The organism is Paenibacillus agilis (assembly GCF_007786455.1).
Classification (GTDB): domain Bacteria; phylum Bacillota; class Bacilli; order Paenibacillales; family Paenibacillaceae; genus Paenibacillus_B; species Paenibacillus_B agilis.
On the sequence record NZ_VNJK01000004.1, the window covers coordinates 229,674 to 287,344 of the forward strand.

Below are 57,671 nucleotides of genomic sequence, written 5' to 3' on the forward strand. Positions count from 1 at the left end.
TGCTTATATTATTAAGGCTCGTGTTCAATTGCAGCGCGATCTCGGTGCGAGTTTATCGCCATTTAATGCCTTCTTGCTGCTGCAAGGTTTGGAGACCCTTCATTTGCGTGTAGAGCGTCATAGTGAAAATGCCTTAAAGGTAGCTCAATACCTTGAGCAGCATGAGGCTGTACAATCGGTAAGCTATAGCGGGCTACCGAGTCATCCTTCCTATGCGCTAGCCCAAAAATATTTGCCAAATGGCCAAGGGGCGATTGTGACATTTGAAATTAAAGGCGGAGTGGAAGCAGGCCGTAAAGTAATTGAGAACGTCAAGCTGCTCTCCCATTTAGCCAATGTCGGAGATTCGAAGTCACTCATTATTCATCCTGCGAGCACAACGCATTTACAGCTGTCAGCAGAGGAGCAATTGTCAGCCGGGGTAACTCCTGGACTGATTCGTTTATCTGTTGGTACGGAATCCATCAAAGATATTATTCATGACCTTGGTCAAGCGATAGCAGCTAGCCAATTAGCGCGTGTTTGATCCTTTGTTCTAAAAAAATGAAAGAGCCGCTTTCCCTGCAGGAGTTGCCTGCAAAAGGAAAAGCGGCTTTTTTGTCTAGAATCGAACTTGGATCTGATAGCTTCTCATCCAATAATCGATTTGCAGCAAATAAGCGAATAGCTGCGGTCCAGACATCAGTTGACCGAACCAAGGCAGATTGGAGCTGGCTTCTTCTGAAGCAGCGATACTGCGAATGCGATCAGCTTGAATAAACGTATGGAGAGGAGAGCTCGGGTCATCCAATCGTTGCAATACTTGCGTACGAACGGCATTGAGATAACTTGGATTATGCGTTTTTGGATAAGGACTTTTTTTGCGATATAAAACGTCATGCGGGAGCAGCCCTTCTAGTGCTTTACGAAGCAGTCCTTTCTCCCGATGACCATGTGTTTTAATGGACCATGGCACATTGAATGCATACTGCACTAAGCGATGGTCAGTATAAGGCACACGAACTTCAAGCCCAACACCCATGCTCATTCTGTCTTTACGATCAAGCAAAGTAGGCATAAACCTCGTAATGTTCAAATAAGACATTTTTCTCATTCGACTAGCTGCTTCATCTTCCCCGTTAAGTAGGGGAACCTCTGCGACAGCTTGGGAATAACGGTCAGCTGCATACTGTTCTCCCTTTATCGCGTCAGCAATTTCTGGCTTCAATAAGCTGGTTCTGAGGGGCACTGATAAGGCCCATGGGAAGGTGGAGGCTGATAATGCTTCTTCTCTGTGGAACCAAGGATAACCGCCGAATACTTCATCAGCGGCCTCGCCCGATAAAGCTACCGTGGCGTGCTTTTTGATTTCACGGCAAAATAAATACAATGATCCGTCAATGTCTGTCATTCCGGGCAAATCTCGAACATGAACGGCTGTTGTCAAAGAATCGACTAATTCGGGAGTATCAAATTTAATATAATGATGTTTTGTTTGCAGTTCTTCCACCATTCGCTGAATCCAAGGCTCATCCGCATTTGGTTGGAAACTATGTGCTTTGAAGTGTTTATCGTTGTCTACGTAATCGACGGAAAAGGTGTTTACCTGACCTAATCCATTCCGCTTGTGATGCAGGGCAGTCAGTGCGGTTAATGCGCTCGAATCAAGACCTCCAGACAGCAAGGTACAGACGGGAACATCAGATACAAGTTGGCGTTCTACCGTATCCAGTAATAGTTCTCTAACATGTTGAGCGGTCTGTTCCTCATTGTGCTCGTGTTCATAGCTTTCAAGCTGCCAATAGGTGGATGAACGGCTGCCGTTGTGATCATAGGTCAGCGTTTTTCCAGGCCGTAGTTCTCGCAGCTGCTTGTATATGCCATGTCCTGGGGTGCGGGCAGGACCAACGATAAAAATTTCTGCAACCCCTTCTGAACCGATAATGGGTGATATGTTAGGATGCTTCAGCAATGCTTTAGGCTCGGAACCAAAAGCAAACCAGCCCTCTCCTTCCGCATAGAAAAGGGGTTTAACTCCGAGTCGATCACGAGCCATAAATAGTCTCTGTTCGGTCTCTTCCCACACAGCAAAAGCAAAAATACCGTTTAAACGCTCTACACAGGCTTGCTTCCACTCGATGTATGCAACCAAAAGTACCTCTGTATCGCAATGGGTGCGGAACTTGTAACCTTTATGAAGCAGATCCTCCCGCAGTTCACTTGCATTGTAAAGTTCACCATTGTACGCAATTGCGTAAGTACCGCTTTCGTGATGAATGACCATAGGTTGGGCGCCATTCGTCGGATCAATGACAGCTAGTCTGCGATGGCCGAGTGCACATGAACCTGCAATCCAAATTCCTTTTGCATCTGGTCCCCTTGCTGTTAATGTTTCCGTCATTTGCTCAACAATGGCTGTATTATGGCTCGTGGCGAGGTCGCGGTTCCAATCGATCCATCCTGTTATTCCACACATAAGTTGTTCATCCTCTCTGCTCCGATACTACCGAGAAGACCGATGACCGAGCTGTCTATAAATCAAGGTAATATCATGGGTATGCAGGAAGCGGGATAAGATGTATGTCCATCAGGGGAAGCTAACAAAAAAGGAGGGGTGATGTGAGTCGTCATACGTACTATGTTTCGGTTCATGCGCGAACCGTGCTCCCTTATTCCACACAAGGCGATGAGTGGACCATTCATGCGACAGAGGATGAAGCAGCGGCACTTCTAGGTCAATTCTCCAAGCTGGAGGAGGCCGAGACAGAAGCGTTATACCGCGGGTTTAACCCAATCATCGATGTACCTGAGGTGGAACTTAATGCTCGTAGTCAACAAGTTGTTGATGATATTTACAACATCATAGCCAAGCTAGGAACGTCAGTCACGAAGCAAACTCTGTCCCAAATAAGGGATTGAGGAAGGGGGGAGAATAGCGGTGATTGATATTCAACAAGCTCATTTTAAAAAAACAACTACAGTCGACGGGAAATTGTGTGCAGAAGTTGAAATTATTCCTTTTGGCCGAACAGGGAATTTGCTTGCTTATGTAACTGCGATTCCAAATGGTGGCTACGAAATTGTTAGGGTGCTGCAGGCTCATGCAGGTGGAGATGCTGCACAAGTGGTGCCTGACGTTCATCAAGCGCTGGAGTCAGTGGCAGAAGAAGAATTTAGCGATGACACCTTTGGGTGCGACTGGAAGGCCAAGGCACATTTCCTTGATAATTTATTAGCTTGTCCTGAAGTGCGTTCCCAACTGGATTCCCTAAACGAGCAGTCATGATAATCATGATTGTACCTATAACTCATAACAGGAGGCATCACATATGACAGAATCATTTAAAGAGAACAAAGGAAATAAATATGCTCATCAACAAAATCATGCACATGATGTCATTATGAAAAATGTAAAGCATCCTGCGCAAAAAAATCCATGGGATGGCAGCAAGCGGGATAGCAGTAAAAAAGGATAGTCTAAACAGAAAACCGATTATTTTGGGCAGCAGGCGAAGCGTTGCGTTCATGAAAGAGGCTGCGCCTGTTGCCTTTTCATACCTATCAAAGCATTAATTTGCTTCCCGAAGAACTTTGACCCCCATAATGATGTTCCAGACAAATATAAAGAAAGACAGAATAGCTGCTAAAATCGTAAAACCAAGGCTAACAACAAATTCTCCACCGAACAGGGAAATGAATACGAATACGATAAAAACAAAAGGAAGTAGCTGAGAAATTAGGGCATAACCTGCATGCTTACGAGTATAACTATTATCGGCAATGAACAGTACGACAAGCGGTAACAGTACCCCTGCGAAAAAGATGCTGAAGTAACTTAAGGCGGCAAGTAAATGTTTGGAAGACAAAAGGATCACCTCTTTACTTTTTCTAAAAGTAGCATATGCGAATTAGGAACGTTTATTTTCTAGAGTTTACCCATTTTGGAGAGGTTGTAACAAAAGTAGAACTGTGAAAGTGATGGGTTCCAGAAGGGTTTGCATGTATAAATAAGCGCACATCTTGGAGATAAAACACAAAAAAGGAAGGGGAAGCCCCTCCCTTAGTCTATTCCGTTTATTTTCCATGCACCTTTTTTATTACAAGAAATAAAATAAACGGAATATCCTTCGATTACTTCGTTTGTTTTTAAACTTCTGGAAGTTCTTTTTATTGCCACGTATCCTTGAGTTTGTTTCATATCCCTGAACTCGTGCAATTCATTCTTTAGAACTTCGTATGAAGGAAGTCTGTAATCTTGATTATGAAATAATTTTTTGAAGTTCGTTTCGTCTTTGTTGTTTACATACTTAGCGTGCAAATTAACGAGCTTAATCATTTCTTTTTCGGTGCCTTCATATTTACTTTCGTCAAGAGGAGTAAATTGAAATTCAGTTTGTACTGGAGTTGAAGGCTTTTCTCCTTGTACCTTCTCGATTGATGGAGTAGTTTCTTTTTGACTACAACCGCTCAATAAGACAACAGCAGCAATAGCGGCAGTGCATAGCCTTTTCATAAAATTTCCTCCTATACTGCGGCTAATAATGCTCAATAATAGAGGGTTGATTTTAAGCCAGGGAATAGCTTGTGTAGAAAATGTGTAAAATGATTTCAGTTTCTATCGTTTTCAAACGTGATGTTCTGGGTAAGGTATAGATATAAAAAATCCCCAGAACCCTTGGTAAATAAGGATTTCTGGGGATTTGATGTATGAATCAATCTGCGTTAAAATTAAATAACTGGCGTCCCAGGAGGGATTCGAACCCCCGACCGACGGCTTAGAAGGCCGTTGCTCTATCCTGCTGAGCTACTGGGACAAATAATAACAACATCACTGATAATATCAAAAAATGAGAACTGATGCAACAGTTTTAGCTATCTTTTTTTCTTTCAATTTGTTACAAATGCAAAACAGTGTAATGTCAGCAGTGTCCCAGTGTATGGTATAATGAACAAGCCCGACAATGAAGAAGGGGACCATGTGGCCTGAACAGCTGACTAGCTGACAAGAAGGTAGGTGCTACTTATTACGGAACATAATCAATCGAAACCGAATGTCGTATTGTTTCCAAAAACGTACGAATATTATCAAATGGAATTGACGCGTATGCTTGAGTCTGAGCGTTATGCCGAGGCTGTTGCGTTGTTAAAGTTCCTATTGCAATGCAGTGGAGACAATGAAGAGAGCCGTGTAGAATGGCAAGCGCTGCTCGAATGGCTGCTGCAAGCTTTCCCATACCTGCAAGATGAGACAGAACAACCTTCTATACATAATATTCAACAAGCGGAAGAAGATGTGTCTGAGCAAGATGTGATTCGCTCACAAGTGTTAGAGAAACAGCAAATGGATGAGCAATACATAGCGAAGATGCTTGAACGGTTGCAGGAAACTCCCTTTGATGAAAGAAAATGGTTCATATTGGAGCAACTGACCGTGGCAGAAGATGCTAACTTAAATGATGAACTGATCTATTTGTTGGAAACGAAGAAACTGCATCCCATTGTTCAGTTCGGGATTTTACAGACACTTTGCAAGCGAGGAATGACAGGTGCTGTTACCTTCTATCGTGGGAGTGAGCAGTGTGTAGTAGATATTGAACATACGCCTCTCGATTATGCCTCATATCCTTCAGCCATATTAGCGCCAGCAGAGCGGGTGCATGAGGTTGTTGCGCTTCGTGAACCATCAATTGCCTACTTCGCTCAAGAAATATGGCATCAATTTATAAAGGCTATCTATGGTACGTCGCAGTATGAGCAATTGCGTAGTGGCACAGAGGCTGAGGCGAATGCTTGGGCTGCTGCACTTCATCGTATAGTAGCTGGGCTGCTTCAACTTCAAGAGGAAGAATCGGTAGTAAAGCAAATTTATCATATTAACAGTGATTCACGTATCGTTTATGAACAGGCATTACGATCGTTGGCTAAGTCGTTTCGAGCAGAATCTTGACGAATTATAGCGATGCTTGACAACACAGCTTTAGGCACACATAATGGCAAAGGTGTTGCCTTGAAAAACACTATAGCTTCGGCTATAATGTAATGGTTATTTCAAGAACGTGTAAGCTATGATCTAGCTATGTGATCTTTTTGGAGGGGAAGGCATAAAATGAAAGCAACTTGGGAAAAAATAGAGAGTAACGTTGGTGTCCTTGAAGTTGAAGTTAACGCAGAGCGCGTAACAGAAGCTTTGGATCAAGCATTTAAGAAAGTTCAGAAGCGTGCAAGCGTTCCTGGCTTCCGTAAAGGTAAAGTGCCTCGCACAATTTTCGAAGCAAAATACGGTGTAGAGAGCCTCTACCAAGACGCAATCGACATCTTGCTGCCTAAAGCATACGCTGAAGCAGTAAAAGAAGCGGCGATTCAACCTGTAGATCAACCAGAGGTTGATGTTGAGCAATTCGCAAAAGGCGAAACGTTCAAGTTCAAAGCTAAAGTAACTGTAAAGCCTGAAGTAAAATTGGGCGACTACAAAGGTCTTAACGTGGAGCAGCAATCCGCGGAAGTAACAGAAGAAGATATGAACGCTGAATTGGAGCGTTTGCAACAGCGTCATGCTGAGCTTGTAATCGTTGACGAAGATACTGCGAAGAGCGGTGACACAGTTGTTATCGACTTCGAAGGATTCGTTGATGGTGAAGCATTCGAAGGTGGACAAGCAGAGCGTTACAGCTTGGAGCTTGGTTCTAACTCCTTCATTCCTGGCTTCGAAGACCAATTGGTGGGTCTTGGAACTGGCGACTTCAAAGATGTTGAAGTTACATTCCCAGAGCACTACCATGCTGAGAACCTTGCAGGCAAGCCTGCTTTGTTCAAAGTAAAATTGCATGAAATCAAGCGCAAGCAGCTTCCAGTATTGGATGATGAGTTCGCTAAAGATGTGAGCGAGTTCGAAACGCTTGATGAGTACAAAGCTGATTTGAGCAAGCAGCTCCAAGAACGCAAAGATCGTGAAGCACAAGCAGCACGTGAAGCGGCAGTAGTTGAAGCAGTATCTGCTAAAGCTGAAGTTGAGATTCCACGTTCCATGATCGAATCCGAGATTCAACACATGGTTAAAGATCTTGACAACCGCCTGCGTATGCAAGGTATGAACATGGATATGTTCTTGACTCTTTCTGGCCAAACAATTGCTGATCTTCGTGAGCAAATGCAGAAAGAAGCAGACGTTCGTGTTAAAAACAACCTCGTTCTTGAGCAAGTTGCGAAGGCTGAAAGCCTAGCTATCTCTGATGAAGAGCTAGCAGAAGAGCTTGAAAAGATGGGACAAGCTTACCAACGTCCTGCGGATGAAATCCGTACGATCTTGGAAAAGAACGGTACTATCAACAACCTTCGTGAGGAAGCGCTGCTTCGCAAGACAATCAAGTTTCTTGCTGACAACAACTAATCACATACAAGCCGAGGGTTAAACCTCGGCACAACATGACAAGGCACGTCAATCACGTATTGCGTGCCTTGTTTTTCCTCCTTTTTATAGGCGCTTCTCCTAATGAGTATGTATAGCGTCTTTTATCATATCGTTTGACTCCATTGAAAACAGTGTACATATTTAATAGGTTCTTGGTTCATGAACAAACCACGAATATTGCTGGATGTTCCGCCAGCTGAGCGATTCCTTTGTACTTTTGAGGATTGAGACTAAATACATAACATAGCGTCATACACTGTAATAATGGTGTGCATATGACATTGATTACGGAACGTGATAAAATAAGCTAGTATAGCCTGATAAAGAAAAGAGGTCGGTACCATGAATTTGATTCCTATGGTCATCGAGCAGACCAATCGGGGCGAACGCTCATATGACATTTACTCCCGATTACTGAAAGACCGCATCATCTTCCTAGGAAGCGCAATTGATGATGATGTTGCTAATAGCATTATTGCTCAATTGCTGTTTTTGGAAGCAGACGATCCAGAAAAGGATATTCACTTATACATCAACTCACCAGGTGGTTCAGTTACAGCTGGGCTTGGTATATTGGATACAATGCAACATATTAAGCCTGACGTATCTACGATCTGTGTGGGGTTGGCTGCAAGCATGGGCTCATTGCTGCTTACAGCAGGAGCGCCTGGTAAGCGTTTTGCGTTGCCTAATGCCGAAGTAATGATACACCAACCGCTTGGTGGTGTTCGAGGGCAAGCTACAGATATTAAAATTCATGCGGATTGGATCATTAAGACGAAGCAGAAGCTGAATCAGATCTATGTTGACCGTACAGGCCAGCCGTATGATAAGATTGACCGCGATACAGATCGCGATTACTTTATGAGTGCGGATGAAGCAAAAGAATACGGCCTTATAGACGCTGTAATTCATTCCGGCACGGCTTTGAAGTAAGGAGGGAAGCGCATTGTTCAAATTTAACGAAGAAAAAGGCCAGTTGAAATGCTCCTTTTGCGGCAAGTCTCAAGAACAAGTACGCAAGTTGGTAGCGGGTCCTGGTGTATATATTTGTGATGAGTGTATCGAGCTTTGCAATGAAATTGTAGAAGAAGAACTCGGTCACGAAGAAGAGGTAGATCTTAAAGATATTCCAAAACCAAAGGAAATTCGTGGGATTCTTGATCAATATGTTATTGGCCAAGATCAAGCGAAGAAATCTTTGTCTGTTGCAGTGTATAACCACTACAAGCGCATTAACTCCCAGAGCAAGATTGAGGATGTAGAGCTGCAAAAGAGTAATATTTTGCTCGTTGGTCCTACTGGTTCTGGTAAGACGTTGCTTGCGCAAACGATGGCTAAGATTCTTAACGTGCCATTTGCTATCGCAGATGCAACTTCTTTGACGGAAGCAGGCTACGTAGGTGAGGATGTTGAGAACATCCTGTTGAAACTTATCCAAGCTGCGGACTACGATGTTGAGAAGGCAGAGCGCGGAATCATTTACATCGATGAGATTGATAAAGTTGCTCGTAAATCCGAGAACCCATCTATCACTCGTGATGTTTCCGGTGAAGGCGTTCAGCAGGCATTATTGAAAATTCTTGAAGGTACGGTTGCATCTGTTCCACCGCAAGGCGGACGCAAGCATCCACATCAAGAATTCATTCAAATTGATACAACAAATATTTTGTTCATCTGCGGTGGTGCGTTTGATGGCCTAGAGCAATTAATCAAGCGCCGCGTAGGTAAGAAAATTATCGGTTTCAACGCAGCAGAAGGCGGACAAAAGGATCTCAAGCCGGGTGAATATTTGTCCATGACGTTGCCAGAAGACTTACTTAAATTCGGTCTAATCCCTGAATTCGTAGGTCGTCTACCGGTAATCTCCACGTTGGAGCCGTTGGATGAAGAAACGCTTGTACGTATTTTGAGCGAGCCTAAGAACGCTTTGACGAAGCAGTATCAGAAGCTGCTGGAAATGGACAATGTGAAGCTTGAATTCGAAGCAGGTGCATTGGAAGCTATTTCTCGCGAAGCGATCAAGCGTAACACGGGTGCACGCGGACTACGTGCGATTATTGAAGGGATTATGCTGGATGTCATGTATGAAGTGCCATCCCGTGAAGATATTACAACTTGTGTAATTACAGAGCAAGTTGTGCGTGAACGAATCATTCCGGAACTAACAACGGAACAGAACAAAAAGGAAGAGAGCGCATAATAACGCTTGAATCTAGCAGGGGCAGCCGCCTGTACAGCGAGTTTGAATGTAAATAGGTGGTTGTCTCAGCTAAAGCGCCGCTAGGCGCTTTTCCGTTGTTATCCGAATTGGGAGAGAATAAACATGTATCTACGACATCAGACGAGACCTGTACAAGTCGGGAATGTAACGATTGGTGGTAATAACGAGGTCATCATTCAAAGTATGTGTACGACGAAGACGGCAGACGTTGAAGCGACCGTTGCTGAAATTCTCCGATTGGAGGAGGCAGGGTGTCAAGTCGTACGCGTTACCGTGAACAATGAAGAAGCGGCAGATGCGATTAAAGAAATTAAGAAGCGTATCAATATCCCGCTTGTTGCGGATATTCACTTCGATTATCGCTTGGCGCTTAAGGCGATTGAAAACGGCATCGACAAGGTACGTATCAATCCTGGTAACATTGGCCGTCGCGAGAAGGTTGAGGCGGTTGTAAAAGCGTGTAAAGAACGTGGAATTCCGATTCGTATCGGTGTAAATGCCGGTTCGTTGGAAAATCACTTGTTAGAAAAATACGGATACCCTACGCCTGAAGCTATGGTTGAAAGTGCATTGTTCCACATTGGCATTCTGGAGGAGTTGGATTTCCACGATATTATCGTCTCCTTGAAAGCTTCTGATGTGCCGATGGCAATTGCTGCTTATTCCAAAGCTTCCGAGGTAATTAAGTATCCGCTTCACTTGGGGATCACTGAAGCAGGAACATTGTTCTCAGGTACATGTAAGAGTGCCGCAGGAATTGGGGCGCTGCTGTCATTGGGATTGGGCTCAACCGTTCGTATCAGCTTGAGCGCAGATCCGGTGGAGGAAGTAAAGGTTGCGCGTGAGATTCTCAAGTCGTTTGGCTTGATTTCAAATGCAGCTACGCTTGTATCCTGTCCGACATGTGGACGCTTGGATATTGATTTGTTCTCCATTGCTAATGAAGTGGAAGAGTACATTGCAAACGTTAAGGTGCCGATCAAAGTATCCGTGCTTGGCTGTGCTGTAAATGGTCCTGGTGAAGCGCGTGAAGCTGATATCGGGATTGCTGGTGCAAGAGGGGAAGGATTACTGTTCCGCTATGGCCAAATGATTCGCAAAGTACCTGAAGCTGATATGGTTGAAGAGTTAAAAAAGGAAATTGACATTATCGTAGCCGAATATGAGCGTACAGGTAAAATCCCTGGGCGTGATAGACACTAACAGATGCGGGTGCATTGCGCGCCCAGTCTGCTAGAGGACAGGCCGTACACTGTAAACTACAGTTGTACGGCCTGTTTATTTGGTTAATTTTGTTGATGACAAGGTGTTTCTGGTATCATTTGTTAGGTTAATTAACATATGTAGCGCCGTAATAGGAGTAAAAAAGTACACAGAAAAGCACATACTAAGGGGTATCTTCTGCTTCTAAATTAAGCTAAACATCAAGACATGCATAAATTTAACGATGTATTCCAAGAAAATGATGCCAAATGATTAAAAAATTCTATCATAAGTATCACTTTTATTTATTTTACTTTATTAAAGGATCAGGTAAAATTAATTTATTAGTTATGTTAAGAAAGTTAACATATACCTGATTCATCAAGAATGTCATCGAGAGAAAGGGTGCGATATATGTTAGATACTTTGGAATCATGGATTGTTCTATTTAATGATAAGTGGTACCTCATGCTGATCTTTATTCTCGTCGGCGCAGGACTTTGGTTTTCTTTCAATACTGGTTTCATTCAAGTACGAACCGTTAAAGAAATTTTCCGTCTATTCAAGGTTCGTGAACGAAACCCTAATGATGATGAAGAAGATACGACAACGCCTAATAAGAAAAAAGGTGTATCCTCTTTCCAAGCCTTTGCGATGAGTACAGCATCCCGAGTTGGTATTGGTAACTTAGCTGGCGTTGCGATTGCCATTAAGACAGGTGGTCCTGGTGCAGTATTTTGGATGTGGGTTATTGCCATCATCGGAGCTTCATCTGCATTTATTGAGTCTACACTAGCTCAAGTGTACAAAGTAAAAGACGGGCAGGCATTCCGCGGTGGTCCAGCTTACTATATGGAAAAAGCGCTTAATGCGCGCTGGCTGGGTGTTGTGTTTGCTGTTCTAATTATGATCACTTATGGCTTTGTGTTTAACTCGGTGCAGGCGAATACAGTAACAGCTGCTTTTAGTGATTTGTTCACGATTGAACCGATTACGATGGGGATTATTCTAGCTGTTATTACGATGATTACGATCTTTGGCGGAGTACAGCGTATTGCAAAAGTATCTGCTACAGTCGTACCGATCATGGCATTAGCATATATCGGAATAGCACTTTATATCGTTGCAGTGAACTATACACAAATTCCTGCTGTATTTAGCTCCATTATTATGAATGCATTTGGTTGGGAAGAGGCAGTTGGCGGCGGTATCGGTGCTGCAATCATGAACGGTATCAAACGAGGCTTGTTCTCGAATGAAGCGGGTATGGGTAGTGCGCCGAATGCGGCAGCAACAGCGACTGTAAGTCATCCAGTTAAGCAAGGTATTATTCAATCCTTCGGTGTATTTGTGGATACATTGCTTGTATGTAGCTCGACTGCATTTATTATCTTGTTCTCTGGTGCACATTTGTCTACAGAAACAGATGGTATTCAGTTGACTCAAGTTGCACTCGCATCACAAATTGGTCCATGGGCAGAATACTTTATCGCATTTGCAATCTTCCTGTTCGCGTTCACGTCCTTGATAGGTAACTACTATTACGGGCAAAGTAACATCGAGTTTATTACAAAGAAAAAAGGCTGGCTGTTGACGTACCGTATTGTTGTAGTGGCAATGGTGCTCGTTGGATCTGTCGCAAAAATTTCTTTGGTATGGAACTTGGCAGATACGTTTATGGGCTTCATGGCATTTATTAACCTTATCGCTATTTTGCTGCTTGGTAAGGTGGCATTCAAAGTGTTGGAAGATTATAATCGTCAACGCAAGGCTGGAAAAGAGCCTGTATTCTATGCGGACTCGATCCCTGGTCTTAAAAATACGGAATGCTGGGAGCGCAAGAAAGCATAACGAATTGAAACCATTACAATTTCATATTTCATCGTGTGAATAATGAGATATTCACATGACTTATAAGGAATCCGGTGAAGGGCAATACTACCAAGTATTGAACCACACCGGATTTTTTTGTATGCCGTGAAATGGGTCTTGAGGTTGTTCAGTGCTGCAACAGAGCTGCGAACATGCACTTAAAGGAGGAGTAACACGATGAATTTTAGCATGATACTAATGCTTATCAACGCTTTTTTCGCCATTATTATTGGAGTATACTTCTGGAATTTACTGAAGAGCCAGAAGTCCAATCGTACTGCTGTTGATCGGGAGTCCCGCAAGGAAATGGACAAACTTCGTAAAATGCGGTCAATCTCGCTTTCTAAGCCACTTTCAGAGAAAACAAGACCTGCATCCATGAAGGACATTGTTGGTCAACGTGATGGTCTGCGTGCGCTAAAAGCGGCACTTTGCAGTTCTAATCCGCAGCATGTCATTATTTATGGTCCTCCTGGAGTTGGTAAGACAGCTGCGGCACGAGTTATTTTAGAGGAAGCAAAGAAAAATCTGAGCTCTCCCTTTACATTTGAATCAAAATTCACAGAGATCGATGCCACCACAGCTCGCTTTGATGAACGTGGTATTGCTGATCCGCTCATTGGTTCTGTACATGATCCAATCTACCAAGGAGCAGGGGCGATGGGGGTAGCGGGGATTCCTCAGCCTAAGCCTGGTGCAGTGACGAAGGCCCATGGAGGCGTATTGTTTATCGATGAGATTGGTGAGCTTCACCCGATCCAGATGAACAAGCTGCTAAAGGTATTGGAAGATCGAAAAGTGTTTTTAGAGAGTGCTTACTATCATAGTGAAGATCCGAATATCCCAACTCATATTCATGATATTTTTGAAAATGGTTTGCCGGCTGATTTTCGTCTCGTTGGAGCAACAACGCGTTCGCCGCAAGAAATATCGCCAGCTTTGCGTTCGCGCTGCATGGAGATCTTTTTTAGACCGTTACTACCTGAAGAAGTTGAGAGTATTGCAGAAAATGCCGTGAAAAAAATAGGATTTCCTCCTGCGCCTGAAGCGGTTGATGTGTTGAAAAAATATGCAACGAATGGTCGTGAAGCAGTTAACATTATTCAGTTGGCTGTTGGATTAGCACTGTCGGAGCATCGTTCTTCCTTAGTGGCAGCTGATGTAGAGTGGGTGATTAACAGCAGTCAGCTTACACCGCGTCCTGAACGGAAAGTAGGTACAGCGCCGCAGGTGGGACTTGTAAACGGATTGGCGGTTTACGGCCCTAACATGGGGGCTTTGCTTGAAATTGAAGTATCTGCTATTCGGGTTAAAAATGGGCATGGCAAATATACGATTACGGGTGTTGTGGAAGAAGAGGAGCTAAATGGTGGTGGTGCCCGTACGCTGCGCCGTAAAAGTATGGCAAAAGGGTCCATCGAGAATGTGTTGACGGTGCTCCGAGCATGTGGCTATGAGACAAAAAATTATGATTTGCACATCAACTTCCCAGGGGGTTCACCAGTCGATGGTCCGTCCGCAGGGATAGCGATGGGTGTAGCGATTGCTTCTGCTGTAAATGGGTGGTCCATTGACCATCGTTTGGCTATGACCGGAGAGATTGGTGTTCATGGCAGGGTGAAGCCAGTAGGTGGTGTACTTGCCAAAGTAGAAGCTGCATTTCAAGCTGGGGCAACTCGTGTCATTATCCCTAAGGAGAATTGGCAGGAGATATTTAATGATTTAAATGGATTGCAAGTTATCCCTGTTGAATATTTTGAAGAAGTACTTAAGCATACATTCGCTGCACAGATGCAGGATGATCCACTCCAATTACCGAAGTCATTTGAACGTTCTGGAGGCTCAGCGGTACCACTATTTCATGCAGAATCAACAGATGGCGGGCATGGCGATAATCCCCCTTCTACAACGTGCTAATTGGTGTTTTAGGGCTTGATAAGTTACAATGGATACATCTAACACGACAATCATGGGGGTGCCAATGCGATGGAGCCGAAACTTGCACAAGTTCGCAAGCTTCCACTTTTGCCTCTACGAGGACTGCTCGTCTATCCAAGCATGGTGCTGCATCTGGATGTCGGGCGTGATAAGTCCGTTAAAGCGCTCGAGCAAGCGATGCTTGAAGACCAGATGTTGCTCTTGTGCTCCCAATCCGAAGTAAGCGTAGAGGATCCTGCGCAAGAGGATATTTATCCGGTAGGGACTGTAGCTATGGTCCGTCAAATGCTTCGTTTGCCTAACAGCACGATCCGGGTACTTGTTGAAGGTATGACGAGGGCGGAAATAATTGAGTATGTACCTAATGATGACTTTTATGAAGTAAAAGTGCATCTCATCGAAGAGCAGTCGGGAACGGAGCATGAGACAGAGGCATTCCGACGTTCGGTTCTGTCTAAGTTCGAAAGTTACGTATCTTTGTCCAAAAAAGTAACTGCGGAGACGTTAGCGTCAGTCACGGATATTACGGAGCCGGGAAGGTTTGCCGATATGGTGGCGAGTCACTTGCCGCTTAAGCTCAAAGATAAGCAATACTTGCTTGAAATTTCTAATGTAAGAGATCGGCTGGAAGCGCTGCTTGAGCTGTTGGAAAATGAGAGTGAAGTACTTGAGCTAGAGCGTAAGATTCATTCGCAGGTGAAGAAGCGGATTGAGAAGACGCAGAAGGAATACTACTTGCGTGAGCAAATGAAAGCAATTCAGAAGGAGTTAGGTGATAAAGAGGGTCGTGTAGGCGAGGTAGAAGAGCTTCGCGAGCAGCTTAAGTCACTAGAGGCTCCGGAAAAAGTGCTCGAGAAGCTCTCCAAGGAAATCGACCGGCTTGAGAAGATCCCTCCTAGTTCAGCTGAAGGTGCTGTTGTTCGCAACTATATCGACTGGGTCATGCAAATTCCATGGGGGACTCGCACTGAGGACGATTTGGACTTGCACAAAGCTGAGTCTATATTGGAAGCAGACCATTATGGCCTAGATAAACCTAAGGAGCGAGTGCTGGAATATCTTGCAGTACAGCAGCTCGTTAAACAATTAAAAGGTCCGATATTGTGTATGGTTGGACCACCAGGTGTCGGGAAAACGTCGTTGGCGCGATCGATTGCAAAGTCGCTTGGCCGCAAATTTGTACGGATATCATTAGGCGGTGTAAGGGATGAAGCAGAGATTCGTGGTCATCGCCGAACGTATGTAGGAGCGATGCCAGGGCGTATTATTCAGGCGCTGAAGACAGCGGGATCGATGAATCCAGTCGTGCTCTTGGATGAAATTGATAAGATGGGTTCTGACATGCGAGGGGATCCTTCGGCAGCTATGTTGGAAGTGCTCGATCCAGAGCAAAACAATACGTTTAGCGATCATTTCATTGAGTTGCCTGTGGACTTATCCCAAGTTATGTTCGTGACGACAGCGAATGCAGTTCATAACATACCTCGTCCGCTGCTTGATCGTATGGAATACATACCGCTGTCCGGTTATACGGAATTAGAGAAGCTAGAGATCGCGAAGCGTCATCTATTCGAGAAGCAAATGCGCGATCATGGTCTTCAAGAGGAGCACTTGCAACTGGATGATGATGTTATCCGTCGTCTCATTCGCGAATATACGCGAGAAGCGGGTGTACGTCAGTTAGAACAGCGTCTAGCTGCGCTTTGCCGTAAGGCGGCTAAAATGATTGTTTCCAAATCCGAAGAGAAGGTTCGAATTACCGCATCTGATGTAGAGGAATTTTTAGGTGTGCCTCGGTACAGATACGGTCAATCTGAACAAGAACATCAGGTTGGAATGGTTACGGGACTTGCGTGGACAGAAGTTGGCGGGGATACGCTGACGATTGAGGTGACAGTCGTTCCGGGAACAGGCAAGCTGCTGTTAACTGGTAAACTGGGTGATGTTATGAAGGAGTCTGCTCAAGCGGCATTTAGCTACATTCGTTCTAAAGCCGATGTATGGGAGCTGGAGCCTTCGTTCCATGAGAAATTGGATATACACATTCATGTTCCTGAAGGTGCTATTCCGAAGGACGGACCGTCTGCAGGGATTGCTATGGCTACAGCACTTGTTTCGGCATTGACCAAACGGTATGTATCGAAAGATGTTGCCATGACGGGCGAGATTACTTTGCGTGGTCGTGTGCTTCCGATAGGTGGCTTGAAGGAGAAGTCCTTGGCTGCACATCGAGCAGGCATCCAAAAAGTACTTTTCCCTTACGACAATGTACGTGACTTGGATGATATCCCTGAAAGCATCCGCCAAGAGTTAGTATTTGTTCCCGTCCGTCATATGGATGAAGTGCTAGCGCATGCGTTGTTGGATCAATAGAGATGCTGGAGTCGTGTGTGCGACTAGATCTTTATTTCCCTTAATCAGCATTTGCAGGATAGAAGGTAAGAAATAGTGGTGACGAATGAAGCGGGCGCCGATATTAGGCGTCCGTTATTGCGTATGTAGTATTGATGAAGGATGGTGCAACAAGATGAAAATTAAAAATGCAGAATTTATTATTAGTGCGGTAGGGCCAGATCAGTATCCAGAGGATGGGTTGCCTGAGATCGCGTTGGCAGGGCGCTCAAACGTAGGGAAGTCTTCTTTGATTAACCGCCTTATTATGCGCAAAAACCTGGCCCGCACAAGTTCGCAGCCAGGTAAAACACAGCAATTGAACTACTATCGCATTCATACCGATAATGAGCTTTATTTTGTCGATGTACCTGGCTACGGCTTTGCTAAAGTATCGAAGACACAACGTGCTGCTTGGGGGCGTATGATTGAAGCTTACATTCAAAATCGTGAGCCGTTAAAGCTTATTATGCAAGTCATTGACCTCCGTCATCCGCCTTCAAAAGACGATATTATGATGTATGATTGGTTGACTCATTTTGATTTGCCTGTATGCATTGTGGCGACGAAAGCAGACAAGCTGCCGCGCAGCCAGTGGCCGAAGCACTTGAAGCAGGTAAAGACTACGCTCGGCATAAAGCCGAATACACCAATTATAATGTTCTCTTCTGAGACAGGTATGGGCAGAGAAGAATTGTGGGACATTATTACTCAAACGGCGTTTCCAGAAATGGATGCAGATATAGAAGAAGATAATAATTCATCGGAAACTTAGGTTGAAACGGCTAGAAAACAAGAAACAATGCTATTATTGCAGTGGAATGCCGTTTTCCAGCTGATTTTTCTAAAATCCTCAATAAAATAATGACTCGCTAAGAGGAAAATTACTTTGCTCTGTAGTATAATGTTAATGTAAGCAAAGGTTCAAGAATTGAGGAGATAAAGTATGGCTAGGCGATTAGCCACAGAATATGTGAAAGCCCGTATGCAGATGACAGAGCCGCAATTAACCTTATTTTTAAGTTCATTACCAGGCCAAACGTTAGTTTGGCGTGTTAAAGTAATGGACAATGGGAATCAAGAAGTTGTTCTTGAGGATGGTCAAGGTGATGCGATTACGTTCCTGTTCGAGAAGCAAGGCAATCGGTATGTCTGTGTAACGTCTTGTCGCTTACTTCGCCCGAAATTAACCCAGATCATGCACAAGCTTGTGATGGAGTTTCGTGGTGAGGCGGTTGTCAACCGCATTTTTGCAGGCTTTACAATGCAGTATGTATATGCTGAAGGTAAGGTTTGCCAAATTGTAGAGCAACAGGGTGAGCAAGCTCGGATCGTATACGAACAGAAAGACTTTGCTCGCGACTTGCAGATGATGTATGGCCAAGATATTGTGGAACAGCAAATTGCTGTTATCCGTGAACAGATCAACGAGCTGTTGGATGCGCGTAACCGTGAATTAAATGATCAGGTTACATTTATTGATCAACAGTTGCATGAATTATCACACCAATTGTTTGTTTTAGAAGCGTAAGCAACATGGAATCATAAACATATACGTTGGTCATAATAGCCGCCTCTACATAGAGGCGGTCTTTCTTGTTTATAATACGAATACAGCTTAATGGCATCCGAATAATAACGTAAATGCGATGAATAATAGTTCGGAAATAAATAAGTTTGGGATTTATTGAAAAAAGGGCTTGCAATAATGTTCGCAAGATGTTATTTTTAATCTCGTTGAAAACATATATAGGAACCAGGATTCACTCAGGACATTGTATGTTGCGAGAGATGCATTCCCTCGGGAAGTGAATGACGTAGGTCCTAGCGGATGAAAATTGTTTCAAAAAACATTTTATTCCTAGGAAGGGGGAAACGAAAGATGGAATATTCAACTTTCGGAAGACACGTTGCTGTTGACACATGGGGGGTAGACTTTGATTTACTCAACAATGCTGATTACCTCCAAACTCAGTTGGTAGAAGCTGCTGAAGCTTGTGGGGCTACGGTTTTGTCCGTACAATCCAAGCAATTTGAACCACAAGGAGCAACGGTGCTCGTCTTGTTGTCGGAAAGTCATCTTTCCATCCACACTTACCCAGAGCGTGGATTTGCTGCTATTGATTGTTACACATGTGGGGAGACGGTTGATCCGCAACTCGCAATTGATTACCTGGTATCCGTGCTTAAGCCGGAAAAGACGTTTGCGAAGAAGATTATTCGCGGACTTGGTGAACTTGAAGTAATGACACCGGATATGCAAGTGAAAGAACTTGTATAATACGGTATAAGTGAATGTTTAATATGTGATTAAACGTATAATTAGCTAAGTATATTCATCCATCGGGAGTTTCCCGGTGGATTTTTTATTTATTTTGAGCATAGGCTCGCAATATGCTGCACGCTGTCGCAATGAAAGAAAATCATGAAGAGGACAATTGGTCAACCTTTATTAGGTTGGCTTTTTTTGTGAAAAGAGAGAGATTAATGTGTTGCGATATCAGATTTGTGTTAATAAATTAAGGACACGTCCATACAAATAGTAATAGTGCTTTTCTTTGTGTCTATATCTTGAGTGAAGGCAGGTGATTTTTATTGATCGGCTTTGAGCAGGTGAATAAACACTATGGCTCTTTTCATGTTTTAAAAGATATTAATCTCCACATTGAAACGGGAGAGGTCGTTGTCGTTATTGGGCCGTCTGGCTCAGGTAAGAGTACGCTTCTCCGCTGTATCAATCGTCTAGAAGAAATTTCATCAGGTCATTTAACGGTTAATGGCTACCAAGTCCACGACAATAAACTCCCGCTTAATCATTTCCGTAAACATATTGGCATCGTTTTTCAGCATTTTAATTTGTACCCGCATATGAAGGTCATTGATAACATCACATTGGCGCCAATTCGTGTACTCGGTTTGCCAGAGCATGAAGCGAAAAGAAGAGGACTTGCCTATTTGGAGAGAGTGGGCATTTTGGATAAGGCAGAAGTGTATCCTGCTCAATTGTCTGGCGGGCAGCAGCAGCGAGTAGCGATTGCTCGAGGGTTAGCGATGAATCCAGCTATTATGTTGTTTGATGAGCCGACCTCTGCATTAGATCCTGAAATGATTGGTGAAGTGCTGGATGTTATGAGATCGCTTGCACAAGAAGGGATGACGATGGTTATCGTTTCCCATGAGATGGGATTTGCCCGTGAGGTTGCGGATCGGATTGTGTTTATGGATCAGGGCCAAATTGTGGAGCAAGCAGTCGCCGCCGATTTTTTTGTACAGCCGAAAGAAGAGCGTGCACGCGTATTTCTTAGCCGATTGCTGCATCATTAATCAAAATGAATCAGGGGGGATTGTATGAGTAAAAAGGGCTTGCTTAAACGAAGAACGCTGATGATGGTAGTGTGTATGGGCTTGTTATTGTTCCTTGCAGCATGTGGAGGAGGGAGCAGCAATAAGTCGGCTGTAGAAACAGCTAAGGAGAAAGATAAGCTGGTCATTGGTGTGAAGTTCGATACGAATCTATTCGGATTAAAAGATCCAGGCAGCGGTGATGTGCGTGGGTTTGATGTGGATATGGCAAAGGCAATTGCGAAAAAGCTGCTTGGTGATGAGAACAAGTTGGAATTGAAGGAAGTAACGTCAAAGACGAGAATTCCGATGCTGAAAAATGGTGACATCGATGCGATTATCGCGACGATGACGATTACAGAGGAGCGTAAGCAGCAGGTGGATTTTACGGATGTTTATTTTGAAGCGGGACAATCGTTGCTTGTGAAAAAAGGAAGTTCGGTGCGTTCCATCGAGGATTTGAAATCAGGGGTAAAGGTGCTTGCTGTCAAAGGCTCTACCTCTGCTAAAAACGTTAAGGAAAAGGCACCTGAAGCAGAAGTGCTGGAGTTCGAAAATTATCAGGAGGCTTTTACGGCGCTGAAGTCTGGTAAGGGTGAAGCGTTAACGACGGATAATGCGATTTTGTTAGGCATGATGCAGCAGGACTCTAATTTTGAGATGGTAGGCGGTAACTTTACTGATGAGCCATACGGTATCGCTGTACGCAAGGGAGATGAGCAGCTTGTAAAGCTCATTAATGATCTGATCAAGGAAATGAAGGCCAATGGCGAGTATGACAAGTTGTACGAACAATGGATGGGACAGAAGCCGCCTGCTAAGTAGAAGCCAAGGAAGGGGACCTAAAGATGATTTCCTTGCTCATTGATCATGGGGATCGATATATAGAAGGATTTCTAAACACGCTAACGATTAGCGTTTTCGCGCTAATCGGCAGCTTTGTACTAGGGACGGTACTCGCGGTGATGCGGATTGCTTCCATTCGGCTGCTGCGCTGGATAGGGACGGCTTATGTAGAGTTTATCCGTAACATTCCTTTGCTGCTTGTGGTGGCCATATTTTATCATGGTCTGGCTTTTCTCGGTTTGAGCGGTTTTATGGCTGGAGGCATAGGGCTTACCATCTACACGGCAGCTTATATTGCTGACGCGATACGGGCGGGTATTCAGTCTATTCCGAAAGGACAAATTGAAGCAGCGCGGTGCTCGGGCCTGTCCTACTTGCAGGCTATGAGGTTTATCGTGCTGCCGCAAGCCATAAAGATTGTGATTCCGCCCTTGGGCAATCAGTTTCTGAATTTGATTAAAAACTCTGCTATTTTAGGTGTATATGCCGGTGCGGACTTGATGTACTTTGGTGATCAGATTAATTCAGATACGTTTGATACGTTTAATGTCTACCTTTTAGTTGGTGTGTTTTATTTATTGTTAACGATTCCAACTAGCTTTGCTGTTCGGGCGTTGGAGCGACGAATGGCTCGAAGTGGCTAAGGAAGGAGGTTTGGGATGGATTTTATCGGAGCTTATTCGTATGACAATGTGATGTACTTGCTGCAAGGCTTAGGCGTCTCGATAGCAGTTGCGGCGGCGGCGATTGTACTGAGCTTTATTCTAGCGTGTTTGCTCGCAATTATTCGATATGCTCGTATTCCTGTCCTTTCTCAAATTGTTGCTGTATGTGTAGAAACGATCCGCAACTTGCCCTTGCTGCTTATTATTTTCTTTGTGTACTTTGCGCTGCCTGAGGTGGGTATTAAAATGAGTGTGTTCACTTCAGCGATCGTAGCTCTGACGATTTTTGAAGCGGCGATGATATCGGAAATTGTGCGAGCAGGTTTGTTGTCGATAGATAAAGGGCAGATTGAAGCGGCACGATCTAGTGGATTGTCCTATACTCAGACGCTGCGCTTTATAACGCTCCCACAAGCGCTGCGGCGTATGGTCCCACCTATTGTAGGACAGTTTATTTCCTTGATTAAAGATACATCGTTGACCGTTATTATTTCACTGCCGGAACTGATGCATAGTGCGAAAGTGGTGAGTGGGCAAAACTTCAACTATGTTATTCCGATTTATTTGTTGGCGGCTTTGTTCTACTTTATTATTAACTTTACGTTATCAAGTGTCGCTAAACGTATAGAGGTACGGGTTTGAATAATCTGTTAATTTTTGTCTTGTAAATTTAGGGCTGGGGCGTATAATGTAAATAAATTGATACAAGTGGACGGCAGGCAGCCGGACGTTAACCTTATATAGGGGCGTCCGGCTGTTTTTATTGTATAGGACTTAAGTCTTAGGTGGTGTGATCCGATATAAGTATTAACCGCCTATATTTTTCCTTTCGAATTCACTTCTATCAACTTCTTGGTATCACTTCACCGTTCGTTTACTCAATGCATGCAAGATTACGTTCTTGATGCGAGAACTCTACCAACACCCGTGATGTTTTCATACATATCTCACTCGCATTGTATCCAACTTTCATTTCAAATGGATTTAACTAGATTAGGAATCAATCTAATAACAACTTGAGGAGGAATTATTAATGATGAACAAGAAATCGCTCGCTGCAATTACGGCATTGACCGTATTTTTAGGGGGTAGCTTGCCAGTAACTCTATCGTCAGCAGCTTCGGTTTCGACTACCGAGGACAAACTAGCTGGAGATCAGGGAAAAGTGGCTGTGTCGGAAAATATTAAAAAATTCACAGATACAGCTGGGCATTGGGCAGAAGGCGCCATTTATGAGGCGGTTAAGAGAGGATATGTGACCGGGTATCCTAAAGGAAAGTTTCTACCTAATAATAAAGTTACTCGTGCAGAGTTTGTGAAAATGGCGGTTTCTGCATTGAATTTGCCAGTTGAATCTTCAACGAATGGTTCGTGGTATGTGAAGTATGTAGATGCCGCCCAATCATCAGGGATTTTTTCAACGGGTGATTTTGCAGACACGGATTGGAACAAGCCGTTGACGCGCGAAGAGATGGCGAAAGTGGCGGTAAGGGCACTTGGGAGTACGGCTAAGGTAGAGGAAAATCAATGGATGTATCTTGCTACGAAGAATGGAATCATTTCCGGGACAAGCCCAGGGGAGATTTCACCTAAAGGGGTTACAACTCGTGCACAAGCGATCTCTGTTATCGAGAGAATACTTAAGGTGAAGAATGGTGAGAAGCTCCCAGCCGATAAATACGCAGTTGCAGCCGCTGAGGTGCTTTGGCATAAGACGAATATTTTTACGGTTGCTCCCGAGATTTTTAATGGGCCGGATAATAAGAATATTTATCAAGGGATTCACTCCTGGAAAACTTCTAAGTTGAGAGTCGCTTCGCCGAATGGAAATATTGTTGGTCAAGTTGATTCATTAATTGCAATCGATTGGAATGATCCAAAGGACCCTAATAAAAAATTGCTTCCGAGCAAAGATAAATTACTTTGGAGAATTGGTCCTGATACAAGAAAGGTAACCGATGAAATGGAAGCTTATATCATTCTTTTAGAATCCCGTTTTGTAGTAAATAAAAGTCCTAAAAGCTATCCAATTAATAGGCTTAGTCTTGGAGTAAGAGGTTACAATGGAAGGGCGGATATTAATAAATTTAATCAATCAGCAGTGATTGAATCAACAGATCCGAATAAAGAAATTTATGGGATGATTATTCCGAAAAAAGAGTTTAGTACTACGGGTGAGCTTCGTGTACGGGTTGAGACGATATCAAGGGGTGCTCCTATATACAGTAGCACCTTATCGACTTCTAAACTCGTTAAGTAAGGAAGTGAAAGAGTGAAAAAGAAAATCATTATATCTATAAGTATTCTAGTATTTATGATATTACAATATTATCCTGATAGTACAGTAATTCGAACAGTGTATGCTGCCGATGAAATTAAAGACATAGAGTACATGGTAGTTAAAGATCCTGACGATTATGAGTATGGGGGATTATTGTTTTCTGATAAATCTGAACTTCAAATTAAAGGGATATCGATTGAGGCACCTAAAGGAAAGGTTATCAAAAGGCTTGAATGGATTGATAAATTCAGTACAGAACCTTCCCGCTCTGTTAAAGGATTTTCGCCTGGGAAAACAAAGTGGGAGTTAACAGGAACGTTAAGGGGTAAACAGTTTGGGGTGATATCTAAAGATAATACAAACTATGGAGGTATTTATTATTGGGATAGATGGTCAATAACGTCTGCTGCAAACTGGTATGGTAAACATTGGAGGGCTGGAGGAGGGGCCGTTTCAAAGCCCGACAGCATAGGTTGTGATAGTAACGTGCCAACGGAGAGCAGAAATCCTGAGACTGGGCAAAGTTATCAAGGTAACAATCTGCCCCAATATCCAGGTTGTACCGATCCCTATTTAGAAGCAAACATTCCGCGTTCAACCGGATTCAAAATATTTAATAGTGGAAATAAGGATCTTGAGGATTTATGGATTCGAGACGGTGGTGTTTCTAAGGGGGATATAAAAGCTGTTAATACTGTTGAGGATTCTAAAACCCATATTCCAGATCTCCATGGAGGTAAAGGAGGGTATACTGATGAAAGTACTGTTGCTGGGAGAGTGGCTAGAGTTAATGACATTTCAAATATAACAATTTATTTCAAACAAACTTTTAACAATGACACTTACAAACAATATTGGTCCGCTGCTGGTGCTAAACAGGTGTGGTATTTTTCTAAGTTTTTTGTGGATTTTAACTCTTTCACCTACATGTATCAAGACAAAATCCTTCGAGCAACCTTTGCCGATGGTACTTCCGGATTAGAAATAACAGGAGCTAAGTGTGTTGCTCCTACTGGTACAACACAACTAACAGCCAAACTAACAAAAGTAGATGGCAGTACATATGACTTACAGCGACATGATAAGTTAACTTGGAAGAGCTCCGATGAAAGTATTGTAAAAGTAAATTCCTCCGGTTTGGTTACAGCCGTTGCTTCTACGGGGCAGGCCACCATTACCGCTCATTTCAAAGATGCGGGTCAATCTTTGGATGAATCAGCCGATGCAACGATACAAGTAGGGACAGGTGCCACTTGCACCAATCCAGACCCTGGTAATCCAGACCCAGGTAACCCTGGTGGAGATAATGGTAGCTCCGGTGTTTGTACGATAAGTATTGAAACTCCTAGTAAAGGCAATGTAACAGCTCACACTGTCATGGACCCCATTGCAACGGGAATGGTCAAGGCAGATGATAGAGATTCTGAAAAGTTCAATGTGCTGGATGGAATACCGACATCCGAATCGTTGTATGTAAACGTTTTTGGATTAAACTACTTGTTCCAAAACAAATGGGCTAATATGACGGGTGAGGTGACTTATACCGTTCCAGTAAAGAAAAAGTACATCCTAACTTGGACGATTCCAGGTAGACCAGGTACGAAAACAACACCGCCTGTAGCCCCGATTCCTAGACAACGTGAAGTTCCTGTAACAGAAAACATCACGGTTAAACGAAATTATTCTTATTGGCAAATTGACAACTTAGAAGTCTATAAATTAGCTAGAACAACTATTAACAATTATGCGCTCCCTAATGAGTCCGTTACACTGAATCCGAATGCATACTCAGCGCCTATGTTAACCTCTGACCATAGCGAACGTGTCAATGAACACGTGCAGCCATTTGCCTGTAAAGGGCAAGACTTGGGAACAGCAACGGTTCCTGGTGGAGATTCTGAGCCGTCTGTTCCAACAGAACGATCCTTATTTACATCCACAGCAGAATCACATGTAGGAGAGAACAAAGTAAAAAATGATCATGTTGTTTTTAACGGAAATACAATTATGAGCAATAGTTGGGTTGACAGAACGGCTCCAACGCCTGGTATTATTCCATCTCCAACTACAATTCAACGCGATGTTCTGTATGGTAAGAACTATATGATTCGAAACACGCTTTTGAACAAGGTAAATACACCTAGTACAGGGGCTATCTTTTATGATCTAATCCCTAACAATATTAAAGGTGGTGCCAACAAAACGTATCCCGTTCATGGTCTTAACCCGGTTACGGTTCACACACCTACAGTTAACTATTCCAACGCAACTGATGATGCTGCACACAATCAAAAGACGAGGCCTAATTTTAGCAGACGAGCATTTATTCTAGATCGACCATTTGCCATACATATTCCAACTACAGGACAACACCGCAATATATTAGGTTATGGCAATAGGGATTATGCCAAGTACATAAAAGAAAAACAAGTTAAGTTTGAGTTTGATGTATACAGTGCGGATAGGTCCGCTTTTTATCCTAAAGATACTTGGATTAGTATTCCGGTAAGGGATCCAGAGACAATCTTCTATTTGCCGGTATGGGTAGATGAGGGTGACTATACGATTCATTTCAGGTCATTTGCTGAAAATGCTCCTTCAGACGCGCTTACTCAGGAGGATGCCAACTTTGATCTAATCAACTATGTTGCGACAGATACGGTACCTGTTGAAGTTATTGGCCGTGTGTATGACTTCCGTATCACTGATATTGTTGATATGAACTGGGAGCTTGCTTTCCGTCAGCAAAAAAAGAGCAAGGAGCATACAGGCCGCTATTATTGGGTGGGAACGCATGATATCGATGGAAACCTAAGAGGGAATGAAACGCGTTACACGCTCCCGATCAGGCGTGGAAGTCACCCGAATGATGGCTTCAAAAATGTAACCGTCAAGCCAGGCTATCATTTTAAGTTTGATCTAAAGACAAAGGGCAATATGTTCGAGCCAAACGATTTCATTCGAATTACCCCGACATTCGAATTCGTTAGTCGTGATGGCAAGCATCGTCAAGATGTGGATTTGTATTACCACGCACCAGATCGGAACTTTGTAAGGATAGGTTCGTCATTCGATACGATTGAGCGAGAAATTACATTGAATGCAAGGCTTCGTAACCTCCATCCACTGCAAATCGAGCAGACGGGGCGTACTTTTTATCAGCTGTATCGTCATCAGCTCTCGCAAAGTGAGCAATTGTTTATGCAGCAATGGCTAAGGCAAGTCGATCGCCCAACCAAGACGGGTGGATTCAGTCATATGAAGATGCCAGGTGAGCTTCGTTTATTCCGCGGACCGACACAAATACCGAATGGCGTTAATGCATATCGGGCTTATGCTGCTGAACAACAATGGTATGGCGAGTTCGGCATTCCATCAAAAGTATACATCGTGCAGAAAGGCTTCCCACTGCATCGTCAATTTTCATTTAGGGAAGATGCTTCATTCTTTTTAAAGGATGGCTATATTGTCGTGAACTTCAATATTGAGACTATTCGTGCAGGACGTATAAATGATCCGCATCTGCAGTACATAAATGCTCCGTTAACTAATCAATGGCGGCGTGAGGGCTTCGTTCACAGTGTTACTGATCCGTATGGCGCCACCTTCCAGCTGAAGGATGGCGATATAATGTTCTACGATGCTGCACAATCATCGCGCGATGATTATCGCGTTGGGGGTACTCATTAATATCTGGGTGAAATATGATACAGGACAGGACTTGTAGGGCAGGCTTTGTGAATTCATGATTTTAAACGTGAACAGATGTCCAGTTATACACCTAGTCTGTGTTGTTGATGAAGTGTAAAGGCAGATGCAAATGATTCAAGTAGTTGAGTGAAAGTATGTCTAGACGTATAAAAGCTGCTGTGAGACTGTTGGATTGAGGGCATGAACCGCTGCTCTCAGCAGTCTCTTTTTCTTGTCAACAATTAAACTTTCATGCTTCAAATATGCTTGAAACCGACCATGAGCTGTCACTCTTGAGTAAGCTGCATACAATAGCAGAATGTGCATATATAGGAACGTGTACATGCGTTATTCCGTGTACATTGATATATGCATATAAGGAGATGATGGCGTGAGAGTTCGAAGCCGTGGCAGAGGACGACGTTCACCGTTAATCGTTGTTGTATTATTGTTTATGCTAATCGTATGGCCATCTTATCAAATTTACAATTTACTGCATGAGAATGACAAATCTGTGGCAGTTGAGAGACTGCTGTATGAAGCTGCTTACTTAAATGTACAAATGCTGGAGGGGGCTATGAGAGAAGCACAAGCCTCCTTGACAGCTGCAGGTTGGAACGAGTGGAAGACGAATGCGTACGCGGCACAGTATGTGCATGAACGGTTACGCCAAGCCGTTGGAGAGGACCGTGTGCCAGAACTGGCTGTCTTTGAAAAAATGGTGGATTTGATCACGGTCGTTCAAATTAATGGGGATCGTCAATTAAAGGAGCAAGAGCGCAAACAAATTGCTGACGCAGCTGCAGCAATGCCTATATTTGTGGAGCGTTATGGTCAATTTATGACAGAGCAAGGGAAGGTGCTGTCCTCTAAAGCAGAGGAATTAGAAACATTAGCGTCACAAATACTGTTGGAAGCATCTGAATCAGACACAGAAATGTCGAAACAGCAACCAGATAAAGGACATGAATAGCAGGTATAGTGCAAAGATTGTCGTGGAAACGTAAACAATGGAATCATTTTCAAACATTCTTCATATTTAGCCCTATAGTTAGGAAGGAACTATGTTATAATCATTATTATTTCAACTATGTTCTAAATACGTGTAAAGCAGGTGAATACCCCATGCATCTTGTTGTCGTCGGCATGAACTACCGAACGGCGCCTGTCGAAATTCGAGAGAAATTCGCGATACCGGAGTCGCAATTACAAGAGGCTGTTCAACAGCTCAGATATACGAAGAGTGTTCTGGAATGTGTAGTTGTATCCACGTGCAACCGTATGGAGATGTATGTTGTTGTGGATCGACTTCATATGTGCGGACATTTCATCCGCAGCTTTATGGAGCAGTGGTTCGGTTTACGTAGACAGCAATTTACGCCTTATTTATATATATATGAAGATGATCAGGCTGTGGAACACTTGTTCCGCGTGACGTCAGGTCTTGATTCGATGATCGTAGGAGAAACTCAAATCCTTGGTCAAGTTAAGCATGCATTCTTGTTCGCGCAAGAGCAAGGTACAACAGGAACTTGCTTCAACTATTTGTTCAAGCAGGCGGTTACATTCGCTAAACGCGTCCAGTCTGAGACAAATATAAACGACAATGTTGTATCGGTTAGCTATGCGGCGGTAGAGCTTGGCAAGCGTATATATGGCTCCTTCAAAGGGAAAAATGTACTAATTGTCGGAGCAGGAGAAATGAGCGAGCTCACGGCGAAGCATCTACACAGCAACGGCGCTGCTCGCGTTATGGTTGCTAATCGAACGAGAGAGCGGGCGGAAGAACTAGCAGGGCAATTTAATGGCACTGCTGGTACACTTCAAGATATGGAGCGCTTCATGTTGGAGGCTGATGTCGTCATCAGTTCAACAGGAGCTGAAGGATATGTTTTGAACGCTTCTGATGTTGAAAAAGTGCTTAAGCAGCGTCGCTCAAGACCATTGTTCTTAATCGATATAGCTGTACCTAGGGACCTTGATCCTGCTATTGGTGACTTGCCGAACGTATTCTTGTATGACATCGATGACTTGGAGGGTATCGTCCAGAGCAATATGGCGATACGCAAGCGTGAAGGCGAGAAGATAGAATCACTTATTGTGGCAGAGATGGATGAATACCATCAGTGGCAGAAGATGCTTGGTGTTACTCCACTGATTCGTTCACTGCAATTCAAGGCAGAGAAGATTCATCAGGAGACATTGGACAGCATGTTCAATAAGTTGCCTGAATTGTCTGAACGTGAAGCCAAGATCATTCGTCGTCTCACGAAGAGCATGCTTAATCAGATGATGCATGATCCGATTCTTCAGATCAAAGAGCTGGCCGCTCAGAAGAAAAGTGAGGAAGCATTGCAATTGTTTACTCAATTGTTTGCACTCGAAGACAATATGCCTGACTCGGATAAGGAATCTAACACTTCTTCATCAGCTAAGTCATTGAATCACAATCGTACGGATCAGCGTGAATCGGCAGATGATCCTGAGCGTGTTACGTCCGGATTGTCATGGGCAGCCGTCACATGGTAAGCGACGGAAGACGGGGGGCGACAGGCTGCAATGATTACAAGTAATTGGATTTACGATGCGATCATTTACACATATGCCCTGAGCCTTCTGTTTTATTTCTCTGATTTCGTTGATATTAATCGGAGAGCGAAGCGGATGGGCACAGGGCTTCTTATATTTGTTTGGGTGATGCAAACGGTATTTCTTATAATTCGAATGATTAACCATCGAGATGTACCGATATTTACAACCTTTGAATTCATGTTTTTATTTTCGTGGATACTCGTTACCGCTTCATTAGTTATAAGTCGATTTTTTCATATTGAATTTATCGTCTTCTTCGTTAATTTAATTGGCTTTGCTTTGCTTATTGTTAACATGCTGAATGACCCCACATCTTCTACTGCTTTATTGGAGTGGGAAATGATGGGCAACATTCTATCACTGCATATCTTTTTGGCGGCATGCGGATTTGCAGCTCTTACAGTAAGCGGTATTTACGCTGGGATGTACATCTTCCTCCATCATCGACTCAAGTCTCGTAAATGGTCGGCAGCCGTTCGTCGATTGCCGAGCTTGGAGCGAATGCAGCGTTCTTCGTTAACCGCTTCTGTTATCGGTGTGCCTTTGTTTCTATTATCTCTTTCCGTAGCAGTAGTGTCTGTTATGTTAGGAGAGCGGCATGAGCTTCTGCTTGATATTAAAGTTTGGTTTACGATATTCTCACTCGGATTGTATAGCTTTTATTTCTATAAGCGACACAGAGGCAAAATGACTGGGCTGCACATTGCTTGGTTGAATCTTATTTGTTACGGTACGATGCTGTTGAATTACGCATTGAATAGCTTGTCAGGATTTCATCGCTGGATGGGAGTGTGACAGATGGGCCAGCAGCTTGAATACTCGCAATATGCCATTATGTTAAACATGAAAGATAAACGTAGTGTCGTCATTGGAGGCGGCATTGTTGCGACGCGTAAGGTGAAGCAGTTGCTGGATAGCGGCGCCGAAGTTATGGTTGTCAGCCCTACGCTGACGCCAGCACTTCGGCGTTTGTTGCAAGAAGGGACTATATGCGTGCAGCTGCGCGATTATGAGCGGACGGACTTGCAGGATGCAACGCTCGTATTTGCAGCGACAGATGATGAAGATGTGAATTTGCAAATTGCAGAGGATGCCCGAGTAGTGCGCACCTTCGTTAACGTAGCTCACGCTCCTCATCTATCCGATTTCACGAACCCTGGTGTTCTAAGATATGGTCCTATTCAGATAAATGTATCCACAGGTGGAGCGAGTCCCACTTTAACAAGGCATATTGTCGACAAAGTCGACCGCATTATTGATGATCGTCTTGGCATTCTTGCTGAGCGCTTGCTTGAATCAAGGCTTGCAGCACAGCGCACCATTGCTAACGATACCTTACGTCATGAGCTTTTAAGACGCTTTGGAGATGTATGTTGGGAAGCTTGGGAGCAGCAGCAGCCTTTTCCAGAATGGGATATTTGGTTTCATGAGACATTTCCGCTGCTAACGGCATGCGAGGAGGAAAAAACGACATGAGAGTAATTAGAGTAGGCACAAGACAAAGCGCATTGGCACTTACACAGACAGGACACGTCATTGCAGCATTGGAAAACATTTGCCGTGAAGAAGGGCTTCCTTACACGTTTGAGACACATAAAATCGTTACTAAAGGAGACCAAATTCTCGACGTTACGTTATCCAAAGTTGGCGGTAAAGGCTTGTTCGTTAAGGAGATTGAGCAGGCACTATTAGATGATCATATAGATATGGCTGTACATAGTATGAAAGATATGCCGTATGCATTGCCGGAGGGACTTTGTATCGGTGCGGTGCCGAAACGGGAGGATCCGAGAGATTGTCTTATTATGAAAGAGGGTACAAGCTTAGCTGACTTACCAAAAGGGGCGAAGGTGGGGACGAGCAGTTTACGTCGTTCTTGCCAACTGCAAGCGAACCGCCCTGATTTGAACATTGCTTCTTTGCGAGGCAATATTGACACTCGACTCAAGAAGTTGGAGAGTGAAGGTTTCGATGCGATCGTGTTGGCGGCAGCCGGGTTACATCGGATGGAATGGCAATCCAAAATTACGGCCTATTTGCCGACGGATGTCTGTATTCCTGCAGTTGGACAAGGAGCGCTTGCTATTGAGTGCCGAAGTGAAGATGAAGACTTGCTGCAACTATTGCGCAGTTATCATTGTGAGGATACGTCAATTACAGTACGCGCGGAAAGAGCATTTCTTGGCAGGTTGAATGGCGGATGCCAAGTTCCTATTGGAGCTTACGCGACTCAAGATGATGCAGGGATGCTTACGTTGGTTGGACTCGTTGGAACACCAGACGGAGAATTGATGTTGAGCGAAACTTTGACAGGAACAGATGCCGAGACGTTGGGTGTTGCTGTTGCTGAGCGTTTATTGGAACAAGGAGCTGAACCAATACTGGCACGTTGGAAAGGTTGATCACTGTGGGAGAGCACGGGAAACGTAGCGGGAAAGTATACTTAGTGGGTGCAGGTCCTGGTGATGCAGGATTAATTACGGTAAAAGGAATGCGTTGCCTACAAGAAGCGGATGTTATCGTATATGATCGTTTAGCTAGTCCACGACTGCTGCAGATGAGTAAGCAGGATGCACGTCGTATCTATGTAGGTAAACTGCCTGATCGCCATGCGATGAAGCAGCCAGAAATTAACCAACTACTTGTAACATTGGCGCAAGAAGGGCTTAACGTGTGTCGACTTAAAGGCGGAGATCCGTGTGTATTCGGTCGTGCCGCTGAAGAGGCGGCTCTGTTGAAAGCAAATGATATACCTTATGAAGTGGTTCCAGGTGTTACTTCGGCTGTAGCCGTACCTGCCTATGCAGGCATTCCAGTTACCCATCGTGACTGGGCATCTTCATTTTGTGTCATAACAGGCCATGAGACCCCGGATAAGTTGGAGGCTCGTGTAGAGTGGGAAAAGCTCTCCGCTGCAGCTGACACGCTATTGTTTCTGATGGGTGTAGCCAACATTAGCACGATTGCTGAGCAGCTTATGCGCTGCGGACGTTCTGCCGATACACCAGTTGCATTAATTCGTTGGGGAACTCGCGCTGAGCAAGCAACCATCGTTGCTACTTTAGCAACCGTTGTTGAGGAAGTAGCGCGTACAGGCTTTACTTCACCGGCTATTATTGTAGTGGGAGATGTCGTACGTGTGCGTGAACAAATGGCGTGGGTCGAGCAGCTTCCCCTATTTGGACAGCGTATTCTCGTTACTCGTACTCGTGAGCAATCCCAATCCTTCGTGCGCATGATTGAAGAGGCAGGAGGGGAGCCTTATGAGCTTCCTGTCATTCAAACTGTGATGCCTACTACGGAAGAAGATAACCAGCTGATTGAGCAAACTATGATGCGTTTGAGCGAATATCAATGGTTAGTGCTTACAAGTGAAAATGGGGTTCGTTTCTGGATGGAGCATATGAAACGCACCCGTACCGATATTCGTCGTTTAGCGCATATGCGTATCGTGGCAGTAGGGCCAAAAACGGCAGAAGCGATGTCTGACTTCGGTATCGTACCTGATTTGGTTGCAGAGCAGTTTTGCCAAGAAGGTGTGTGGGATATCATAAGCCCCCTTATTCAAAAAGGGGATAAGGTTCTGCTTGCGCGCGGTGACTTAGCTAGAACATGGTTAGCAGAGCAGCTGCGTGAAGCTGGTGTTCATACCGATGAACTAACAACCTACCAGACTATTTTGCCTCAATATGAGGATGCTCATATATTAGAGATGTTTGAAGAAGGCGGTATACAAATCGTACCTTTTACAAGCGCTTCGACAGTAACGAACTTACTTCAGCTGCTGAAGCAACTGGGCGCTGAAGATCCCGTTAATCTCGTTAACCGTGCTCGTATTGTATGTATAGGAAATGTGACTGCAGAAAGAGCACGTGATGCTGGCATTCGTGTAGATGCGGTAGCGCAGTCCTCTACGATGGAAGAGATGTTTGATACGATTGTTTCACTCGTGAATGATCGTTGCGATATAACAACTGCTGTGAAGTCATAGCGCTATTATTTTTTTATAATACTGGCCTATGCGTAAGTAAAGAGTTTCATTTTAATGAGCCGGAAGCTGTCGCCGTAGAAGGCGATATGATAGGGCAAAGTTTAAATACGCAACAGCTAGTCTAGAGGAGGAAAACATAATGGCTTATCCTACAGTACGCCTTCGTCGTCTGCGCAAGACGGCAGGCATTCGTAGTCTTGTTCGTGAAACGGTTTTGACTGTTGATGATTTCATCATGCCGATATTTGTAACGCATGGTGAAGGAATTAAGAACCCAATTGGATCAATGCCAGGGGTATATCATTTTTCATTGGACAAGCTGGATGAAGAAGCAGATGCGATCGTTGAGCTTGGTTTGAAGTCTGTCATCGTATTTGGTGTGCCAAGCGAGAAAGATGAAGTCGGCAGTTCTGGATATGATAGCAATGGTATCGTCCAACAAGCGATTCGTCGCTTGAAAGCGAGACATCCTGAGCTTGTTGTTATCGCGGACACATGTCTGTGTCAGTTTACCGATCATGGTCATTGCGGCATGGTGCATGTTCATGAAGTAAACGGCCAATCGGTTGGGGAAGTAGATAATGATGCTTCTTTGGCTTTGCTAGCAAAAACGGCTGTAGCTCAAGCTGAAGCTGGGGCGGACATTATTGCTCCTTCTAACATGATGGATGGCTTCGTAACGGCTATTCGTCAAGGCTTGGATGAAGCAGGTTACACGGATGTGCCAATTATGTCTTATTCGGTGAAATATGCATCTGCTTTCTACGGTCCATTTCGTGATGCTGTTCATTCAACTCCACAGTTCGGAGACCGCAAGACATATCAGATGGACCCGGCTAACGCGCGCGAAGCTTTGCGTGAGGCAGAGGCAGATGTGGCTGAAGGTGCTGACATGCTGATGGTGAAGCCAGCGCTTGCTTACATGGATATTATTCGTACATTGAAAGAACAGTACGACTTGCCAGTTGTTGCTTACAACGTTAGTGGCGAATACTCGATGGTGAAGGCTGCGGCGATGCAAGGCTGGATCGATGAGCGTGCTGTAGTATCGGAAATGCTGCTTGGCATGAAGCGTGCTGGAGCGGATCTCATTATTACGTATTTTGCTAAAGATATGGCAAGCTGGTTGAAATAATTAGACGACGGGAGTGGATCGTATGACAGTTACAGTACAGCCGCGTCGTGACGAACAATCACGAGCAGTATTTGAACAGTCGAAACAATATATTCCGGGCGGCGTAAACAGCCCTGTTCGTGCATTCAAGTCAGTTGGGCTGACTCCGATGGTGATGGAGCGCGGAGAAGGATCCCGAGTATTTGATATTGATGGCAATTCCTTTATTGATTATGTAGGTTCATGGGGACCTCTTATTCTTGGTCATGCGCATCCAGAGGTTATCGAGGCAATTCAACGTACAGCTGCAAAAGGAACGAGCTTCGGAGCACCGACTGAGCTAGAGCTTCTAATGGCGAAAACGGTATGCGAGCGAGTTCCATCTGTAGATATCGTTCGTATGGTCAACTCCGGAACAGAAGCGACAATGAGTGCCATTCGATTGGCACGCGGCGTAACGAAGCGCAGCAAAATCGTAAAGTTTGAAGGCTCCTATCATGGGCATGCTGACAGCTTGCTAATCAAGGCAGGTTCGGGTGTGGCTACATTGGGATTGCCAGACAGTCCTGGTGTTCCAGAAAGCATTGCAGCGAATACCATTACAGTGCCGTATAACGATATGGAATCTGTTAATCTTGCTTTTGAAAAGTTCGGAGAAGAGATTGCTTGCATCATCGTAGAACCTATCGCAGGCAATATGGGTGTAGTGCCACCACAGCCAGGTTTCTTGGAAGGCTTGCGCGAAATTACGACGAAGTACGGCAGCTTGCTTATTTTTGATGAAGTGATGACAGGCTTCCGCGTTCATTATCAATGTGCTCAAGGGCGTTTTGGCATATCGCCAGATTTGACTTGTTTTGGTAAAGTCATTGGCGGTGGACTTCCTGTTGGTGCGTATGGCGGTCGTAGAGATCTAATGGAGCAAGTTGCGCCAGTTGGTCCGATTTATCAAGCGGGTACTTTGAGCGGTAACCCACTTGCTATGGCGGCGGGCTATACGACGCTATCTCTGTTGACGCCAGACGTATATGATCAGCTAGAGACGAAGTCTGCTCGCTTGCAAGCTGGGCTAGAGCGCAATGCTAAAGAACTCGGCTTGCCAATCGTGATTAATCGTGTTGGTTCTATGGTGTGTCCTTTCTTTACGGATCAACCGGTAATCAACTATGACACAGCGAAGCAATCTGATTTGAATATGTTTAATCGCTATTTCGGCGCGTTGCTCGACAGAGGTATAAGTGTAGCTCCTTCTCAATTCGAGGGGATGTTCGTGTCGGCTGTGCATACGGATGAAGATATAGATTACACGATTGAGGCGCAATATGATGCCTTGAAAGCAATCGTTCGATAAGGAAGAATTTGATGCAGCAGTATTGGGCAAAACGTGGTGAATGGCTGGAAATGACACCTGGTCGTTCGTTGATCCGTCAAGAACAACAATTAGAAGACTGGTTGAGGCACACCTTGGGTGTGCCTCAACATTTATTATCAGCTTGGAGACAGGCAGAAGGTTTGAAAGTAGCTGGTGACCGTTTGCGCATGCGGGTGTTCGCTGATGAACAATGCGACTATGAACCAGCTGATGAGCCAGCGGAAATTTTATATGAGGATGATGCTTGTTTAGTCGCTTATAAGCCAGCGGGCATGGCCGTTCATCCGACGACACCAGAGCAGCATGCTGCTAGGCAAACACTAGCGCATGCAGTGGCGTGTCACTATGCGTGGACAGGTGTTGAAGCAAGGATCAGGCATATCCATCGATTAGATACCGATACATCGGGACCGGTCCTATACGCCAAAACTGCGCTTTCTCATGCGATCTTGGACGAATCGATGCGGCATAAAGCGATAGATAGGCAGTATGTAGCAGTTGTGCAAGGAATGATGATTTCCTTGCAGGGGACTATAGATGCTCCAATCGGGAAAGACCGTCATCATCGCGGTAGACGTAGAGTAACGGACAATGGTGATCATGCTGTTACTCATTATGACGTGGTTCGTCGTACAGATTCGTTGAGTCTTGTTCGTTGTAAGCTGGAAACGGGGCGGACTCATCAAATTCGCGTCCATATGAGTCACATCGGACATTCTCTAGCAGGTGATGTTTTATATGGAGGTGCCGTGCAGCATATTAGGCGTCAAGCGCTGCATGGTGAACTTCTTAGCTTCAATCATCCATTTGGTGGTGACTTCATTCAAGTTCAAGCTCCTATGCCATCGGACATGGCGCAGTTGTGTCAAAAAATATAGTCATGCTCTTCCCATTCCGCCCATATGATAAAAGTAGGGAACGGAGTCTGACCTGTTCGTGCGTGCCAAGCGTCTCATGCAGCAGATGCGGCATAACAGGACATGGAACGGACGACAGGATCAACCGCGGAAGGAGGAGCAGACTGTGTATGATGAAACGTATGGTTTGAGGTTTGATATTTACGAACGCGTACACTTATCAGATGAGGTAGTTGGTATTGATCAGCTCGAAGAGGTGGAGTTGACTCCGCATATTCAAATTATTCCGTCTGGCGAGCAGGTTACCGTAAGAGGAAGCTTGCTGCTATCCGGAGCTTATGTTGGTATAACCGAGGGTGAACACAATCAATCGTTGGAGCATTGGATTCCTGTAGAAATTACGCTCCCACTCAGTCGTGTTCGCAGCTTGGAGGAAATTCATGTAGATATCGAACATTTCGACGTGGATTTGCTCTCAACTCGATCATTGAACATTACAGGAGTTCTTTCACTTAAAGGTATCTATCTAGACAACCAAGAAGTTCCCGCATGGCAGCAGGAACAATTTACAGTTGAATATGAATCAACGAGGAAAGCTAGCGATGAGCCAGAGTGGTTGCGTGATTATGGCCAACCTACTCAGCAGTCGCAGCAGGATAACAATCTCACCTCAGACATTTCTTCATATAATTACGATGGAGGAACTGCTGCAATCTCATCCTACGATTCCTACGAGCAAGATTCAGCAACTTCAGCACCTTTGCCTTATGCAGAATCAGCTGTACCAGTAGAGAATCATGTGCAGTATCCGTCGCAGTGGATTGGTGATAGCAGCCATAATCAAGCGGCGACTAACTGGGCATGGTCAGGACAGGGAGATGGCATTCAAGCGGATGCTTCTGCTGTGCAGCAGCGAGAACAGCCATCTGAACTTCACCCTGTAACTGGGACAGAATCTACATGGACATGGGATCAGTCTCCGTGGGGGAATGCCTCTACTGCAGCTCAGGCCCATGCAGCGAGCCAACATGAGGCTAACAATGTCAGCACTGATGCAGCATATGCTGAGGAAGCTGCGAGAGAGCAGGAAGCGGAGCAAGCAGCACTTGAAGACTTGATTGTGTCCAGCGGTAGTGAGCAGCCGGAGTTACATATGAGCCCGCAATTGGACAATGAATTCGAAGAGCGAGATCAGGTTGAAGCAGAAGAACAGCTTCATTCCGAGAAAAAAGAGATGAAAGTGGCTATTGGCAGCAGCAGTCCGAGTTCGAATGGGGAAGTATCGCAAGGATTAGGCTTCAGTAAGCTGCTGCATTCGAGCAAGCAAGCTCGTGATAAAGAGCGCGAGGTGGAAGAGCGACAAGCTAGGGAAGAGGCTGCCCAACTTGCTCAGAAAGCATCGGATGATGTACACTGGCAGTCGTTGTTCCTGAATCAACTTCCTGATGAATCCAGTTTCCGCAAAGTTCGATTATGTATTGTACAACGGCAGGAAACCTTGGATTCGATCGCACAGCGATATCAAATGAATGCCAGAGAGATCGCGCTTTACAATCGACTCCCGGAAGCTACAGTAACTGAGGGCCAAGTCATTTATATTCCATCCTAATTGCTATACCTGGACTTATGAAAGAATGGGCAATGATTATATTCTGCTCAATATTGAATATAAAAGAACCTCCATCCACTTTGTCAGTGATTGGAGGTTTTTTTGTGTTTTAATAAACATCGAGCAGAAAGCCAACATAAATGAGAAACAAACTAAAAAGCAAAAATACATCTAGTCCTGTAGGAAGAATTAGTGTTCGTACAAATTGTAAACAAATGAGTGGAAATAAGCAGCTCCTTACGGAGTAGCGAACTTTACACCACCAACGCTCCATATTCAACATACTGAGTACCCCCTTAAAATGAGTGTCCAAAAAGGGAGCTTTTGAACAACCCGTATAGTACATGTTATGAAAGAGTAAAAACAGGATATGACTATAGTTAATCGATTATGGTACAACTATTGACTCGCTTATCGTGTCGAAGTAAAATAAAGGGTAAATGTTTGATACATTCTAACGATCCATTAACATAAGCGAAATAAAACATTGAGCGGGAATAGTAAACGACAGAAGCCTTTCAGAGAGCAGTGAATTACGGTGGGAGAACTGCAAGGAACCTAACGTTGAAGTCGCCCGGGAGTTGTCTGTTTGAACGCAATGGTTATACGGCTACGATCATGCATGCTTTACCGATGATGTAGCAATCGAAGTTGCGCTAGAATAGAACGGTAGCAGCCGTTATGTGCGAATGAAGTGCCGCATAAGCACGATCTAGTCATGCTGACTGCCCTTGGTTTAGGGAGAGCTTTTGTAAAGTATGAGATCGATGCATGTATTTATGCGGAATGAAGGTGGTACCACGGAAGTTAACCTTTCGTCCTTTTTAGGCGAAGGGTTTTTTTTGTGTCTTGCCGTTTCGCACGTTAATTGGAAAACGTCAGATTCATTTTAATAGTAATCGATGCAATATCACATATTTGGAGGGATTATGTATGTCTGAAGCAAACGAACAGCTATCTATGCCTACAACGTATGACCCGAAGGCAGCAGAGCAGAAATGGTATGACTACTGGATGAAGGGTGGCTACTTCCAAGCAGGCCGTCTGCCTGATGCAGAGCCTTATACAATCGTAATTCCACCGCCAAACGTTACCGGTATGCTTCACATCGGTCATGGGCTTGACTTTACGCTGCAGGATATTTTGATTCGTACGAAGCGTATGCAGGGGTATGATGCATTGTGGCTGCCGGGTTCTGACCATGCTGGTATCGCAACGCAGACAAAAGTAGAACAGCAATTGCGTGAAGAAGGATTATCTCGTTATGATCTTGGTCGTGAGAAGTTCCTAGAGAAAGTCTGGGATTGGAAACATCTTTATGCGGATAACATTCGTAATCAATGGAAGAAAATGGGTTTGTCTTTAGACTACTCCCGTGAGCGTTTCACATTGGATGAAGGTTTGTCTGATGCTGTGCGTGAAGTGTTTGTTAAGCTGTATGAGAAAGGTCTTATTTACCGCGGTAAATATATTATTAACTGGGATCCAGCTGCGCGTACAGCGTTGTCGGATATCGAGGTTGAATATAAAGAAGTACAAGGCAACTTGTATCATTTGAAATATCCACTTGCGGACGGAAGTGGTTCTATTACAGTAGCAACAACTCGACCTGAGACAATGCTAGGTGATACGGCGGTAGCGGTACATCCTAAGGATGAGCGCTACAAAGATATGATCGGTAAAATGATTATGCTTCCGATCGTAAACCGTGAAATCCCAATCGTAGCTGATGACTATGTAGATAAGGAATTCGGAAGCGGTGCGGTTAAGATTACGCCAGCTCATGATCCTAATGACTTTGAGATCGGTCTGCGTCATGACTTACCGCAAATCATCGTAATGGATGAGTCCGGAGTGATGAATGATCAAGCAGGTCCTTACGAGAGCTTGGATCGTTTTGACTGCCGTAAGCAAATTGTAAAAGATCTACAAGAGCAAGGCGTGCTTATTCGCATTGAAGAGCATGTGCATCAAGTTGGCCACAGTGAGCGCAGCGGTGCTGTTGTAGAGCCTTACTTGTCCACACAATGGTTCGTTAAGATGAAGCCATTGGCAGAGCGTGCGATTGAAGCGCAAAAGTCTGGCAAAGGTATCAACTTCGTACCGGATCGCTTCGAGAAAATTTATTTGCATTGGATTGAGAATGTACGTGACTGGTGTATTTCCCGTCAATTGTGGTGGGGACATCGTATTCCAGCATGGTTCTGTGAAGAGTGCAATCATATGCATGTTGCTCGTGAAGAAGTTCATGCATGTGAAAAGTGCAGCAGCACGAAATTGAAGCAGGATGAGGACGTGTTGGATACATGGTTCAGCTCCGCGTTGTGGCCATTCTCTACATTGGGCTGGCCTGATGTGAACAGCGAGGACTTCAAACGTTACTATCCTACGAATGTTCTTGTAACAGGTTACGATATCATTTACTTCTGGGTAGCGCGAATGATCTTTACAGCGCTTGAATTTACCGACCAGACGCCATTTAAAGATGTGCTTATTCACGGACTGGTACGTGATTCTGAAGGACGTAAAATGTCCAAGTCACTTGGCAACGGTGTAGACCCGCTTGAAGTTATTGAGCGTTATGGCGCTGACGCAATGCGTTATATGATTTCTACGAGCAGCACGCCTGGTCAAGATCTACGCTTCCGTTGGGAACGCGTAGAGCAAGCTCGTAACTTTGCAAATAAGATTTGGAATGCTTCACGCTTTGCACTTATGAATCTAGAAGGCTTTACGTATGATGATATTGATATTAGCGGTGATCTTGGAACAGCAGATCGCTGGATTCTACATCGTATGAACGAGACTTCTCGCGAGATTACTCGTCTAATTGATGCATACGAGTTCGGTGAAACAGGACGCTTGCTCTACAACTTCATCTGGGACGATCTGTGCGATTGGTACATTGAATTTGCGAAAATTAGCCTATATGGTCAAGATGCAGTTCAGAAGAAGACGACACAGTCCGTGCTTGCTTATGTACTCGATCGTACGATGCGCATGATTCATCCGTTTATGCCTTATATTTCAGAAGAAATATGGCAGCACCTTCCGCATGAAGGCGAGACAGTAACGCTTGCTGCATGGCCGAAGTACGACAGTGCACTTGAAGCACCAGAGGCTGTTCAAGAGATGGCTCTGTTGATGGATATGATTCGTGCGGTGCGCAATATCCGTGCAGAAGTAAACGTGCCAATGAGCAAAAAAGTAGAGCTTGTTGTTAAGCCTGCGGATGAGCGCACCTATAACAGCATTAAGCGCAACCTTGAATATGTAGAGCGTTTCTGTGGAACTTCCAACCTAACGGTTAAATTGGATTGTAATGCACCAGATAAATCAATGAGTGCAATTGTTACGGGAGTGGAGATGTACTTGCCGCTTGCGGGTCTCATTGATATCGAACAGGAGATTGCGCGTCTTAATAAAGAGCGCGAGCATCTAAACAAAGAAGTTGAGCGTGTGGAGAAGAAGCTTGCAAACCAAGGATTTATGGCTAAAGCTCCTGCAAACGTTGTGGAAGAAGAACGCGCTAAAATGGAAGACTATCGCGAGAAGCGTGACAAAGTTATAGCTCGTATTCAAGAACTGCAAGAAGTATAAGTACAACACAAGTGGCACGAATGGTTAGGGATGAATATAGGGTTAATCCAAAAATTTACTCCAAGTATTCAAGTCCGGCTTAAGCGTTCCGATATAATCGATAACCGGCCGAGTTCTATTGCAAATAGGACTCGGCTGCCACATGACATATGAATAAGGGATGGGAATAATGTCTGCAACAAGTGAAGCTGAAGTGTTTACACCATTTGAACGAGTGGAACAAGCCGTAGATTGGATTAATTCTTTGATCCCAGTTGGGATTCGCCCAGGACTTGAACGTATTGAATCCATGATGGAACAGCTAGGTCAGCCGCAACGAAGACTGAAGTTCATTCATGTGGCAGGAACTAACGGGAAAGGTTCTACCTGTGCGTTGCTGACAAGTGTATTGATTAATGCTGGTTACGATGTGGGGACTTTCACATCTCCTTATATTGAGAAATTTACGAACCGTTTCAAATATAACAATGAAGATATCCCAGATGAGACGCTAGTGTCCATTGTCAATCAATTGCGACCTATCGTGGAAGAAATGGCTGAAACACCGCTAGGGTCACCGACTATGTTCGAAGTGTCCACAGCGGTTGCTATCCTATATTATGCTACAGTGGCTTACCCAGACGTAGTTGTATGGGAGACTGGACTTGGTGGGCGTTTGGATGTGACGAATATCGTTACTCCGATAGTTTCGGTTATTACAAACGTTGGGCACGATCACATGGATATTCTCGGAGATTCGTTGGAGAAGATCGCTAGTGAGAAAGCAGGTATTATTAAACCGGGTGTACCTGTAATAACAGCAGTTGAGCAGCCAGAAGCACTGGCTATCATTCGTCAAACCGCGGTGGAGCGCCGCAGTGCACTTTATGTGATGAATGAGCAATTTAAATACTCGTCTGTACGTTCGATTGAGAATGAGCAGACGTTCGCATTTACGGGCCCGTTCCGTAACTTGGAGCATGTATCCATTACGATGAACGGCGCGCATCAATTGAAAAATGCTTCTGTTGCGCTTATGGTCATTGAGGTGCTTCGTCAATATATGGCTTTTATTATCGATCATGAGCCTTTGCTTGAGGGCTTAAATCGTGCTGCTTGGCCAGGACGTCTTGAAATGGTTAGTCTGGAGCCTCGCATTTTGCTGGATGGGGCGCATAATCCAGAAGGAGCTGAGACGCTCGCACAAGCACTGCGGGACACATACCGATACGAGAAGTGTCATATTATGATGGGAATGCTTTCTACTAAGCATCATCGTGATGTACTGCGTCATATACTACCTTTAGCGACTACGTTAATTGTGACTGAGCCTAACTTCCGTAAGAAGCAGGACGCAGAGGCGTTGGCAGATTTGGCTCAAGAGATGCTGAAGCAGGAAAGCAACAAGCCTGAAATTATTGTTGAGCCGGATTGGCATAAAGCCCTGGACCGTCTGAAAGGAATGACGGCACAGGATGATTTGGCTGTTGTTACAGGCACTTTATATTTGATCTCAGATGTACGATCGTACATTCTATATAACAAAGAATCTGAAAAAGGCTGGTGAGTGTGTTTGAAGACAATGGAGCATATCCATTTTATCGGCATCGGGGGCTACGGCATGAGTGCCATCGCTCGAGTGATGCTGGAAATGGGATACACGGTCACCGGATCGGATGTTGCCAAGCAAGAACTTACAGATAAGTTGGAGAAAAAGGGAGCTACGATTCATATCGGCCATGACGAGCGTTATGTACAAGAGGCAGATACGGTCGTTTACTCTACGGCTTGTCCAAAAGATAATGTTGAACGTGTAGCAGCTAAAGAACGCAATATTCCTGTTTTACACCGCTCGGAAATGTTGGCGCGTTTGTTGAATGCCAAAAAAGGTATTGCTGTTGCAGGTGCTCACGGCAAGACGACAACTTCTTCCATGATCGCATTAGTGTTGGAGCGCTGCGGGGTTGATCCCACCTTCATCATTGGTGGGGAAGTAACGAACTTGGGCACAAATGCAAAAGCAGGTGAAAGTGATTACGTCGTTGCTGAGGCAGATGAAAGTGACGGTACGTTCTTAGCTTATTACCCGAATATCGCAGTTGTAACCAATATTGAAGCAGATCACTTAGAGAACTATGGCGGGGATTTTGAGCGCTTGAAGCAAGCGTATGTTCAATTTTTGAGCCAGGTAGAGGAAGCTGGAGCTGCTGTATTGTGTTCAGATGATCCTATCGTTAAAGAAATGATACCTGCAATTCGTTCTAATATTGTTACTTATGGAATCGAGCAAGGTGCAGATTATCAAGCAGTTGATATTGAAGCAGATGATCGTCAAATGTTCTTTACGGTGAAACGTGGAGATAATGTGCTAGGTCGAGTGGAATTGTCTGTACCAGGTCAACATAATGTGTTGAATGCTATGGCTACTCTCGTTGTATGTATGCAGGCTGGCGTGCCATTTGAAGAGGCTGCTGCTGCGATTACTGAATTTACTGGGGCGAAGCGCCGTTATCAAATAATCGGTCAAGTGAATGATATTACGGTTGTTGATGACTATGCTCATCACCCGACAGAAATTGAAGCGACACTGTTAGCTGCTAAAGCTTCAGGTAAGCGTATTGTTGCTGTATTCCAGCCACAACGTTATTCTCGAACATATTTCTTGTTTGATCAGTTCAGCCGCGCTTTTGGTGGAGCTGATGAAGTTATCATCACGGATATTTATTCTCCAGCTGGCGAGAAGCAGATCGAAGGAGTTAACTCTTCGAAACTGACGGAGCGTATCCGTGAACTATCGAATTCCAATGTTCACTACATTCCTACGAAGGAAGAAGTGGTCCAGCATTTGCAACAATCTGTTAAGCCTGGTGACATCGTATTAACGATGGGTGCAGGGGATATTTGGCGAGTAGCTGTTCAATTTACGGAATATATTAAACAAGGTAAGTAGTCCTTATAAAGTCGATAGCTGCGTCATTTTCTTACGAGAAAGTGGCGCAGTTTTTTGATTCATCAATGATTTGTAGAGGTGTAACATGCTGCAATGGTTGCGCAATAGGATTGAACTATGGAGAGATTATCCTCTGCATGATGGTTATGTTGCAGGCGGTCGTTATCGAATTGAGCATTGTATTGGTATGGGGAGTTACGGCATTACTTATAAAGCAAAGGATCTAGAAACAAATAAGGTCTACCTCCTTAAACAGCATAAACCTAGTAAAGGGAAGCTTGGTGCGAAGTTGTTGAAGAAAGAGGCAAAACATTTGAATCTGATTCAACATGCTAATATTCCAAGATGTATTCATACATGGGAAGAGAAAGGGAGAAGCTTTCTCGTCATGGACTTTATAGAAGGCTCGAATGTGGAACAACTGCTAGGTGATGGGCAGTCCTCCTTCTCTGAATTGGAGGCGCTGGCAGTCATTAAGCGTATAGCTGCGCTTATTGTAGAAGTTCATCGAGCAGGCTTGATTCATATGGATGTTCGTATTCCGAATGTATTGTTACAGGAGGAGCGAGTATATTTAATAGACTTTGGTCTTTCTCGTCAATATAGCGAACAAGGCGAAAAAGCCGCCTGCCAGGAAAATGCACGTCATACCTCGCCGTTGTTGGGTCATGAGCATAGTCACGAGGGCGATGACTTTAAACAAAGAATGAGACGTATACATCCTAGTAGTGATTGGTATGCGCTTGGGCATTTTCTCTTGTTTTTACTCTACTCCACATACGAGGCTGACGAAGACCAAGAGGAGCGATGCTGGACAGAGGAGTTGGACATGCATCCAGATACAATGGCTCTAGTACATATGCTGCTGAAAGCATCCGATGCTTTTGATGACATGGCGTACATGATACAAATAGAGCAATCGATTACCGCTATTAAATCATCTTTGTAGCAACTTTCTAGTTATTATACGCATATTATATATAGGATGATGTGAAAACACCGCCAGAAACCATTCTAGCGGTGTTTTCTATACGAGAAGCTGAACGCTTACTCATAAATGAAATTGAGTTTTGAAAATAAGCCCAGCTTCCTTACTGGCTCACAACTTATTCAGTCTGTTCTGCTTGTTAACTGGAGAAATAGCTGCTGAAGCTTCTAGAACTGCCCTTATATCGCTTATGGCCATACTTGTGAGATTTATGAGTGTGAGTTGGGGCGTAATGCTTACGCTTTTTGTAGTGAGAGCTGCTGCTGTGATACACGCGATGAGACGATTTCTTGCCCATTAAGGAGTAAAGAAATCGTTTGATCAATTGTTTAACCATAATAAGTACCTCCTCTAAGTTGGTAGGATCGTTAATCTTTACGTTTATCTTTATGTAATACTACGTCATGAAGAACAGTCCGTTTCTTCATTTTATACGAACCTTGTTACGTTGTCTCTAACTCTATCTACTTTTACTAGATTGTCGTGCGAATCGTTCTATTTCATATCAATCTATCATATATCTTGAAGTAACAATGACTTGAAGAAGGATGGTGGAGAGATGGAACGGTCGAGTAAGATGACATTCCGTTTTAAGGAGCAATCTAATGATCATTCTAGTGGGCAACCTGTTACGGATAAAGAGATATCGTCTTTAGACAGCAAAGATTCGCAACCAGGGGTGGAATGGAGTGAATGGGTATCTCTTCCGGAAGAAGAGATAATTCCTTTACATGTGTCAGTCGTGGTGGAAAAGGATAATGATAAAGAGGAAGATAGAGAGATTGAACAGTTGGAACGTATTATTCGAGATAGTGGTCAAGATAAGAAAGTTATAGATATTCAGCTTGAACCATCTCTCCCTGATCCTGCAAGTCACTCTTCTACGACAGAAGGAGATTGGGTATGGTCTTCGGCTCTCTCAACTTCTGGACATGCATCTGATCAGGGTGAGCATAACCAATTGTTGTCCAACTCAGACGATCAAGAGGATGTACTATCTAGCGATCATTGTCATACTCCTCAACGTGCTCGCGCTTCTGCTTGGAAACTAATTGCATCCATTGCGGGGGCGATTGCAACAGGGGCAACATTTGGTTTTATTGCATTGTCTTTATTTACAGGAGAAGTGCGTGTGCCGGAAGTGAATCCAGCCATTCCTGCTATGGGTGCTCTTGAGCAGCAGAGTGCTAATGCGCCTGACTCGAATAATCCGGCTGGATCATCTAAGCTGCCTGCGGAGATTAAAGATGGTGCATCGACTAGCGGAGGCACAACAGTGTCGGTCAACATTCCTGCGCGGTCCATTTATGTACTTCAATATGGAGTCTTTAAACAAGCAGAGGGTGCAAAGGCTGCGGCGGCGGAGCTGAATGAGCTTGGTTTGGCTGGAGTGGATGTGCAGCTTGGTGGAGAAGGGCAGCATAGAGTTTATGCAGCTGTCGCGAGCAAACGAGAGGAAGCTATGCTATTAAGCGATGCGATGAAGAACAAGCAATTGCAAATGTACGTGAGCAGCATGGAGCGCCCAGAGACGAAACAGCTTGTTTTTACAGGTGATGGAAAACAGATGGAGGAATTCATTCGGTCTTCTGATGCTGTATTAGACTGGTTGTTGACTCAGTCTGTAACGGCTCTTCAAGCAGGGAGCCTATCTTCTGGAAAGGTTAATTCTTTCGACAAGGCTGCTATGGATAAGCTTCGTAACGAGCACTTGAAGTGGACGCAAGCTGGTGAGCTTATTCAAAAAGATCAGAACGTTGAAGCGGAAAAGACGTGGATCAAGATGGTCCAAGCCATGAACACCGCGATTAGTGCAGTCAATGAATATAATAAGTATGCTGCATCGTCACAGCTATGGAATATTCAACAATCCCTTATTCGATATTCTTTGCTAGAACAAGAGTGGCTTAAGCAGCTTCAAGCCTGATATACTATAGAAAGCCCGAGCAACTTAAAAGAATGTTGATCGGATTCGAAAGACAGGATAAGATGGGTAAGACTAGTCGTTTGTCAACTGGCAGAAGAGAACGTATAATAAAGAAAGGTGTCAAAAAATGGAGAACATATTAGACGAACCTCATGACTATCCACTTCTCGTACTTGCATCGACATCTCCACGCAGGCAAGAGCTTATACATACGCTCCAATTGCCTGTCGAGGTTGAGCCGAGTAATGAGGACGAGACAGTAGACATCCATTGGGCACCATATGAGACGGTTGAGCAGTTAGCGTTGCGTAAGGCAAACTCTGTTGCACGAGCGCGTCGTGCTCGTGGTGAGGGTGGCCTCGTAATAGGTGCGGATACAATCGTCGTCTTGAGAGATACGATTCTAGGGAAGCCTGAGAATGAAGCGGATGCATTTCGCATGCTATCTGCACTTCAGAACGAAGTGCATGAAGTGTACACCGGAGTTGCTATTATCGATGCATTGACAGGTGTAGAACTAGTTCGGCATCGTAAGACAGCTGTATGGATGAGACCACTGAATCCAGAGCAAATAACTCGTTATATTGCATCTGGAGAACCAATGGACAAGGCTGGGTCGTATGGCATTCAAGGATTAGGTGCTGCACTAGTTGATCGAATTGAAGGATGTTATTTCAACGTTGTCGGTTTGCCGATTTCTTTACTAGCTGATATGTTGAAGGTCTATGGCATCGAGAAGCCTTAAAGTAGCAGGAAGTTCGCGCTCAAATAGGTGCTGCTGGCATAATGTGATGCAAAGTAATCGAAACATGAAATGCTGACACATGTTGTGAGCGGAGGAGGAAAACCATTGTCTCAAGCACCTATGCTTCGTGACCTTCCCCTTGAAGACCGACCTAGAGAGCGCATGATACGATCCGGGGCAGAGGCGTTAAGTCACGCCGAACTGTTAGCTATTTTACTTCGTACAGGAACACGCGATGAATCAGCATTATTGCTGGCTCAGCGCATTTTGAACCGAACTGGTAGTTTGAGAAGCCTTGGGGATATGTCTGTTCATGAGCTTACGCAAATACGTGGGATTGGCACTGCTAAGGCAGTTCAGCTTCAGGCTAGTTTGGAACTTGGCCGTCGCATGGCGCAGACACGTATAACGGAAGACCCATTTATAAGACGACCGCAAGATGCTGCTGATATGGTTATGGAAACGATGCGGCATTATAAGCGAGAGCATTTTATGTGTTTATACTTAAATACGAAAAACCGAGTGTTAGGCCAAGAAACGATATCAATCGGAACACTTGACGCGTCACTCGTTCACCCGCGCGAAGTATTTCGCGCCGCAATGAAGTACGGTAGTGCCTCTATCATTTGCTTGCATAATCATCCGAGTGGTGATCCGACACCAAGCCAAGAGGATATCCTTATTACCCGCAGACTAATGGAAGCGGGGGAACTTATTGGTATTGAAGTGCTGGATCATGTTGTCATTGGAGATAATCGCTATGTAAGTTTGAAGGAACAGGGGTACATGTAATATAATAGGTAAGATTGAAGGAACTATAAAGGAGATTTGACAGCATGTTTGGTGGTTTTACGAAAGATTTAGGGATTGATTTGGGAACTGCAAATACACTTGTATACGTACGTGGTAAAGGTGTAGTCGTACGCGAGCCATCTGTTGTCGCAATTCGTACTGACTCTAAAACGATTGAAGCAGTAGGTGAAGCAGCGAAGAAAATGATCGGACGTACACCAGGTAACATCCGTGCGATCCGTCCGATGAAAGACGGTGTTATCGCTGATTTTGATACAACTGCAACAATGATTAAATATTTCATTCGTCAAGCTCAGAAGCAGCGCTCGCTGTTTCCGCGTCATCCGAACGTAATGGTATGCGTACCATCTGGTATTACGGCTGTAGAACAACGCGCTGTTGAAGATGCAACGAAGCAAGCTGGTGCGCGTGAAGCTTACACAATCGAAGAGCCTTTTGCAGCAGCAATTGGTGCAGATCTTCCGGTATGGGAGCCTACGGGCAGCATGGTTGTTGATATCGGTGGCGGTACAACAGAAGTAGCTGTCATTTCCCTTGGCGGTATCGTGACAAGCCGTTCTGTACGTGTAGCTGGTGACGAGATGGATGAAGCAATCATTCAATATATTAAGCGTCAATACAATCTTATGATTGGTGAGCGTACTTCTGAACAATTGAAGATGGATATTGGTTCTGCTATGCCGACAGAAGAGCAAGATTCCATTGAGATTCGTGGACGCGATTTGCTGACTGGTTTGCCTAAGACTTTGTCTATTACAGGTGAAGAGATTACAGAAGCACTCTCCGATACAGTTAGCTCCATTATCGAAGCGGTTAAGGTAACACTTGAGAAGTGTCCGCCAGAACTTGCAGCAGATATTATGGATCGCGGCATCGTACTTACAGGTGGTGGAGCATTGCTTCGCAACTTGGACAAGCTGCTTGCTCGTGAGACTGGCATGCCAGTAATCGTAGCAGAAAATCCGCTTGATTGTGTAGCTATCGGTACTGGGCGTGCATTGGATAATATTCATCTATTCAAATCGCGCAGCAGCTCGGCGCTTCGTTCTAAGCGATAAGCAGAGGTTAGTTCCGCGGGGGGGTCCGGGTCAAATGTTATTTGGCTCGGACCTCTATGTGCATGATCAAGGTAACGAAACGGTATTACGATGAGAAGGTGTTAACTCTGTTTAAGCTATTAGGTAATAAGCGATTGTTTATTTTGATGCTCGGACTTATTTTATTTATTGCATTAATGGGCTTTTCCTTGGGAAGTAGAGGGAAGCTGACGTGGGCGGAGAAGTTTGTTCACGATACGTCGTCATTTGTGCAGCAGTTGTTCTATAGACCTACTGCCGCCGTATCTGCTTTTTTTGAAAATGTGAGCAATTTAAGTGAAACCTATGAAGAGAACGAACGCTTGAAGGTTGCCAATGCTCACTATATTCGTGATAAAGCCGAATACAACCGTGTAAAGGCGGATAATGAACGTTACAAGAAGCTATTAGAGTTTACAGAGCATCAGAAGGCTCAAAATCGTCCGTACGAATACCGAATTGCCCAAGTGACAGGACTTAATGTTGCCGATCCTTTTAATCAATCGTTGAATATTAATTTGGGCAGCAAAAATGGTGTCCAAAAGGGCATGCCTGTTATCGCAGTTGAAGGTGTTGTGGGTATTATCAGCCATGTTTCTGAGTTCTCGTCCTCTGTACAATTGCTAACGAATATCGATGAGAAATCAAGAGCAATTGCGGTAACCGTGCAGGGTAAGGAAAATAAGTCTTTCGGTATGATTGAGTCTTATGATCATAGCAATAATACGTTTCTTATGACACGTATAGAGGAAAACGATCCTTTGGAAGAAGGAGATGTCATCGTTTCTTCAGGACTTGGCGGCAAATTCCCAGCTGGACTTATTATCGGTAAGGTAATAAAACGTCAGGTTGGAGATATCGGATTAACACATACGGCTACAATTGAACCAGCAGCTACGTATCAGGACTGGCGTGAACTGTTTGTTGTTATTCCACCGAATACGGGGAATAGCAGTCAGGAGAATGGACAATGAATCGAAATTGGATGATTCTATTTCTGTTAATCCTATTCTTCATAGAAGGATCGGTGGTTCCGCATCTCATACCAGATGGCTGGTATGGACGTATCGCTGTCCAGTTCGTATTTGTGGCTGTGCTGTTTCACGGTGTGTATGCTCATCGACATACGGCGCTCTTAATGGGACTTGGCTTTGGATTATTGCATGACATTGTTTATTATGGTCAGATGATTGGACCGCATTCCTTTACGATGGGGCTGTTAGGTTATTTGGCTGGGTATGTATTCAATGTCCGTCATAAGACGATGGTCATGATGCTGTTCGTTGTTCTTATAGGGAGCTTCTTATATCAAACGATTATTTATGGTATATACACGCTATTTAGCCTGAGTCATTTCACCTACCAGCAAGCGTTGCTGGACTATATTATTCCAAGCATGTTTGTGCAGCTTATATTTGCACTTATCGTTTATATACCGTTGCGAAAATGGTTCGACATGATTCAAGGCAACAATAAGAAAGAATCGGAAGAAGCATAGAGAGCCGTCTCGGACACTAGCTCTGGGGCGGCTTTAGCCCTTTATATTGGGGAGTATGCTAATCGCAATATGCGATGGCGATTAGAGGTTTTTACTTGGTCATGCAGGACTTCTCTCGTTCATCACGAAATAGAATCTTGTTGGGAGGGACGAACGATGACGGCCAAGTCACTAATAACGATTAAAGGCGTAAAAGACGGTCTCGTGTTCCTGCTTGACGATCAATGTGAATTCATAGACTTGTTGCGTGATTTGCGTGACAAGCTTGAGCATACACCTCATTTCTTCAACGGACCTATTGTGTATGTCGATGTCAAGCTGGGGGCTCGCTCGATCACAGAAGAGCAAAAGTCAGAAATATTGGACATATTGAAAATGAAGGGGAATTTGCTCATTCGCTCCTTGCAATCAGATGACAAAGTAGAGAAGCAGCCTGATTATCAGGTACATACTGTGACTGGCATCGTTAGATCAGGTCAAGTGCTCCGTCATCAAGGCAATCTATTATTTCTAGGCGATGTGAATCCCGGGGGAATGATTATATGTACTGGGGACATTTACGTGTGCGGCGCTCTCCGTGGTACTGTACATGCGGGGGCAGAAGGCGATCATAATGCGATTATAACCGCATCTTTGTTTTCGCCTACGCAGCTTCGTATTGCTGATGTCATTAGCCGTCCTCCAGATGAGTGGGGTGTGACGCAGACGCAAATGGAAGTCGCTTATGTAGATAATGGACAAATGCAAATTGACAAAATCACCAATCTTCAGCGAATTCGACAGGACCTCAAAATGTTCAAAGGAGTGTAGTTGCATGGGAGAGGCAATTGTCGTTACATCAGGTAAAGGGGGCGTTGGCAAGACGACGACGTCTGCCAATCTTGGAACTGCCCTGGCGCTGTTAGGGAAAAAAGTATGTATGGTCGATACCGATATCGGTCTTCGCAATTTAGATGTTGTGATGGGGCTTGAAAATCGGATCATTTATGATATTTGTGATGTGGCTGAAGGACGTTGCCGCTTGAACCAAGCTCTTGTAAAAGACAAGCGCTTTGAAGAGTTGTACATGCTGCCAGCTGCTCAAACGAAAGACAAACATGCAGTATCTCCTGAGCAAATTAAAGATATTATTTTGGAGTTAAAGAAAGACTTCGAATATATTATTATCGATTGTCCTGCAGGCATAGAGCAAGGCTTCAAAAATGCGATCGCAGGTGCAGATCGTGCAATCGTTGTCACGACACCTGAAAATGCGGCTGTGAGAGATGCGGATCGTATTATCGGCCTGTTGGAGAGTGCGAGCTTGTCTGCGCCACGTCTTGTTGTAAACCGTATTCGTCCGAACATGGTTCGGAGCGGCGATATGCTCGATATTGAAGATATTTTGCAAGTGTTGAATATCGAACTCATTGGAATCGTTCCTGATGATGAGCATGTCATCAAGGCAGCGAACATGGGAGAGCCGACGGTCATGAATCCGGATTCCAAAGCGTCGTTGGCGTATCGCAATATAGCTCGTCGAATTCTCGGTGATACGGTGCCGTTAATGCCGATGGATCAGAAAAAAAGCGTGTTGACCCGTATGAAGAAGTTTCTTGGAATGGGATGATTGACTGTTGTTGAATAAACTGAAGCGCATTGACTGGATGATTGTTGCTATATTGGGTGTTTTTGCGGTAATAAGTCCTTTTATTGTATACAGCTCCACTGTGGGAACGAAGTTCGAACCAGCTAATTTTGAAATAAAGACGATCGTATTCTATATTATCGGATTCGTAGTTATGCTTGCCGTTACTCTATTTGATTATCGCCTGCTGCTCAAGGGTTGGATGATTTGGATGGTTATCACTGTTCTCCTCCTTATAGGTCTTTACTTTTTTGCCGATGTTACCATGGGTGCTAAAGGATGGTATAAATTTGGGGGATTATCATTCCAACCAGCTGAATTAGCCAAAATTGTATTGATTCTCTCTTTGGCGCAGTTGCTAGGTAAACGTGAAGGTGAGCCGCTCGCATTTATTAAAGACCTACTTCCGATTGCATGTGTGATGATCATTCCATTTGGCCTTATTGTAGCTCAGCCTGATTTAGGAAATGCGATGATATTGATCGTTATCTTTATCGGAATGCTATGGATTGGCGGCATGAAGTATCGACATATGTTCGTTGGAACGGCAATTGTTGGTGCGATTATCGCGATCGTAGTTATGCTGTTTACGCAATTTGGCCCGCAAGTAGAAAGTTTCTTTAAAGATACACTCGGTCAAAATCACTGGTATGAACGTATTAATACGTTTATCAATCCAGAGTCAGCGAGTAAAGATGAATCCCATCAATCGAGATACGCATTGATTGCTATTGGCTCCGGCGGATTAACTGGCGATGGGTATTTACAAGGGGAATTGAAGAGTCGTAACTTTATTCCGCTTACCTATTCTGATGCTATTTTCGTCGTTATTGGTGAGGAATTTGGGTTTCAGGGCGGAGCCTTACTGTTACTGCTCTACTTCTTCCTCATCTATCGTATGATTCTCATTGCATTCCAATGTTATGATTTGAGGGGATCGTACATTATTATTGGTATCGTCTCGATGTTTGTATTCCAAATCTTCCAGAACATTGGAATGATGATTGGTTTAATGCCGATCACGGGAATTACGCTGCCGTTCATTAGTTACGGCGGTACGTCGCTCATTTTGAATATGGTTTGTATTGGCCTGGTGTTGAGTGTACGGATTCATCAAGAAAAATACCAACTAGATGAATAAAAATCGGTTCATAATGACTGCATAAGTCATATTTATTTATCCACCTCGTAGTTCTAATTAAGGAAGCGTCATGATTCCTGATTAGGCAGCGAGGTGTTTTTTTATGTTGCAATAGCTTCTAACTTTGTATTGTTGCAAGGGCTTGTTCATATCGATATCCTGTCTGTCATACATATGTAGCATATGAATAATTTGAGTGGGGAAGGGATACGGATGAAGGATGATATTCGTCGCCGCCGAGAAGCGCGCATTAAGGAACTGACACTTCGGGATATTCAGGGCCATAAAATGAGCGGAGATACGCAGGAGCCGCCTCCTCCGTCCGTGATTGCACAACCATCTTATTACAATTACAGTAGTCCTGCACAGGACAGAGGGGCATTGGCTGTTGAGTACAATGAGCGTGACCCGGAGCAAGTATGGAGAGACGCTAAGCAAGTATGGGCAGGCCGCTATGGTTGGAAAGACAGTGATCCAACAAACGGTTCCTCCACATTTAGGAGAATGTTTTTCATACAGCTCGGCTGCACCATTTTGCTATGTGTGGCAGTGACAGGCATTATGAAGTGGAAAGTTCCTTTTTTAGACAGTACAAGGAACTATGTAGCTTCGGCCATGTCGCAGAATATGGATTTCCAATCAATAGCAGTGTGGGTGGAAGCAACATTTGGTGGTTCACCGGCGTTTATACCTATATGGAAAGATCACGCACCGGCAGCTAAAGAAGCTCAAGCTAAACTTGGCTTTCAAATACCTATGGCGGGAAATGTTGTACAGCCATTTGCTCTTAGTTTGCAAGGTGTTGAATTGAGGGCGGAAGAAGGCGGCGCAAGTGTAGCAAGCGCAGCTGTGGGGCGAGTGATACGAGTTATTGAAGATCCAAAGGCAGGGGCTTCGATCATTATTCAGCATGCTAATCAATATACGTCTTACTATGAACGGTTGGAAGAATGCTATGTGAAGAAAGATGATTGGGTAGAGGCAGGTCAGGATATTGGCCGAATGCCGAATGCGACTTCTTCAGGCACGATTCCAGGGTTGTTTTTTGCGCTTAAGAAAGATGGGGGATTCGTGGATCCCGCGGAAGTGATGAGCTTTGATTAGGTGGAGGGGAACGACTTATTCCTTGCACCCATTGCTGATCATGCTGCTGGTCCTTTCGGCAATCACTGGTCATTTGTTGGAGTTGATAACGCTAGTTATTATTGTGGCGGTTCACGAAGCAGGGCATGTCATAGCAGCTAAATGCTTTGGTTGGACTATTATAGACGTGAAGCTGCTGCCTTTTGGTGGAGTGGCTGAGACGGAGGATGGAGCATTGTCGCCTTCATGGCAAGAAATCATTGTCGCAGCGGCGGGACCGTTACAAAATGTTTTCATGATCGGGTTGTCACTATTGTTTCAATATATGGGATGGTGGAGTGAGGCTTGGTCTAATTATTTTATTGAGGCTAACCTTATTATTGGCGGCTTCAATTTGCTTCCAATCCCACCGCTTGATGGTGGTCGCATTATGCAAGCATTATGCGCATATGGACTTAGTTATCATTTTACACTCCGGTTAGGAGCTTGGGTTGGCATTGTAGGAAGTTCCTTGCTCGGCTTATTTGCGTTACTACCTTTGTTAAAGCACTCGGCAATTAATATGAATTTGCTGGTGCTTGGATTATTTCTATTGTGGACAAACATTATGGAATGCAGGCATATTCCGTATCGTTTTTTTCGTTTTCTTGTTCATCGAGCCAGACGACTTCGTGAATGGGAAATGCGATCACATATAGGAAGGCCTATAGTAGCATCATCAGAACGTGGGCTCGTTGATATTATGCAGCGCTTTCGTAGAAATAGCTATCATATGATATACGTGATTGATGAGCATGGCCGTATTCAACGAGTGATACCAGAGCAGCAGTTAATAGATGCTTTTTTTCAACATTGGCAGGACGATTCACT

The 57,671-nt window shown here is 44.3% G+C and carries 50 protein-coding genes, 1 tRNA gene and 1 other annotated feature (2 of these 52 cut by a window edge); of the genes, 46 read left to right on the top strand and 5 right to left on the bottom strand.

From position 1 onward, the window contains the following. On the top strand, positions 1–526 hold the final stretch of the coding sequence (locus FPZ44_RS22295; RefSeq protein ID WP_144994088.1) for a homocysteine synthase. The gene continues 776 nt to the left of window position 1, outside the view; 526 of the gene's 1,302 nt are visible here — the last part of the coding sequence; the start codon falls outside the window, past its left edge; the stop codon is at positions 524–526. Positions 527–601: 75 nt separating this feature from the next. Here FPZ44_RS22295 and asnB read toward each other — a convergent pair whose 3' ends face one another. Further along, a complete protein-coding gene (gene asnB, locus FPZ44_RS22300) occupies positions 602–2,455 on the bottom strand; it encodes an asparagine synthase (glutamine-hydrolyzing) (protein WP_144994090.1) in 1,854 nt (617 codons plus the stop codon). 143 nt (positions 2,456–2,598) lie between these two features. On the opposite strand from asnB, the gene FPZ44_RS22305 reads away from it, so the two are divergent. Genes FPZ44_RS22305 through FPZ44_RS26575 form a run of 3 tightly spaced genes read left to right on the top strand, consistent with a single transcriptional unit; the run spans position 2,599 to position 3,455 of the window. Continuing rightward, the gene (locus FPZ44_RS22305; RefSeq protein WP_144994092.1) at positions 2,599–2,898 is read left to right on the top strand and encodes a hypothetical protein; all 300 of its coding nucleotides are present in this window, start codon (positions 2,599–2,601) and stop codon (positions 2,896–2,898) included. Between the two features lie 19 nt (positions 2,899–2,917). Next, a complete protein-coding gene (locus FPZ44_RS22310) occupies positions 2,918–3,265 on the top strand; it encodes a carboxypeptidase (protein ID WP_144994094.1) in 348 nt (115 codons plus the stop codon). Positions 3,266–3,308: 43 nt separating this feature from the next. After that, positions 3,309–3,455: a hypothetical protein gene (locus tag FPZ44_RS26575; RefSeq protein ID WP_186786191.1), complete on the top strand. Its 147-nt coding sequence runs from the start codon at positions 3,309–3,311 to the stop codon at positions 3,453–3,455. Positions 3,456–3,548: 93 nt separating this feature from the next. On the opposite strand, the gene FPZ44_RS22315 is transcribed toward FPZ44_RS26575, so the two are convergent. From FPZ44_RS22315 to FPZ44_RS22325, 3 genes are all read right to left on the bottom strand, one after another. After that, positions 3,549–3,845, bottom strand: coding sequence for a magnetosome magnetite crystal formation protein family (locus FPZ44_RS22315; protein ID WP_144994096.1), 297 nt, complete (start codon positions 3,843–3,845; stop codon positions 3,549–3,551). A gap of 194 nt (positions 3,846–4,039) precedes the next feature. After that, on the bottom strand, positions 4,040–4,492 hold the full coding sequence (locus FPZ44_RS22320) for a hypothetical protein (RefSeq protein WP_144994098.1): 453 nt from the start codon (positions 4,490–4,492) through the stop codon (positions 4,040–4,042). A gap of 224 nt (positions 4,493–4,716) precedes the next feature. Next, positions 4,717–4,793, bottom strand: a tRNA-Arg gene (locus FPZ44_RS22325). A gap of 200 nt (positions 4,794–4,993) precedes the next feature. Here FPZ44_RS22325 and FPZ44_RS22330 point away from each other — a divergent pair. From FPZ44_RS22330 to FPZ44_RS22480, 31 genes are all read left to right on the top strand, one after another. After that, positions 4,994–5,926 carry a hypothetical protein gene (locus FPZ44_RS22330; RefSeq protein WP_261378486.1) on the top strand — a complete coding sequence of 311 codons (933 nt, stop codon included), beginning with the start codon at positions 4,994–4,996 and terminating at the stop codon, positions 5,924–5,926. Between the two features lie 159 nt (positions 5,927–6,085). Next, complete coding sequence (tig, locus tag FPZ44_RS22335; RefSeq protein WP_144994100.1) at positions 6,086–7,366, top strand: trigger factor; 1,281 nt, start codon at positions 6,086–6,088, stop codon at positions 7,364–7,366. 363 nt (positions 7,367–7,729) lie between these two features. Continuing rightward, entirely contained in the window at positions 7,730–8,323 is a 594-nt protein-coding gene (gene clpP, locus FPZ44_RS22340; RefSeq protein ID WP_144994102.1) for an ATP-dependent Clp endopeptidase proteolytic subunit ClpP, read from the top strand. A 13-nt stretch (positions 8,324–8,336) separates the two neighbouring features. Then, positions 8,337–9,590 (top strand): ATP-dependent protease ATP-binding subunit ClpX, encoded by a 1,254-nt coding sequence (clpX, locus tag FPZ44_RS22345; protein WP_144994104.1) that lies wholly within the window; start codon positions 8,337–8,339, stop codon positions 9,588–9,590. A 123-nt stretch (positions 9,591–9,713) separates the two neighbouring features. Next, positions 9,714–10,814, top strand: a complete 1,101-nt coding sequence (gene ispG / locus FPZ44_RS22350; protein WP_144994106.1) for a flavodoxin-dependent (E)-4-hydroxy-3-methylbut-2-enyl-diphosphate synthase — start codon at positions 9,714–9,716, stop codon at positions 10,812–10,814. A 414-nt stretch (positions 10,815–11,228) separates the two neighbouring features. Then, on the top strand, positions 11,229–12,665 hold the full coding sequence (locus FPZ44_RS22355; RefSeq protein ID WP_144994108.1) for an alanine/glycine:cation symporter family protein: 1,437 nt from the start codon (positions 11,229–11,231) through the stop codon (positions 12,663–12,665). Positions 12,666–12,863: 198 nt separating this feature from the next. Then, the gene (lonB, locus tag FPZ44_RS22360; RefSeq protein WP_144994110.1) at positions 12,864–14,603 is read left to right on the top strand and encodes an ATP-dependent protease LonB; all 1,740 of its coding nucleotides are present in this window, start codon (positions 12,864–12,866) and stop codon (positions 14,601–14,603) included. A gap of 69 nt (positions 14,604–14,672) precedes the next feature. After that, entirely contained in the window at positions 14,673–16,997 is a 2,325-nt protein-coding gene (gene lon, locus FPZ44_RS22365; protein WP_144994112.1) for an endopeptidase La, read from the top strand. 154 nt (positions 16,998–17,151) lie between these two features. Next, positions 17,152–17,790 (top strand): ribosome biogenesis GTP-binding protein YihA/YsxC, encoded by a 639-nt coding sequence (gene yihA / locus FPZ44_RS22370; RefSeq protein WP_144994114.1) that lies wholly within the window; start codon positions 17,152–17,154, stop codon positions 17,788–17,790. A 171-nt stretch (positions 17,791–17,961) separates the two neighbouring features. Beyond that, on the top strand, positions 17,962–18,546 hold the full coding sequence (locus tag FPZ44_RS22375; RefSeq protein ID WP_144994116.1) for a non-ribosomal peptide synthetase module: 585 nt from the start codon (positions 17,962–17,964) through the stop codon (positions 18,544–18,546). A 351-nt stretch (positions 18,547–18,897) separates the two neighbouring features. Further along, positions 18,898–19,296 (top strand): adenosylmethionine decarboxylase, encoded by a 399-nt coding sequence (gene speD / locus FPZ44_RS22380; RefSeq protein ID WP_144994118.1) that lies wholly within the window; start codon positions 18,898–18,900, stop codon positions 19,294–19,296. Between the two features lie 314 nt (positions 19,297–19,610). Further along, on the top strand, positions 19,611–20,339 hold the full coding sequence (locus FPZ44_RS22385; RefSeq protein WP_144994120.1) for an amino acid ABC transporter ATP-binding protein: 729 nt from the start codon (positions 19,611–19,613) through the stop codon (positions 20,337–20,339). Positions 20,340–20,378: 39 nt separating this feature from the next. Then, on the top strand, positions 20,379–21,182 hold the full coding sequence (locus FPZ44_RS22390) for a transporter substrate-binding domain-containing protein (RefSeq protein WP_418789202.1): 804 nt from the start codon (positions 20,379–20,381) through the stop codon (positions 21,180–21,182). A gap of 23 nt (positions 21,183–21,205) precedes the next feature. Then, entirely contained in the window at positions 21,206–21,847 is a 642-nt protein-coding gene (locus tag FPZ44_RS22395) for an amino acid ABC transporter permease (protein WP_144994123.1), read from the top strand. A 15-nt stretch (positions 21,848–21,862) separates the two neighbouring features. Beyond that, a complete protein-coding gene (locus FPZ44_RS22400) occupies positions 21,863–22,510 on the top strand; it encodes an amino acid ABC transporter permease (RefSeq protein WP_144994125.1) in 648 nt (215 codons plus the stop codon). 391 nt (positions 22,511–22,901) lie between these two features. Beyond that, on the top strand, positions 22,902–24,128 hold the full coding sequence (locus tag FPZ44_RS22405; RefSeq protein WP_261378487.1) for an S-layer homology domain-containing protein: 1,227 nt from the start codon (positions 22,902–22,904) through the stop codon (positions 24,126–24,128). Positions 24,129–24,140: 12 nt separating this feature from the next. Beyond that, positions 24,141–27,839, top strand: coding sequence for a DUF5704 domain-containing protein (locus tag FPZ44_RS22410; protein ID WP_261378488.1), 3,699 nt, complete (start codon positions 24,141–24,143; stop codon positions 27,837–27,839). A gap of 391 nt (positions 27,840–28,230) precedes the next feature. Next, positions 28,231–28,812, top strand: coding sequence for a hypothetical protein (locus FPZ44_RS22415; RefSeq protein ID WP_144994127.1), 582 nt, complete (start codon positions 28,231–28,233; stop codon positions 28,810–28,812). 152 nt (positions 28,813–28,964) lie between these two features. Next, positions 28,965–30,368, top strand: coding sequence for a glutamyl-tRNA reductase (gene hemA, locus FPZ44_RS22420; RefSeq protein ID WP_144994129.1), 1,404 nt, complete (start codon positions 28,965–28,967; stop codon positions 30,366–30,368). A gap of 30 nt (positions 30,369–30,398) precedes the next feature. Continuing rightward, positions 30,399–31,226 (top strand): cytochrome C assembly family protein, encoded by an 828-nt coding sequence (locus tag FPZ44_RS22425; RefSeq protein WP_144994131.1) that lies wholly within the window; start codon positions 30,399–30,401, stop codon positions 31,224–31,226. Between the two features lie 3 nt (positions 31,227–31,229). Beyond that, positions 31,230–31,907: a precorrin-2 dehydrogenase/sirohydrochlorin ferrochelatase family protein gene (locus FPZ44_RS22430; protein WP_144994133.1), complete on the top strand. Its 678-nt coding sequence runs from the start codon at positions 31,230–31,232 to the stop codon at positions 31,905–31,907. Then, entirely contained in the window at positions 31,904–32,833 is a 930-nt protein-coding gene (hemC, locus tag FPZ44_RS22435) for a hydroxymethylbilane synthase (protein ID WP_144994135.1), read from the top strand. The genes FPZ44_RS22430 and hemC overlap by 4 nt, the downstream gene beginning before the upstream one ends. 5 nt (positions 32,834–32,838) lie before the next feature. Next, positions 32,839–34,422 (top strand): uroporphyrinogen-III C-methyltransferase, encoded by a 1,584-nt coding sequence (gene cobA, locus FPZ44_RS22440; RefSeq protein WP_144994137.1) that lies wholly within the window; start codon positions 32,839–32,841, stop codon positions 34,420–34,422. A 139-nt stretch (positions 34,423–34,561) separates the two neighbouring features. Further along, positions 34,562–35,557: a porphobilinogen synthase gene (gene hemB / locus FPZ44_RS22445; RefSeq protein ID WP_144994139.1), complete on the top strand. Its 996-nt coding sequence runs from the start codon at positions 34,562–34,564 to the stop codon at positions 35,555–35,557. Between the two features lie 22 nt (positions 35,558–35,579). Then, complete coding sequence (hemL, locus tag FPZ44_RS22450; protein WP_144994140.1) at positions 35,580–36,887, top strand: glutamate-1-semialdehyde 2,1-aminomutase; 1,308 nt, start codon at positions 35,580–35,582, stop codon at positions 36,885–36,887. Positions 36,888–36,898: 11 nt separating this feature from the next. After that, the gene (locus tag FPZ44_RS22455; RefSeq protein WP_144994142.1) at positions 36,899–37,786 is read left to right on the top strand and encodes an RluA family pseudouridine synthase; all 888 of its coding nucleotides are present in this window, start codon (positions 36,899–36,901) and stop codon (positions 37,784–37,786) included. Positions 37,787–37,931: 145 nt separating this feature from the next. Beyond that, on the top strand, positions 37,932–39,374 hold the full coding sequence (locus tag FPZ44_RS22460) for a LysM peptidoglycan-binding domain-containing protein (protein WP_144994144.1): 1,443 nt from the start codon (positions 37,932–37,934) through the stop codon (positions 39,372–39,374). Positions 39,375–39,852: 478 nt separating this feature from the next. Continuing rightward, positions 39,853–40,200: a binding site (T-box leader), on the top strand. Between the two features lie 107 nt (positions 40,201–40,307). Next, positions 40,308–42,974: a valine--tRNA ligase gene (locus FPZ44_RS22465; RefSeq protein ID WP_144994146.1), complete on the top strand. Its 2,667-nt coding sequence runs from the start codon at positions 40,308–40,310 to the stop codon at positions 42,972–42,974. 169 nt (positions 42,975–43,143) lie between these two features. Further along, entirely contained in the window at positions 43,144–44,520 is a 1,377-nt protein-coding gene (locus FPZ44_RS22470) for a bifunctional folylpolyglutamate synthase/dihydrofolate synthase (protein ID WP_144994148.1), read from the top strand. 54 nt (positions 44,521–44,574) lie between these two features. Beyond that, on the top strand, positions 44,575–45,903 hold the full coding sequence (gene murC, locus FPZ44_RS22475; RefSeq protein ID WP_261378489.1) for a UDP-N-acetylmuramate--L-alanine ligase: 1,329 nt from the start codon (positions 44,575–44,577) through the stop codon (positions 45,901–45,903). A gap of 85 nt (positions 45,904–45,988) precedes the next feature. Then, positions 45,989–46,852, top strand: coding sequence for a serine/threonine protein kinase (locus FPZ44_RS22480; protein ID WP_144994150.1), 864 nt, complete (start codon positions 45,989–45,991; stop codon positions 46,850–46,852). 178 nt (positions 46,853–47,030) lie between these two features. Here FPZ44_RS22480 and FPZ44_RS22485 read toward each other — a convergent pair whose 3' ends face one another. After that, on the bottom strand, positions 47,031–47,228 hold the full coding sequence (locus FPZ44_RS22485; RefSeq protein WP_144994152.1) for a hypothetical protein: 198 nt from the start codon (positions 47,226–47,228) through the stop codon (positions 47,031–47,033). 222 nt (positions 47,229–47,450) lie between these two features. Here FPZ44_RS22485 and FPZ44_RS22490 point away from each other — a divergent pair, with 222 nt between their 5' ends. The 11 genes from FPZ44_RS22490 to FPZ44_RS22540 form a co-directional block, all read left to right on the top strand. Further along, positions 47,451–48,818 (top strand): SPOR domain-containing protein, encoded by a 1,368-nt coding sequence (locus FPZ44_RS22490; protein WP_144994154.1) that lies wholly within the window; start codon positions 47,451–47,453, stop codon positions 48,816–48,818. Between the two features lie 127 nt (positions 48,819–48,945). Beyond that, positions 48,946–49,563: a Maf family protein gene (locus FPZ44_RS22495; protein ID WP_144994156.1), complete on the top strand. Its 618-nt coding sequence runs from the start codon at positions 48,946–48,948 to the stop codon at positions 49,561–49,563. 69 nt (positions 49,564–49,632) lie between these two features. Next, positions 49,633–50,355, top strand: a complete 723-nt coding sequence (radC, locus tag FPZ44_RS22500; protein WP_418789200.1) for a RadC family protein — start codon at positions 49,633–49,635, stop codon at positions 50,353–50,355. Positions 50,356–50,399: 44 nt separating this feature from the next. Continuing rightward, positions 50,400–51,434: a rod shape-determining protein gene (locus FPZ44_RS22505; protein WP_144994160.1), complete on the top strand. Its 1,035-nt coding sequence runs from the start codon at positions 50,400–50,402 to the stop codon at positions 51,432–51,434. A gap of 62 nt (positions 51,435–51,496) precedes the next feature. Next, on the top strand, positions 51,497–52,426 hold the full coding sequence (gene mreC, locus FPZ44_RS22510; RefSeq protein ID WP_186786192.1) for a rod shape-determining protein MreC: 930 nt from the start codon (positions 51,497–51,499) through the stop codon (positions 52,424–52,426). Then, complete coding sequence (gene mreD / locus FPZ44_RS22515) at positions 52,423–52,950, top strand: rod shape-determining protein MreD (RefSeq protein ID WP_144994162.1); 528 nt, start codon at positions 52,423–52,425, stop codon at positions 52,948–52,950. Before mreC ends, mreD begins: the two co-directional genes overlap by 4 nt. A gap of 156 nt (positions 52,951–53,106) precedes the next feature. Further along, positions 53,107–53,760 carry a septum site-determining protein MinC gene (minC, locus tag FPZ44_RS22520; protein ID WP_144994164.1) on the top strand — a complete coding sequence of 218 codons (654 nt, stop codon included), beginning with the start codon at positions 53,107–53,109 and terminating at the stop codon, positions 53,758–53,760. Between the two features lie 4 nt (positions 53,761–53,764). Beyond that, a complete protein-coding gene (gene minD / locus FPZ44_RS22525) occupies positions 53,765–54,559 on the top strand; it encodes a septum site-determining protein MinD (RefSeq protein WP_028595250.1) in 795 nt (264 codons plus the stop codon). A 7-nt stretch (positions 54,560–54,566) separates the two neighbouring features. Next, on the top strand, positions 54,567–55,718 hold the full coding sequence (locus FPZ44_RS22530; RefSeq protein WP_144994166.1) for an FtsW/RodA/SpoVE family cell cycle protein: 1,152 nt from the start codon (positions 54,567–54,569) through the stop codon (positions 55,716–55,718). Between the two features lie 213 nt (positions 55,719–55,931). Next, positions 55,932–56,822, top strand: coding sequence for a M23 family metallopeptidase (locus FPZ44_RS22535; protein WP_186786193.1), 891 nt, complete (start codon positions 55,932–55,934; stop codon positions 56,820–56,822). Between the two features lie 22 nt (positions 56,823–56,844). Continuing rightward, positions 56,845–57,671, top strand: partial view of a M50 family metallopeptidase gene (locus tag FPZ44_RS22540; RefSeq protein WP_261378490.1) — the 5' portion only. The gene runs 10 nt beyond the window's last position; only the first 827 of its 837 coding nucleotides appear in the window; its start codon is at positions 56,845–56,847; its stop codon lies beyond the right edge, outside the window.

What these genes read in the sequence shown, in the direction of transcription:
- FPZ44_RS22395 (WP_144994123.1), top strand. Translation starts at nt 21,206, where the DNA reads ATGATTTCCTTGCTCATTGATCATGGGGATCGATATATAGAAGGATTT.
- hemL (WP_144994140.1), top strand. Translation starts at nt 35,580, where the DNA reads ATGACAGTTACAGTACAGCCGCGTCGTGACGAACAATCACGAGCAGTA.
- mreC (WP_186786192.1), top strand. Translation starts at nt 51,497, where the DNA reads ATGATCAAGGTAACGAAACGGTATTACGATGAGAAGGTGTTAACTCTG.
- mreD (WP_144994162.1), top strand. Translation starts at nt 52,423, where the DNA reads ATGAATCGAAATTGGATGATTCTATTTCTGTTAATCCTATTCTTCATA.
- FPZ44_RS22535 (WP_186786193.1), top strand. Translation starts at nt 55,932, where the DNA reads ATGAAGGATGATATTCGTCGCCGCCGAGAAGCGCGCATTAAGGAACTG.
- radC (WP_418789200.1), top strand. Translation starts at nt 49,633, where the DNA reads ATGCTGACACATGTTGTGAGCGGAGGAGGAAAACCATTGTCTCAAGCA.
- yihA (WP_144994114.1), top strand. Translation starts at nt 17,152, where the DNA reads ATGAAAATTAAAAATGCAGAATTTATTATTAGTGCGGTAGGGCCAGAT.
- murC (WP_261378489.1), top strand. Translation starts at nt 44,575, where the DNA reads ATGAGTGCCATCGCTCGAGTGATGCTGGAAATGGGATACACGGTCACC.
- hemA (WP_144994129.1), top strand. Translation starts at nt 28,965, where the DNA reads ATGCATCTTGTTGTCGTCGGCATGAACTACCGAACGGCGCCTGTCGAA.
- FPZ44_RS22470 (WP_144994148.1), top strand. Translation starts at nt 43,144, where the DNA reads ATGTCTGCAACAAGTGAAGCTGAAGTGTTTACACCATTTGAACGAGTG.
- FPZ44_RS22430 (WP_144994133.1), top strand. Translation starts at nt 31,230, where the DNA reads ATGGGCCAGCAGCTTGAATACTCGCAATATGCCATTATGTTAAACATG.
- FPZ44_RS22490 (WP_144994154.1), top strand. Translation starts at nt 47,451, where the DNA reads ATGGAACGGTCGAGTAAGATGACATTCCGTTTTAAGGAGCAATCTAAT.
- FPZ44_RS22400 (WP_144994125.1), top strand. Translation starts at nt 21,863, where the DNA reads ATGGATTTTATCGGAGCTTATTCGTATGACAATGTGATGTACTTGCTG.
- lon (WP_144994112.1), top strand. Translation starts at nt 14,673, where the DNA reads ATGGAGCCGAAACTTGCACAAGTTCGCAAGCTTCCACTTTTGCCTCTA.
- FPZ44_RS22505 (WP_144994160.1), top strand. Translation starts at nt 50,400, where the DNA reads ATGTTTGGTGGTTTTACGAAAGATTTAGGGATTGATTTGGGAACTGCA.
- clpP (WP_144994102.1), top strand. Translation starts at nt 7,730, where the DNA reads ATGAATTTGATTCCTATGGTCATCGAGCAGACCAATCGGGGCGAACGC.
- FPZ44_RS22320 (WP_144994098.1), bottom strand. Translation starts at nt 4,492, where the DNA reads ATGAAAAGGCTATGCACTGCCGCTATTGCTGCTGTTGTCTTATTGAGC.
- tig (WP_144994100.1), top strand. Translation starts at nt 6,086, where the DNA reads ATGAAAGCAACTTGGGAAAAAATAGAGAGTAACGTTGGTGTCCTTGAA.
- FPZ44_RS22425 (WP_144994131.1), top strand. Translation starts at nt 30,399, where the DNA reads ATGATTACAAGTAATTGGATTTACGATGCGATCATTTACACATATGCC.
- speD (WP_144994118.1), top strand. Translation starts at nt 18,898, where the DNA reads ATGGAATATTCAACTTTCGGAAGACACGTTGCTGTTGACACATGGGGG.
- ispG (WP_144994106.1), top strand. Translation starts at nt 9,714, where the DNA reads ATGTATCTACGACATCAGACGAGACCTGTACAAGTCGGGAATGTAACG.
- FPZ44_RS22455 (WP_144994142.1), top strand. Translation starts at nt 36,899, where the DNA reads ATGCAGCAGTATTGGGCAAAACGTGGTGAATGGCTGGAAATGACACCT.
- minD (WP_028595250.1), top strand. Translation starts at nt 53,765, where the DNA reads ATGGGAGAGGCAATTGTCGTTACATCAGGTAAAGGGGGCGTTGGCAAG.
- asnB (WP_144994090.1), bottom strand. Translation starts at nt 2,455, where the DNA reads ATGTGTGGAATAACAGGATGGATCGATTGGAACCGCGACCTCGCCACG.
- FPZ44_RS22485 (WP_144994152.1), bottom strand. Translation starts at nt 47,228, where the DNA reads ATGGTTAAACAATTGATCAAACGATTTCTTTACTCCTTAATGGGCAAG.
- minC (WP_144994164.1), top strand. Translation starts at nt 53,107, where the DNA reads ATGACGGCCAAGTCACTAATAACGATTAAAGGCGTAAAAGACGGTCTC.
- hemB (WP_144994139.1), top strand. Translation starts at nt 34,562, where the DNA reads ATGGCTTATCCTACAGTACGCCTTCGTCGTCTGCGCAAGACGGCAGGC.
- hemC (WP_144994135.1), top strand. Translation starts at nt 31,904, where the DNA reads ATGAGAGTAATTAGAGTAGGCACAAGACAAAGCGCATTGGCACTTACA.
- FPZ44_RS22495 (WP_144994156.1), top strand. Translation starts at nt 48,946, where the DNA reads ATGGAGAACATATTAGACGAACCTCATGACTATCCACTTCTCGTACTT.
- FPZ44_RS22465 (WP_144994146.1), top strand. Translation starts at nt 40,308, where the DNA reads ATGTCTGAAGCAAACGAACAGCTATCTATGCCTACAACGTATGACCCG.
- FPZ44_RS22405 (WP_261378487.1), top strand. Translation starts at nt 22,902, where the DNA reads ATGATGAACAAGAAATCGCTCGCTGCAATTACGGCATTGACCGTATTT.
- FPZ44_RS22375 (WP_144994116.1), top strand. Translation starts at nt 17,962, where the DNA reads ATGGCTAGGCGATTAGCCACAGAATATGTGAAAGCCCGTATGCAGATG.
- FPZ44_RS22480 (WP_144994150.1), top strand. Translation starts at nt 45,989, where the DNA reads ATGCTGCAATGGTTGCGCAATAGGATTGAACTATGGAGAGATTATCCT.
- FPZ44_RS22355 (WP_144994108.1), top strand. Translation starts at nt 11,229, where the DNA reads ATGTTAGATACTTTGGAATCATGGATTGTTCTATTTAATGATAAGTGG.
- lonB (WP_144994110.1), top strand. Translation starts at nt 12,864, where the DNA reads ATGAATTTTAGCATGATACTAATGCTTATCAACGCTTTTTTCGCCATT.
- FPZ44_RS26575 (WP_186786191.1), top strand. Translation starts at nt 3,309, where the DNA reads ATGACAGAATCATTTAAAGAGAACAAAGGAAATAAATATGCTCATCAA.